Source organism: Caulobacter segnis (assembly GCF_003243465.1).
Taxonomy (GTDB): Bacteria; Pseudomonadota; Alphaproteobacteria; order Caulobacterales; family Caulobacteraceae; genus Caulobacter; species Caulobacter segnis_A.
On sequence record NZ_QFQZ01000023.1, the window covers coordinates 1 to 57671 of the forward strand.

The following is a 57671-nucleotide window of genomic DNA, read 5'->3' on the forward strand; positions in this document are numbered from 1 at the left end:
GCGACGGCGTCATCAAGATCGAGATGCACTTCCTGCCCGACGTCTACGTCACCTGCGACGTCTGCAAGGGCAAGCGCTACAACCGCGAGACCCTGGACGTGGTGTTCAAGGGCAAGACGATCGCCGACGTCCTGGACATGACCGTCGAGGAGGCCGCCGACTTCTTCAAGGCCGTGCCGCCGATCCGCGACAAGATGGAGACGCTCAAGCGCGTCGGCCTCAGCTACATCAAGGTCGGCCAGCAGGCCACGACCCTGTCGGGCGGCGAGGCGCAGCGGGTGAAGCTGTCCAAGGAGCTGTCGCGCCGGGCCACGGGTCGGACGCTGTACATCCTCGACGAGCCGACCACCGGCCTGCACTTCGAGGACACCAAGAAGCTGCTCGAGGTGCTGCACGAGCTGGCCGACCAGGGCAACACCGTGGTCGTCATCGAGCACAATCTCGACGTCGTGAAGACCGCCGACTGGCTGCTCGACTTCGGCCCCGAGGGCGGCGACGGCGGCGGTGAGATCGTCGCCGTGGGCTCGCCCCAGGACGTGGCCAAGGTCGAGGCCAGCTGGACCGGCCGCTACCTGAAGGAGCTGCTGGACCGCCACGAGGAGCGCCGCAAGGCGCGGGTGGCGGAGCTGAAGAAGAAGGTGAAGAGCGCCTAGCGCTTTTCACGCTCCATCAGCGTGTCATCCCGGAAGCCTCGCAGAGGCTATCCGGGACCCAGGGGCCAGGCGCAGGTCCCGGCTCTCCGCGCTTCGCGCTACGGCCGGGATGACACGAATAGGGGCGCCTGTCTTACCAGCCGCCGCCCGCCGCGCCCGGCGAACCGCCCTTCAGCTCGCGATAGATGGTCGGCGCGGGGCCGAAGACGATCAGCGTCGTCAGGATCGAGATCAGCCCGGAGAACAGCGCCTGGACGATGCCGGCCGGCGTGAAATAGGCCTGCAGCGAGCTGGTGTCGGTCCGCATCATCTGGCCGGTCGCGGACAGGTCGCCCGAAGCGATCAGGCCGATCGCCGAGACGATGGTCCAGATCAGCAGCACCACGATGATGCTCATCACGGTCGCCAGCAGGTAGGCGCCCAGCAGCGGCCAGAACAGGCCCTTGGTCTCCGGCAGCGACTTGAGGATGGTCAGCTTGCCCGTCTCGAAGGTGACGGCCGGCGCGAAGGACAGGCGGACGGCCCCATAGACCACGGCGCACAGCGAGCCGAGCAGGCTGAGCATGCCTAGGAAACCACCGGTCGGACCGCCCATCGCGCCCAGGAAGCCCGTCAGCAGCGCGCCGGCGAACAGCACGCCCATCAGGATCAGGCTGGTCACGACCCAGACCGCGGCCTGCCTCAGTTCGTCCTTGCCCAGCCGCAGATAGGCGAAGCGGCTGTCCTGAGGCCGCAGCACCAGACGGTTGAGCGCGGCGAAGATCACGCCGTTGACGACGAGGCTGTAAGGCAGCGACCACAGCACCAGCGGCGCCAGGTCCGCGACGCGGCGCAGAGCCTCTTCAGGGTCCGGATTGTTGGTGTCGGAGATGTAAGAGGTCAGCGCCTCGAGCTTGGGCCCGAAGTACTGGATCGCCAGCACGTTCGAGACGATCGACAGCACGGTCATGACCGCCGCCCAGACGGCGATGGCCTTCAAGTTCTCCCGCACCAGTCGAAACCCGGAGAAGGCGGCGTCGGAGGCCGAGAACCTGGACATGTCGTACTCTTGCTTTGCGGACTGGCCCTAGCCCTAACAAGGTTTGCACGGCTTCGACAGGGTCGCCGTCGGGTTTTTCGCACCGCCTTGCGATCGCGCCGTCCGCGCCCCTAACATCCGTTTGAATCGGGAGAGGATGCGCGATCATGAAGCTTTACGGCGAGGCCATGCCGGCCCCCAATCCGCGCCGGGTGCGGATCTTTCTGGCCGAGAAGGGGATCGAGGTTCCCGAGGTCCATATCGGCCTGCGCCAGGGCGGCCATCGCCAGCCCGAACACCTGGCCCGCAACAGCCTCGGCCAGGTGCCGGTGCTGGAGCTCGACGACGGGACGACGATCAGCGAGACCGTCGCCATCTGCCGCTATTTCGAGGCGCTGAACCCGGCTCCGCCCCTGTTCGGGGTCACGCCCCTGGAGCAGGCTCAGGTCGAGATGTGGACGCGGCGCATCGAGCTGCGCCTGATGGTCCCGATCGGCATGTTCTGGCGCCACGCCCACCCGTTCACCGCGCACCTGCTCAAGCAGCACACGGAATTCGGCGAGTCGAACCGCGAAGTGGTCGACAGGGCCCTGCTCTGGCTGGACGGCGAGCTCGCCGACGGCCGTCCTCACCTGACCGGCGAGGCCTATACGATGGCCGACATCGTGGGCCAGACCACCCTGGACTTCGCCGACTTCATCGGCCTGCCCACGCCGGCCGAGGCCAAGAACGTGCTGGCCTGGCGGGCGCGGATGGCCGCGCGGCCCAGCGCGGGCGCCTGACCTTTCCGACTTAGTCGTGCAGGCCGGCGTCGATCTCGTCCTGGTTCAGGTGGGCGAAGGCCTTGGCCGGCGCGGCGACCAGGATCACCGTCTGCAGGGTGAGGAAAATCGGCGACAGCAGCAGGCTGGCCAGCAGGATCAGGATCAGCCGCGGATGGTTGGCGGCCATCCCGGCGCTCGCCGGCTCGACCCCGCCGCCGACCACATTGCCCAGCACGCTCGACACCATGGTCCCGACGACCGAGACCAGCGCGGTCAGCACGATGGTCATGGCGAACATCGCCAGCAGCCGGAAGAACTGGCCGTGGGTCTGGATCCAGGCGGCGCGGACGTCGATGTGGTGATGGGAGAAGGCGTGCGGCCCCAGCAGCGACAGCCGCACGGCGACCCACATCGACAGCCCCAGCACCGCCAGCGCTCCCAGGGTCGCGAACCAGCCGGCCGCCGCGCCCGACAGCAGGGCCGCGCCCAGAACCACCGCCCCCGACGGGATCACGGTCACGCCCAGCGCCGCCGCCCAGGCGATCAGCGAGACGATCAGCAGCTGCACCTCTTCCTTGCCCAGCCGCAGATAGGCGAAGCGGTCGTCGGCGGGCGCGATCACCGCGCGGATGATCGCCGCCTGCAGCACCGCGCCCAGCACCAGGGCCAGGGCGACCAGCAGCACCATGGCCCCGCCCAGGTGCGTGACCAGGTCGAGCAGCTCGCGCGGATCGGCCGAGCCCACGCGGCCGGCCAGGGCCGCGCGCCCTTCGTCGCCCAGCATGATCTTGGCGATCAGGCCCAGGATCGGCAGCATGACCAGCGAGAAGGCCGCCCAGGCCAGCACCGCCAGCGGCTTGCGCCGCATGATGCGAAGGCCTTCGAGAGCCGCGTCGGTGGGGCGAACTGACATCTAGGCGTCCTGCGTGGCCGCGCTTTGGCGGTAGAGATGGGCCAGGGCGCCGGACCAGGCCGGCGCGAGGAAAACGTAGGTAAGAAGCGCCAGGACCGCGACCTCGACCGGGCTGGCGGCGCTGGTCCAGCCCAGCACGGCGGCCGCGACGATCACTGGAGCGGACAGCATCAAGGCGACGGCCAGCAGCAGCGGGACCTTGCCCCTGGTCAGCGGAAAGGCGCTCAGCACCCGGACCCCGGACTGGGCGACCGTCGCCGGCGCGGTGAAGGACAGCCGCAAGCCAAGCCAGACCATGATGGCGACACCCGCCACCGGCGCGGCTCCGGCGACGAAGCCGGCCGGACCGGCCTGGGCCAGGGCCAGCTTCCAGGCCGCCGCCGAGCCGACGTCGAGCTGCGGCGCGCTGGCGCGGGCGACGCCCAGCGCGATGGCGCCGATGACCACCAGCAGGATGGAGCCGATCAGCAGGAAGAGCGCCAGCACCAGCAGGTGCGCCCCCAGCAGCCGCCATTCTTCGGCGCCCCAGCGCAGGCCCTTCAGGCCGCCGGCCCGGCCGAACAGCAGGCGAAACAGCGCGCCTTGGGCGATCACCACCGCCACGATCGCGGCGAGGGGCCGGCCGCCCGGCGGCAGCACGGTCCCGACGACGGTCAGGACCACGGACGCCAGCAGGGCCGCCCAGCATGACGTCCAGGCCGGCCGCAGGCTGGAAACCCCCGCCCGCAGCACGCCGCCCACGCTGGCCGCTTCGTCCGACATCAGATCAAGCTTCCCTTCCGCGTCGCTCCTCCGCGAGTCGGCGCGATCCCAGACAGTCTAAGGTCTTGGCGATGCGTCGCTAGCCCTCCGCGGTCAAGGCCTTATGCGCGAAGGCCCACGGCGCGAAGAACACGGCGTGGACCACCGCGCTGAACACCGAGGCCAGAGCGCCGAGCCCCAGCAGCCAGGGCCAGAGGTCGGTCAGCAGCGCGATCGGCGGCCGCGAGATGAAGGCCTCCAGCGCGCCGTGGCCGCGGATCGCCTCCAGCGAGCCGCCCGCCGCGACGATCACGCCGAACGCCGCCGCCCCGACCAGCATCTCCATCAGCAGGACGAAGATCACCAGCAGCACCGCCACGCCCAGCAGGCGCCAGCCCTGGCCGCGCGTCTCGGTCCACGACTCGAACAGCCGGAACTGGGCGTCGGCGAAGGTCATCGGCGCGGCCAGCGACAGGCGCAGCGCCACCCAGATAAACACCCCGAGGGCGATCGCGCTGGCGGACGAGGCGACGATGATCGCCGTGGTCTTGGCCTGCTCGCCGCCGCTGACCGCGACCACCGCCGTCAGGATGACGATCAGCAAGGCGACGATGAAGATCACGATCATCGCCAGCACCTGCTCGACCACGAACAGCAGGGTCATCCAGAGCTCGCGCCCGCTGATCCGCAGGGAGGCCCAGGCGGACGCCTGCGGCATCAGCACCGCGCGGAACACCGCCCCGCAGATCACCGCCCGCACGAACGAGCCCCACAGCCAGTACAGCAGGTTGAAGGCGGTCATGCCCGACTGCGCCTGGACGATCTCCTGTATCGTCTCGGAGTCTGGCGCGGCGCCCGTGCTGGTCATGGCCAGCTGGATCAGGCGCAGGAAATCCGGCCCCAGCCAGAAGATCGCCATCACGGCCGGGAGGATCATCCCGACCACCAGGGCCACGGCCCAGCCCAGCACCGCCAGGGGATGCCGCACGACCACGCTAAAGCCGGAGGTCGCCGCCTCGCCCACCGAGAATCTCGCCATATCCCCTCCCCAGGGTCTCCGGACGCGCGAACCACGCGCCCCGAACCATCAGCCTACACGAGGTTTCGCCGAGCGACAGCCGGGGGTATAGGGCGCGCCATGACCACGAATGCGACCCATCAGCCCATCCACGTCGTCGGCGGGGGCCTGGCCGGCTCCGAAGCCGCCTGGCAGATCGCCCAGAGCGGCGTGCCGGTGATCCTGCACGAAATGCGCCGGGACGAGGTGATCGGCCCGCCCTCAAGCAGCGAAGCGATAGGGCAAATAAAAGAGATCCGCACAGACGCCCACCAGACCGACGGCCTGGCCGAGATGGTCTGCTCGAACTCGTTCCGCTCGGACGACTGGCAGTTCAACGCCGTGGGCCTGCTGCACGCCGAGATGCGCAAGCTCGACAGCCTGATCATGTCCTGCGCCGACCAGCATCAGGTGCCGGCCGGCGGCGCCCTGGCCGTCGACCGCGACGGCTTCTCGGCCGAGGTCACCAAGCGCCTGTCCCAGCATCCGCTGGTCACGATCGTCCGCGAGGAGATCGCCGGCCTGCCGCCCGCCGCCGATGGAACGAATGGGTGGGACAACGTGATCGTCGCCACGGGCCCCCTGACCTCGCCCGCCCTGGCCCAGGCGATCCTGGACCTGACCGGCGAAGGCCAGCTCAGCTTCTTCGACGCCATCGCGCCGATCATCCACTACGACTCGATCAACATGGACGTCGCCTGGCGCCAGTCCCGCTACGACAAGGAAGGACCCGGCGGCGACGCGGCCGCCTACATCAACTGCCCGATGAACAAGGACCAGTACGAGGCCTTCATCGACGCCCTGCTGGCCGGTCCCAAGTCCGAATTCAAGGAATGGGAGAACGTCCCCTATTTCGATGGCTGCCTGCCGATCGAGGTGATGGCCGAGCGCGGCCGCGAGACCCTGCGCCATGGCCCGATGAAGCCGGTGGGCCTGACCAATCCGCGCGATCCGACGGTCAAGGCCTACGCCATCGTCCAGCTGCGCCAGGACAATGCGCTGGGCACCCTGTGGAACATGGTCGGCTTCCAGACCAAGCTGAAGCACGGCGTCCAGGCCGAGACCTTCCGGATGATCCCGGGCCTGGAAGACGCCCAGTTCGCGCGCCTGGGCGGCCTGCACCGCAACACCTTCATCAATTCGCCCAAGCTCTTGGACAAGTCGCTGCGCATGAAGGCCCAGCCGCGCCTGCGCTTCGCCGGCCAGGTCACCGGGGTCGAAGGCTATGTCGAGAGCGCGGCCATGGGCCTATTGACCGGCCGCTTCGCCGCCGCCGACCGCAAGGGCGCGCCGATCGACGCCCCGCCGCCCACCACCGCCCTGGGCGCGCTGGTCGAGCACATCACCGGCGGGCACCTGGACGGCGGCAGCTTCCAGCCGATGAACATCAACTACGGCCTGCTGCCGCCGCTGGAGGCGCCCAAGGTCGACGAGGACGGCAAGAAGATCCCGCTGAAGGAACGCGGCCGGGCCAAGAAGCGCCTGATGAGCATCCGGGCGCTGGAAGACCTGGACGCCTGGATGAAAGCCTGACGCGAAAGGGTCGTCGCTCGGACCCATCCGCTGGCGCTCTCGCTTCGTAACCTGTGAAGGCTAGCCAGGGAGAACGGCCATGAGCTTGGTGAAGGCGGCGATCCACGCGTTCGAGGACGCGCCCATGCCAGACGCGGTCTCCCGCGCGGCCATCGACTTCCTGGTCGGCGACGCCCGCCGCCGTCTCGGCAAGGCCCCGCCCGGCGCCTCGGCGACCTTCGCGCGCGAGATGGAGACGCGGCCGATCGCGACCCATACGGACGCCGCCAACGCCCAGCACTACGAGCTGCCGGCGCCCTTCTTCGAGGCGGTGCTGGGGCCGAACCTGAAATATTCCAGCGGCCTCTATCCGCGCGGCGCGACCACGCTCGCTGAAGGCGAAGCGGCCGCCCTGCGCGAAACCGCCGAGCACGCCGACCTGCGCGACGGCCAGGTCATCCTGGAGCTGGGCTGCGGCTGGGGCTCGCTGTCGCTGTGGATGGCCGCGCGCTATCCGAACGCCAGGATCACCTCGGTCTCGAACTCGGCCTCGCAGCGCGCCTTCATCGAGGGCCGAGCGGCGGCGCGCGGTCTTTCCAACCTGACCGTCGTCACGGCCGACATGAACGACTTCCAGACCGACCAGCGCTTCGACCGCGTGGTCTCGGTCGAGATGTTCGAGCACATGTCCAACTGGCGCGCCCTCCTGACCCGCGTGCGCGGCTGGCTGAAGCCCGAGGGGCTGCTGTTCCTGCACGTCTTCACCCACAAGAACACGCCCTACCGGTTCGAGGTCGATGACCCCGCCGACTGGATCGCCCAGTATTTCTTCAGCGGCGGGGTGATGCCCAGCCACGACCTGCCCCGGCAGTTCCCGGACCTGTTCGCGGTCGAGGCCGACTGGCGCTGGAACGGGGAGCACTACGCCCGCACCGCCCGCCAGTGGCTGGAGAACTTCGACGCCAAGCGCGCCACGATCGACCCGATCCTGGCGGAGGTCTACGGCCCGCACGCCACGGTCTGGCGCCGTCGCTGGCGGCTGTTCTTCCTGGCGACCGCCGGCCTGTTCGGCCATCGCGGCGGCGAGGAGTGGGGCGTCAGCCATTACCGGATGCGGCCCGTCGCCTGAGCCCCGCTCTGGGCACGGCGCGGGAGCCATGACGGCCTCCGCGCGTTCGCCCTGGCATGCAAGACTTCTTCAACGGGCTCGCGGCGTCGACCGCGATGGCGGCCTGGGCGCCGCCATGGCTGGTCAGCCTGGTCCTGATCGGCCTGGCCCTGGTGCTGGCTCTGCTGGTCCACGCCGTGGCGGTGCGCCTGATCCGCCGCACCCTCTCCAAGCGCGAGGCCTTCTGGCAGGCGCTGATCGCGCGCACCCGCCGGCCGACCCGCCTGGCGATGATCGTCGCCGCCCTGGGCCCGGCCGTGTCCGCCGCCCCGCTGACCGGCGGCCAGGCCGACGCCGCCCGCCATGTGCTGCTGGTGCTGTTCATCCTGCTGCTGGGCTGGATGGCCCTGACCGCCCTCGACATCGGCGCGGCCCTCTACCTGCGGGGCTTCAAGGTCGACGTCGAGGACAACCTGCTGGCCCGCAAGCATGTGACCCAGGTGCGGATCCTGCGCCGGGCCGTGGCGATCCTCGTGGGCATCGTCACCGTGGCCCTCGCCCTGATGACCATTCCCGGCGTGCGCCAGTGGGGCGTCAGCCTGCTGGCGGCGGGCGGCGCGGCCAGCTTGATCGTCGGCCTCGCCCTGCAGCCGCTGCTGACCAACCTGATCGCCGGCATCCAGATCGCGGTCACCCAGCCCATCCGCATCGACGACGCCGTCATCGTCGAGAAGGAATGGGGGAACATCGAGGAGATCACCGCCACCTACGTCGTCGTGCGCCTGTGGGACTGGCGGCGGATGGTGCTGCCGCTCAGCTACTTCATCCAGCAGCCTTTCCAGAACTGGACCCGCGAAAGCTCGGCCCTGATCGGCACGGCCATGCTCTATGTCGATCCCGCCGCGCCGGTAGATCGCCTGCGCGCCAAGCTGGAGGAGGTCGCTAAGGCATCCGCCCTGTGGGACGGCAAGGTCGTGAATCTGGCCGTGACCGACCTGACCGCCGAGGTCATGGAGGTGCGCTGCCTGGTCAGCGCCCGCAACGCCGGCAAGACCTTCGACCTGCGTTGCGAAGTGCGTGAGAAGATGATGGCCTTCCTGCGCGACGAGTTGCCTGAAGCCTTCCCAAGGCGTCGTCTGGCCCTTGCGGCCGGCGAGGCTTGAGCGCGCCACCCTTCCTTAAGTAAGCAAATTATGACTTATGAAGAGGCGCCGCCTGCTCGACATGGCGCGCGCGCGGGCGCCTGAGCGGCAAGGTCGCACCGGAAGCGCTTGTCGCGACCAGACGGTGGGCGCAGCCTGCTAGAGCTTAGGGATGGAGGCCAGGGCGAATTTGACCGGGGGTTTCGACATCGGCGTGCGAGCCAGGGCGCGCTGCGACCGGCTGGGCCTCGCGCCCTATAGCGAGGTCGAGGGCCAGCTGACGCGCCGGTTCCTGACCCCGGCCCACGCGGCCGCCCTCGTCACGCTGGAAGACTGGATGGCGCAGGCCGGCATGAGCGTCCGCCGCGACGCCGCCGCCAACCTGATCGGCCGCTACGAGGGCGAGGCGCCGGGCGCGAAGGCCCTGATCATCGGCTCGCACATCGACAGCGTCCGCAACGGCGGGCGCTATGACGGCCCGCTGGGGATCATGCTGGGGATCGACGTGGTCGAGGCCCTGCATCGCGCCGGCCGCCGCCTGCCCTTCGCGATCGAGGTGGTGGCGTTCGGCGACGAGGAAGGCTCGCGCTTCCCCGCCTCGATGAGCTGCAGCCGCGCGATCGCCGGGACGCTGGACTCTCTGGCGCTGGAGATGAAGGACGCCGACGGAGTCTCGGTGGCCGAGGCGCTCGCGGCGTTCGGCGGTGATCCGGCCGGAATCGCCAGCGCGGCCCGCAAGCCCGACGACGTCCTGGCCTTCCTCGAAGCCCACATCGAGCAGGGCCCTGTGCTGGAGGCCGAGGGCCTGCCGCTTGGCGTCGTCACCGCCATCGCCGCCCAGAAGCGGATCATGGTCAAGATCGTCGGGACGGCCGGCCACGCCGGCACGACGCCGATGGGCCTGCGCAAGGATCCCGGCCCGGCCGCCGCCGAGTGCATGCTGGCGCTGGAGCGGATTTGCCGCGCGGGGACCGACGGCCTGGTCGGCACGGTCGGCCGCATCAGCGCCCTGCCCGGCGCCTTCAACGTCATTCCGGGCGCGGTCGAGTTCTCGATGGACATCCGCGCCGAGACCTCCGCGACGCGCGACGCGGCCGTCGACGCCATCTGCGCCGAGATCCACGCGATCGTCGGCGCGCGCGGCCTGACCGCCGAAATCCACCTGATGCAGGCCCTCGCCGAGAGCCCCTGCGATCCGTCGTTGATCGGCTTGCTCGAAGAGGCGCTGAGCGACCTTTCCCTGCCCGCCCGCCGCCTGCCCAGCGGCGCGGGCCACGACGCCATGGTGATGGCCGACCTCTGCCCCACCGCCATGCTGTTCATCCGCTGCGAGGGCGGGATCAGCCACAACCCGGCCGAGGCCGTGACCGAGGCCGACTGCGCCTTGGCGGCCCGCGCCATGCTCACCTTCATCGACAAGCTAGAACGACGCGAACGCGCATGACCGAGACCTTTCACGAACTCGACCACCCCGCCCGCCTGCTGATGGGGCCCGGCCCGATCAACGTGCACCCGCGCGTGCTGCGCGCCATGTCGGTGCAGCTCTTGGGCCAGTTCGACCCCGAGTTCACCGGCTATATGAACGAGGTCATGGCCCTCTATCGCGGGGTGTTCCAGACCAAGAACCGCTGGACCTTCGCCATCGACGGGACGTCGCGGGCCGGCATCGAGGCGGCGCTGGTCTCGACGCTGTGCCCCGGCGACGACGTCGTGGTGGTCAATTGCGGCCGCTTTGGCCTGCTGCTGGCCGAGATCGCCGAGCGCTGCGACGCCAAGGTGACCTTCGTCGAGGCCCCGTGGGGGACCGTGGTCGATCCGCAGGCGGTCGAGGACACCGTGAAGCGCGTGAAGCCGCGCCTGGTCGCCTGCGTGCATGGCGACACCTCGACCACCATGGCCCAGCCGCTCGACCAGATCGGCGCGATCTGCCGCGCGCACGGGGCGCTGATGTATGTCGACGCCACCGCCACCCTGTCGGGCATGGACGTTCCGGTCGACGCCTGGGGGGCGGACATCGTCACCGCCGGCTTGCAGAAGTGCCTGGGCGGCCCGTCGGGCTCGGCCCCGATCACGATCAGCGACCCGGCGGCCGAGCACATCTTCTCGCGCCGCCACGTCGAGAAGGGCCTCGTCGGAACCGGCGGCGCGGCGGGGAACGGCCGGCGGATCGCCTCGAACTATTTCGATCTGGCGATGATCATGGACTACTGGTCCGAGAAGCGCCTGAACCACCACACCGAATGCGCCCCGATGCTGTTCGCCGCCCGCGAATGCGCGCGGCTGGTGCTGGAGGAAGGGCTGCCGGCGCGCTTCGAGCGCCACGCCAAGGCCGGCGCGGCCATGACCGCCGGGCTCGAGGCGATGGGCCTGTCCATCTACGGCGACAAGGCGCACAAGATGACCAACGTCACCGGCATCTGGGCGCCCGAGGGCGTCGACTACGATCGCGTGAAGGCCCGGATGCGCACCGACTTCGAGATCGAGATCGGCTCGGCCTTCGGCCCCCTGACCGGAAAGATCTGGCGGATCGGGACCATGGGCGTGAACGCCCGCAAGCACGCGGTGCTGCAGACCCTGGCGGCCTTGGAGGCGGTGCTGCGCTGGGAGGGCTTCAGCGCTCCGGCCGGCGCCGGGGTCGACGCGGCGGCGAAGGTGTACGGATGAGCGGGCTGGCCATCACCGTCTTCCCCCTCTGGGGGAGGAGCGCGAAGCGCGGAGGGGGCAAGTCAGAGCGAAATCCCCCTACTCGCCCCCACCTGACCGCGCTGCGCGCGGTCGTCCGCCCCCAGAGGGGGCAGAAGGCATGACTGCGTCCTACCCCCGCGACCTCATCGGCTACGGCGAGCACCCGCCGCATCCGCGCTGGCCGAACCACGCCCGCGTCGCCGTGCAGTTCGTGCTGAACTACGAGGAAGGCGCCGAGCGGTCGGTCCTGCACGGCGATCCCGTCTCGGAGTTCTTCCTGTCGGAGATGGTCGGCGCCCAGCCCATCCAGGGCATGCGCCACATGTCGATGGAGAGCCTCTACGAATACGGCTCGCGCGCCGGCTTCTGGCGCATCCGGCGGCTGTTCGACGAGTTCCGCCTGCCGCTCACCGTGTTCGGCGTCGCCCAGGCCATGGAGCGCAACCCGGACGCCGTCGAGGCCATGATGACGTCCGGCTGGGAAATCGCCAGCCACGGCTATCGCTGGATCGACTACCAGCACTTCACGCCCGACCAGGAGATGGAGCACATCCAGCGCGCCATCGAGATCCAGAAACGCCTGACCGGCGAGCGTCCGCTGGGCTGGTACCAGGGCCGCACCAGCCCCAACACCGCGCGGCTGGTCGCCCAGGAAGGCGGCTTCGTCTACGACGCCGACAGCTACGCCGACGACCTGCCCTACTGGGACGACCAGCACGGCCGCCCGCAGTTGATCGTGCCCTACACCCTGGAAGCCAACGACATGCGCTTCACCGCGGCGCAGGGCTTCAACACCGGCGAGCAATTCTTCGTCTATCTGCGCGACGCGTTCGACGCCCTCTATCTGGAGGGCGAGACCGCGCCCAAGATGATGAGCGTGGGCCTGCACTGCCGCGTCGTCGGCAAGCCGGGACGCATCGGCGCCCTGCGGCGCTTCCTGGAGCACGTCACGAACCACGACCGCGTCTGGGTGGCCCGGCGCATCGACATCGCGCGGCACTGGATCACCGAGCATCCGTATGAAGGGAGCAAGTCATGAGCGGCGCGCCCCCCCTGACCCTGGCTCGGCTGAACAGCATGAACCAGACCGGCTTCACCACCGCCCTGGGCTTCGCTTTCGAGCTCTCTCCCTGGGTGGTCGAGCGCGCCTGGACCGAGCGTCCGTTCGCCAGCGTCGAGGCCATGCACCGCGCGATGATGGCGGTGCTGGAGGCGGCGACCACCGCCGACAAGCTGGCCCTGATCCGCGCACACCCCGAACTGGCCAGCAAGGCGGCGATCGCCAAGACGCTGACGGCCGAGAGCAACGCCGAGCAGGCCAGCGCCGGCCTCGACAAGCTCACGCCCGAGGAGTTCGCGCGCTTCCATGACCTGAACGCGGCCTATCGCGATCGCTTCGGCTTCCCGTTCATCATCTGCGTGCGGCTGAACGACAAGGCCTCGATCCTGGCGGCCATGCAGGCGCGCCTTTCCAACGACGAGGCGAGCGAGATCGCCGAGGCGATCACCCAGATCGGCCTGATCTCCAAGCTTCGACTGCTCGATGCGGTGACCGAGTGATGGACTACGATTTCACGGGCTGGGCCAGCATGGCCCTGCGGTGGCTGCACGTGGTGGCGGGCGTGGCCTGGATCGGCGCGTCCTTCTACTTCGTCTGGCTGGACAACAATCTGCGCGATCCGAACCCGCCGAAGGACGGGGTGAAGGGCGAGCTGTGGGCCGTGCACGGCGGCGGCTTCTATCATTCCCAGAAATACATGGTCGCGCCGGCGCACATGCCCGAGCACCTGCACTGGTTCAAGTGGGAGGCCTACACCACCTGGCTGTCCGGTTTCGCCTTGCTGACGGTGCTCTACTATGTCGGCGCGCCGGTCTATCTGATCGACCCGGCCAAGCACGCCTTCAGCCAGGCCCAGGCGATCGGCGTGGGCCTGGCCTTCATCCTTGGCGGCCTTGTGACCTACGAAGCCCTGTGCCGCTCGCCCTTGGGCAAGAACGGCAAGCTGTTCGGCGTGGTCTGGTTCGCGCTTCTGACCGCCGCCACCTGGGCGTTGACCCAGCTGTTCTCGGACCGCGGCGCCTTCATCCACGTCGGCGCGATCATCGGCACCTGCATGGTCGGGAACGTCTTCCTGGTCATCATCCCCAACCAGCGCAAGATCGTCGCCGACATGCTGGCCGGCCGCCCCGTCGATCCGCGCCTCGGCGCGATGGGCAAGCAGCGATCGGTGCACAACACCCATATGACCTTGCCGGTCATCTTCATCATGATCAGCAACCACTATCCGGCCATCTCGGGTCACCCGAGGGCCTGGCTGCTGCTGGCCATGATCAGCGCCGGCGCCATCGCGATACGCTACTTCTTCATCCAGCGCCATTTCGGCAGGGTCCGCCACGAGCTGCTGTTCGTCGGCGCGATGCTGATCTTCGGCGCCACGGCGATCGCCTCGATCAAGCCCAAGGACAAGATCGAGGTCAGCGGCGAGGTCCCGTTCGCGACCGCCCAGGGAATCATTCAGAAGCACTGCGTCATGTGCCATGCCGCGGCGCCTACCCACGCCGGCTTTTCCGCCCCGCCTTTGGGCGCGACCTTCGACACCCCTGCGCATATCCAGGCCTACGCACCGAAAATAAACGAACGCGCGGTCCTCTCGACCAGCATGCCTCTTGGCAACGAGACGGGCATGACCGAAGAGGAGCGCGCCCAGCTGGGCGCCTGGATCAAGCAGGGAGCCAAGATCCCGTGACGACCGACGCCGTCCTGGACGCGAACCCGAAGGCCGAGAGTGAAGCCACGCCGCGCAAGCGCAACGCCGAGCGGACGCGCAAGGCGATCCTGGCCGCGGCCCTGAAGGAGTTCGCCCAGGCGGGGTTCGCGGGGGCCCGGATCGAGAGGATCGTCAAGGCCGCCAAGTGCAACATCCGCATGCTGTACCACTACTTCGGGGACAAGAAGGGCCTGTACATGGCCGTCCTCGAAAGCGCCTATATGGACCTGCGGGCCCGCGAGGCGGAGCTAAAGATCGACTTCGACAAGCCGCTGGAAGGCTTCCTTGAGCTGCAGCGCTTCACCTTCGACTACTTCGAGAAGAACCCGAAGTTCGAGGGCCTGCTGCGCAACGAGAACCTGCAGCACGGCAAGTTCGCTGCGCAGTCGCGGGTGGTGACCGAGACCGCCTTCCCGCTGCGCCGCACGATCGAGCGGCTGATCAAAAGCGGCCAGGACCAGGGCGTGTTCGGCCCGGCGCTAGATCCGGTGCAGATCTATGTGACCATCGCCGCCATGAGCCGCTTTCATCTGGCCAACGGCTACTCGCTGTCTGCGACGCTGGACACCGACATGAGCGCGCCCGAATGGCGCAAGGCGCGGCTCGACCATGCCCTGGCGCTGCTTGAAGGCTACCTGACGCGCGGGGCCCGGTAGAGGCTACGCGGGCGGCTGCGCCGGCGGCGCGTTGACCAGCGGCGGGCCCGTGAACTCGGCCTCGATCTGCACCTCGACCTCGTCGCCGACGCCCATGGTCGTGCCCGGGGCCGGAACGCCATAGGCGATCCCGAAGTCCGAGCGCTTGAAGACGCCCCTGGCCGAGAAGCCGACCCGCGCGTGCGGATCCATCGGATGGCCGGTATAGCCGCCGTTATAGGTGACGTCCAAGGTGACCGGCTTGGTGACCCCGTGCAGGGTCAGGTCACCGGTGACCTTGCCGGTGTCCGGCCCTGTCACCTCGACCTTGGTCGAACGGAAGGTGATCGACGGATAGGTTCCGGTGTTCAGCCACTGCGGCCCGATCAGCTGCGCCAGGAAACCCTCCGGCGGCGACGGCAGGGTCAGGGACTTGGGATCGATCGTCGCCTCGACCGCGCTGGCGACGGCGTTGTTCTGGTCGAACCTGAGCTTGGCGTCGAAGGTCGCGAAGGCCGCCGTGTAGTGCGAGAAGCCGAGGTGGCTGACCCGGAACACCAGGGTGGCGTGCGACTTGTCCAGCAGGTAGTCGCCGGCCGGGATGTCGGCCTTCGGCGGTTTCAGCGCGGCGGAAGCCGGCGGCGCGGCGACCAGCGGCGGCTCGGCGGTCTTCTTGTCTTCGGTCGACGGCGAACAGGCGGCCAGCGCCAGCAGCGCCACGACGGGCAGGATCGTCTTCATGCGTTAGCCTCCCAGGGCGCGCCTTCGCGCTCATGAGGTTCAACGTAGCCATCGAACGAGGGTTGCGGGAACCCGCTCTCTAGAACAGCAGCCCCTTCTTGAGCAGCGCATGCACCCCCTTCTCGCCATTGACGGTCTGGGTGACGCGGAAGTCCACGGCCAGGGAACAGAACTGGTAGGCCTGGACGCGGGTCAGGTTCGAACGGGCGGTGATGAAATCGATCGTCTGGCGCAGGGCCTGTTTCATGGCCAGGTCCAGGTCCTCGTTGAAGCCCATCAGCACGTAGTGGGTCGGCGTCTCGGCGCGGGGCCAGGCGAAGACGGCGGCGTCGGCGGCCCCAGTGGCCTTCTTGTGCAGGACGAAGGTGAAGGTCCCGGTCAGGCCCATCTCCAGCGCGTTGACGCAGACCTCGCCATCGCCCTGGCGGCCATGGCCGTCGCCGACCGAAAAGTTCGCGCCGGGGACCCAGACGGGCAGATAGAGGGTCGAGCCGGCGACCAGCTCCTTGTTATCCATGTTGCCGCCGTGCTCGCGCGGCTCGCGGCTGGAAAGGCGCCCGTAGCGCGCGGGCGGCGCCACGCCCATGGTGCCGAAGAACGGCGCCAGCGGCAGCTCCGGGCCCCACTCGGGCTTGCAGACGCCGCGCGCGCGGTCGACGGCGATGTGGCTGACATAGCGCTCGGGGAAGTCCTCGGGGATCGTGCCGGCCAGGGGACGCACCGCGCAATAGCCCCAGTCGTTGTTCGGCTCGATCGCCTCGATCCTGACCTCCAGCATGTCGCCCGGCTCGGCGCCGGCGATGGCGACCGGTCCCGTCAGAATGTGCGGCCCGATCCGTTCAGGCTTGCTGTCGTGGATCGCCTGGAGCACCGGCGGCACGGCGTAGGGCGAACCTGGCGGCGGCATGACCTCGACGCCGCCCGAGACGCATTCGAAGGTGACGCTGTCGCCCGAGGCCACGGTCAGCACGGGATCGAACGCCGCGTCGAACATGCCGAAACGGATCGTGTCGGGGGTCGAGACCAGTCGGTGATGCGCCATCAAGTAAGCCTTCTATTACTCGATCATCTGGCGCCGGCTCGCGCGCGATCCCAAGGTCGCCGAGGCTCGGATCGTCATGATTGGAGCCCCCTGCCCTTGCGGCGGGCGAAGTGTGGGCGAAAGTGGCGCGCGCTTGGGCGATCATCGGCGTAGAGGCCACAGGCACTGGCGCGGCCGGCGAACCCCAGTGTATGAAGTTTTTTCTTACTTATGGAGCTCGACCGCATGGCGCTCGACGCGGAGACACAGGCCTTCCTCGATCTGACCCAGGCCGAGATCGCGCCCTGGACGGGGACGCGCGCCGCCGATCGCGACCTGGCGATTCCCGCCGCCGCGCTGGCCGGCGTCATCGACAACCTCGCCCTGCTCCAGGCACAGACCCGATTGTTCGTCTCCGCCCTTGGCGACGCCGCCGGCCAAGCCCCGGAGCCCTTCCAGCCGTGAGCTTCAACAGCGCCCTCCAGATCGCCGAGGATGTCCGCGCCGGTCGCACCACCGCCCGCGCCGTCACCGAGGCCGCCCTCTCGCGGATCGCCCAGCTGGATGGCGAGCTCAACGCCTTCACCGCCGTCACCGCCGAGCGCGCAATCGCCGCCGCCGACGCGGTGGACGCCGACCGCGCGGCGCGGCGTCCGCTGGGTCCGTTGGCGGGCGTCCCGTTCGCGGTGAAGAACCTGTTCGACATCGCGGGCCTGCCGACCCTCGCCGGCTCGAAGATCCGTCGCGACGCCGCCGCGCCGTCGCGTGACGCCACCCTCGTCCAGCGCCTGACCGCCGCCGGCGCGGTCCTGGTCGGGGCGCTGAACATGGACGAGTTCGCCTATGGCTTCGTCACCGAGAACGCCCACGACGGACCGGCGCGCAATCCGCACGACACGACGCGGATCGCGGGCGGCTCGTCCGGCGGCTCGGCGGTCGCCGTGGCGGCGGGCCTCGTCCCGTTGACCTTGGGCTCGGACACCAACGGCTCGATCCGCATCCCCGCCGGCCTGTGCGGCGTGTTCGGCCTGAAACCCACCTACGGCCGCCTGTCGCGCCAGGGCGTCTTCCCATTCGTCGAGAGCCTAGATCATGTCGGGCCGTTCGCCCGAACGGTCGAGGAACTGGCCCTGGCCTATGACGTGCTGCAGGGCCCCGATCCCGACGGCGATGCGATCTGCGTGCGCGAGGCCGAGCCGCTGTCCGCACGTCTGGACGCCCTCGCCGAGCAGCCGCTGCGCGTCGGCGTGCTAGGTGGCTGGTTCCAGCAGGGCGCGTTCCCCGAGGTGCTGGACGCTCTGGAAACCGTCGCCGAGGCTCTGTCAGCCGACCGCGAGGTGATCCTCCCCGGCGCCCAGGCCGCCCGCGCCGCCGCCTTCTGCCTGACCGCCTTCGAGGGCGGTGAGCTGCACCATCACGACCTAGCCGCCCGCGCCATGGACTACGACCCGGCCGTCCGCGACCGCCTGCTGGCCGGCGCCCTGCTGCCCGAAGGCGTGGCCGAGGCCGCCCGGCGCTACCGCACGATCTTCCGCGACGAGGTCGCCAAGGTCTTCCAGCGCTACGATGTGCTGCTGGCCCCCGCCTCGGTCTGCCCCGCCCCGCCGATCGGCCAGGCGACCATGGAGATGGACGGGGTTCCCGTGTCCGTCCGCAAGAACCTCGGCGCCTTCACCCAGCCAATCAGCTATATCGGCCTGCCGGTCGTCGCCGCACCGGTGAACCGGCCGGGCCAACTGCCCATCGGCGTGCAGATCATCGCTCCGCCCTGGCGCGAGGACCTGGCCTTCGCCGCGGCCCTGCGCCTGCAACGATCCGGCGTCGTCGCCGCCCATCCGCCGAAAGCCCTCGCATGATCATCAATGATCCCGCCACGCTGGCCGAGGTCACGGTCCTGGTCGACGCCTATGAGATGGCGCTGATGACCAACGACGTGGCGGCGCTAGATGGCGCCTTCTGGAATTCGCCGCACACGGTGCGCCTGGGCGTGGCAGAGAACCTGTGGAGCTTCGACGAGATCGCCGCCTTCCGCGTCGGCCGCGCCGGCGGCTCGCCGCTCCGGACGCGGCTGCGAACCGAGATCACCACCTTCGGGTCGGACTTCGCCACCGCCAACGTCCTCTTCAAGCGCGATGACACCGGGCGGTTCGGCCGCCAGAGCCAGACCTGGATCCGCACCGAGGACGGCTGGAAGGTCGCCTCGGCCCACGTCTCCCTGATGCAGGAGGGCGCTGATCAACGGCTCGCCTCCCCGAGCGAAAAGCGCTAGAGCCCCCAGATGACGACCCCGACCAAGATCATCTTCGACACCGATCCCGGCATCGACGACGCGATGGCCCTGCTGTTCATCGAGGCGAGCCCCGCCCTCGAGCTGATCGCGGTGACGACCATCTTCGGCAATTCCGACATCGACACCACCACGCGCAACGCCCTCTATCTGAAGAGTCGCTTTGGCCTGACGGCGCCGGTCTACAAGGGGACCGACAAGCCGCTCGTCCGCCCCCGTAACCCCTCGCCGACCTTCGTGCACGGCGAGAACGGCCTGGGCGACGTGGAGCTGACGGGCCTCGTCCCCGAGAAACCGGAAGCCAAGCCGGCCCACCAGGCGATCATCGACCTGGCCCGCCAGTATCCGGGCGAAGTCGTGCTGTGCGCGGTCGGCCCGCTGACCAACCTCGCTTTGGCGCTGCGGGCCGATCCCGAGGTCGCCACCTTGCTGAAGTCCGTGGTGATCATGGGCGGCGCGTTCGGCGTGGCCGGTAAGCCGGGCAATGTCACGCCCGTCGCCGAGGCCAACATCTGGAACGATCCGGAAGCCGCCGACCAGGTCTTCACCGCCCCCTGGAACCTGACCGCCGTCAGCCTTGACGTGACGACCCAGGTCGTGATGTCGCCGGACTACATGGACGCCCTGGCGGCTGGCGGCAGCGACGCCGGCGGTTTCCTGAACGCGATCTCCAAGCCCTACGCCGCCTTCTACGGCGGCCGCGACGGCATCGTCGGCTGCTGCGTCCACGACGCGGCGGCCGTGGCCTTCGTGATCGATCCGACGCTGTTCACGGTCCGTCGCGGCTCGGTCCGCGTGATCACCGACGGCATCGCGCTCGGCCAGACCTGCCAGAAGGTCGAGGGCGAGCTGTTTGGCCCCAGCGCCTGGGACGACCAGCCGATCCAGGCCGTGACGGTGGCGGTGGACGGCGAGCGACTGCTGAAGCTGTACGCCGAGACGATGATGGCCAAGCACGGGTGACTCCCCCCACCTGACCCGCTTCGCGGGTCGTCCGCCCCCAAAGGCGGGCGGAAGGCGATCCTTCTTCCCCCTCCGGGGGAGGAGCGCGAAGCGCGGAGGGGGCAAGTGGCAGAACTACCCCTGCCTCCGCCACCGCTCCACGCCGGCCAAGTACGTCCGCGCCACAACCCGGTCATCGCCCAGCACCGTCAGCGCGAACAGCTTGTCCTCCAGCGTCTCCGTCCCTGCCAGCCGCCGCGCGATCAGCGGCGTCGCGGCCAGGTCCAGCGCCAGGAAATCCGCCTCCTTGCCGGGCGCGAGGTTGCCGATCTTGTCGTCCAGGTCCAGCGCCCGCGCGCCGCCCAGCGTGCCGAGATAGAAGGCGTGGAACGGGTCCAGCGCATCGCCACGCAGCTGGCCGACCTTGTAGGCCTCGCCCAGCGTATGGAGGATCGAGAAGGTGGTGCCGGCGCCGACATCGGTGCCCATGCCGACCTTCACCCCGTGGGCGCAGGCGTCCTTCAGCGGGAAGAGACCCGAGCCGAGAAACAGGTTCGAGGTCGGGCAGAACGCCGCCGCCCCGCCCTTGGCCGCCAGGCGCTGGAACGCCTCGCCCTGCAGGTGGACGCAGTGGGCGAAGACCGAACGCTCGCGCAGCAGGCCAAAGCGGTCATAGACGTCGAGATAGTCCCGAGCGGCCGGAAACAGCCGCGCGGTCTCCTCGATCTCGTGGGCGTTCTCCGACAGGTGGGTCTGCATCCAAACGCCAGGATGGGCGGCTAGCACCTCGCCGGCCATGGCAAGCTGCTCGTCGCTGCAGCTGATCGCGAAGCGCGGCGTCACCGCATAGCCGAGGCGTCCCTTGCCGTGCCAATCGGCGATCAGCGCCTCCATGTCGGCGCGGCTGCCCTCGACGGTGTCGGTCAGCCCCTCCGGCGCGTTGCGGTCCATCAGCGTCTTGCCGGCGATCAGCCGCATGTCGCGCGAGAACGCCTCGGCGAACAGCGCCTCGACCGAGACCCTGTGCACCGAACCGAACACCAGGGCCGTGGTCGTACCGTTGCGCAGCAGCTCGTCGAGGAAAAAGGTCGCCGTCTCGGCGGCATGTTCGGGATCAGCGAACCGCGCCTCGCACGGGAAGGTGTGCTGCTCCAGCCAGTCCAACAGTTGCGCGCCGTGGGCGGCTATGACGTCGACCTGCGGGAAGTGGATGTGGGTGTCGACGAAGCCCGGCGTGATCAGGTGGCCGGTCAAGTCCTCGACCGGTGTGTCGCCCAGGCTCGGCAAAAGCTCGGCATAGTCGCCGCAAGCCGCCACGCGGCCGTCCTCGACCAGCAGCAGGCCGTCTTCGTGGAAGGCGACCGCCTCCGCGTTCGAGCTCTTGGTCGGGTCGTCCAGCAGGTGGAGGATCGACCCTCGATAGGCTTTCACGTCTGGGAACTCTCGTCGTTGCGCACGCGCGCGGCTTCCTGGCGCATCAAGAGGTCGGCGGCCACCGAGACCGCGATCACCTCCGGCGCCTTGCTCTTCAGGCCCGGCAGGCCGATTGGACAGGTCAGGCGGGTCAGCACGGCTTGCGAGAAACCATCATCGCGCAACCGGCTCATGAACCGGGCGCGCTTGGTCTTCGAGCCGATGACGCCGAAATAGCCGAAGCCCCCGCCCGCCAGCCCCGCCGAGACGAGGGCGTAGTCCAGGGCGTGGTCGTGGGTCAGCACCAGGCCATAGGTGTCGGGCGTCGCGCCCATGGCCTTGGCGGCCATCTCGGCCGGCTCCAGAACGGTGACGCTGGGGATCTGCGCGGTCTCGGGACGGCTATCGTACCAGGAGAGGCGGAACGGCAGCGGCTCGAAGGCGCGGGCGATCGCCTGGCCGACATGGCCGGCGCCGAACAGCAGCAGCGGCGGTCGCGGTGCGTCGGCCCGCTCGACCAGCTCATCGCCCAACGCTGGCCGCGCCCCGCGGGCGCTGGCCGGCGCGCCGGCCAGGGTCACGGCGGGCGTCTCGGCCTGCGTGGCCAGGATCGGGGCGATGGTCTTGCCCAGGGCGCCGGGATCAAAGCGCGTGCGGACCTCGAAAGGCTGGGCCGCGTCCATGCGCCGGGCCGCCTCGGTCAGCCAGCCGCGGCTGTTGTCGTTCAGGCGCTCGAGGAACAGCCGCACCCGACCGCCGCAGCACTGGGCCAGCAGCGGGCCCAGCGGATAGTCCTGGATCGCGAAGTGGGCCTGGCTTCCATCCAGCATCCGCCGCGCCTGGTCGGCCACGCGGTACTCCAGATTTCCGCCGCCGATCGTGCCGGCCTGACCGCCCCGCCAGACCACCATCTTGGTCCCGGCCTCGCGCGGGGCCGAGCCCTCGGTGGCGAGCACGGTGACCAGGGCGGCCTCGTCGTGGGCGTCGAGGCGAGCGAGCGCGGCGCGGGCCCAGTTCAGCATGATCCCTCTCCCTTAGGGAGAGGGAGAGGGGTGAGGGGTTTAGACGGATGACGGCGTAACCCCTCACCCTCCCACCGCTTCGCGGCGGGCCCCTCCCTCTCCCTATGGAAGAGGGATTTAGACATCGCGCGCTCTCCGCTTCACATCCTCGCACGCCATCAGGATCGCCTCGGGCGTGGCCGGCGCGTTCAGGTCCGGAAGCCGTCGATAGTCGCCGACGCTCGCCACCGCGTGGTTGATCGCCGAGTGCACCGAGATCGCCAGCATGAAGGGCGGCTCGCCGACGGCCTTGGAGCGGTGCACCGTGGCCTCGACATTGCGGCCGGCCTTCCACAGGCGGACATCGAGATGCGCCGGGCGGTCGCCGCAGGTCGGGATCTTGTAGGTCGAGGGCGCGTGGGTCCGCAGCCGCCCCTGGGTGTCGTAGACCAGCTCCTCGGTGGTCAGCCAGCCCATGCCCTGGATGAAGCCGCCTTCGATCTGGCCCAGGTCGATGGCGGGATTCAGAGACTTGCCCACGTCGTGCAGGATGTCGGCGCGGGTCACCTTCATCTCGCCGGTGAGGGTGTCGATCAGCACCTCGCTGCAGGCCGCGCCATAGGCGAAATAGTAGAACGGCCGCCCCGTGTGGGTCGCGCGGTCGTAGTGGATCTTGGGCGTGGCGTAGAAGCCCGTCGCCGACAGCGAGATCCGCGCCAGATAGGCCTGGCGCGCGAACCAGCCGAACTCGAAGGTCTCGCCGCCGACCCGCACGCCATCGGGCGTGAAGGCGACTTCGTCCGGCGCGACGCGCCACTTGGCGGCGGCGAAATCCACGAGCCGCGCCTTGATCATCTCGGCGGCGTTCAGCGCGGCCATGCCGTTGAGGTCCGCCCCTGACGAGGCCGCGGTGGCCGAGGTGTTGGGCACCTTGTCGGTGACGGTCGAGGTGATCTTCACGCGCGAGACATCGACCTGGAAGGCCTGGGCGACGATCTGGGCGACCTTGATGTTCAGTCCCTGCCCCATCTCGGTCCCGCCGTGGTTCAGCATGATCGAGCCGTCGGCATAGAGGTGCAGCAGCGCCCCGGCCTGGTTGAGGTGCGTGGTCGTGAACGAGATGCCGAACTTCACCGGCGTCAGGGCGATGCCCTTCTTCAGGATTGGGCTTGTCCTGTTGAACGCCTCGATCTCGCGGCGGCGGGTCTGGTAGTCGCAAGACGCGGCCAGCTCGTCGATCAGCTGTGGCGCGACATTGTCTTCCACCACCTGGTGGTAGGGCGTCAGGTTGCGCCCCTCGCCGCCATAGAGGTTGCGGCGGCGCACTTCCAGCGGGTCCAGGCCGGTGGCGGCGGCCACCGCATCCATGACCCGCTCGATCGCCAGCATGCCCTGCGGCCCGCCGAAGCCCCGGAAGGCGGTGTTCGACACCGTGTGCGTCTTGAAGCGGTGCGACAGGATCTCGACCGCCGGCAGGTAGTAGGTGTTGTCGGCGTGGAACATCGCCCGGTCGTTGATCGCCATCGACAGATCGGTCGTCGCCCCGCAGCGCGAGGCCAGCTCCAGCGAAAGCCCCGTCAGCCGCCCCTCGTCGTCGAAGCCGACGTCATAGGCGACCTCGAAGTCATGCCGCTTGCCGGTCATGACCATATCTTCGTCACGGTCGGGCCGACACTTGGCCGGGCGGCCCGTCTTGACCGCGACCAGGGCGGCGGCGGCGGCGAACAGCGCGGCTTGCGTCTCCTTGCCGCCAAAGCCTCCGCCCATGCGGCGCACCTCGACGGTGACGGCGGTGTGCGGCCGGTCGAGCACGCGGGCGATCAGGTGCTGCACCTCGCTGGGGTGCTGGGTCGACGACCAGATGTGGACGTCGCCGCCTTCGCGCGGCGTGGCGAGGGCCACCTGCCCCTCGAGATAGAAGTGGTCCTGGCCGCCCATCGAGAACCGGCCCTGTACGCGGCGCGGCGAAGCCTCCAGCGCGGCCTGGGCGTCGCCCCGCGCCATGCGCTGGCTGGCCTCGATCTTCAGGTCCATGCCCCGAGCAGCGGCGATGTCGATCGCGGCGGGCAGGTCTTCGTACTCGACCACGGCCTTGACCGCGGCGGCGCGGGCGGCGGCGATCGATGTGGCGGCGACGGCGAACAGGCTCTGGCCGACATGGACAACCTCGCCATCCGCGAACAGCCGGTCGTCATGGATCACCGGGCTGACGTCGTTCTCGCCGGGAATGTCCTCGGCGCTCAACACCAGCACGACGCCGGGCGCGGCGCGGACGGCCGACAGGTCGAGCTTGACGATCCGGGCGTGGGCCCGCGCGCTCATGCCCAGGTGCACGTGCAGCAGGCCCGGCGGTTCGGGCAGGTCGTCGATATAGATCGCTGAACCGGCGACATGCCGCTCGGCGCTGTCGTGCGGCAGGGCGGCGTGAACGCCGAGCGGCGCGGTGAGCGAAGGCGCGACACCGGAGTCAGCCATGGGCGCTCTCCGGCTGGACGCGGGTTTCGACCTCGGGCGAGGCGCTCTCCAGGTACACCTTGCGGAGCATGTTGCGAGCGGCCAGCGCGCGGTAGGTCGCCGAGGCGCGCATGTCGCTCATCGGGGCGTAGTCGGCATCGAGCGCGGCCATCGCAGCCTCGATGGTGGCCTCACTCCAGGGCTGGCCGACCAGCGAGGCCTCGCAGGCCAGACCCCGCTTGGGCGTTCCGGCCATGCCGCCGAACGCGACCCGAGCCTCCCTCACGACGCCGCCCTCCACCGCGATCGAGAAAGCGCCACAGACCGCCGAGATGTCCTGGTCGAAGCGCTTGGACAGCTTGAGCACCTTGAAGATCCGCCCCTCGGCCAGCTTCGGAATAATGACCGCCTCGACGAACTCGCCGGACCGGCGATCCTGCTTGCCGTACTCCAGGAAAAAGGCCTCCAGCGGCAGCTCCCGCCGCTCGTCGGCACGGCGCAGCACCAGGGTCGCTCCCGCCGCGATCAGGGCCGGCGGCATGTCGCCGATCGGCGAGCCGTTGGCGATGTTGCCACCGATCGTGCCGCTGTTGCGCACCTGGGTCGAGCCCAGCCGCCGCATCATCAGGCCGAGATCCGGATAGAGCCGGGCCAGGACATCGATGGCGTCGACATAGCGGACGCCCGCGCCGATGCGCAGCGCCTCGGGCGTCTCTTCGATCGCCTTCAGCTCGGCGACCTCGGACACGCTGATCAGGGTCGGCAGCGGCCGCCGCTGCTTGGTGACCCACAGGCCGACATCGGTGGCGCCGGCCACGATGGTCGCGTCGGGATGCTTGAGATAGGCTTCCGCCAGCTCATCGACCGTTCGGGGCGACAGCCAGGTCCGGGTGACGCCGTGGACCTCGTCCTCGAAGCTCAGCGCCAGCATGGTCTCGTCGCGGACGGCGGACAGGTCGACCGCCGGCCGGGCTTCGGCCGCTACGCCCTTCGCCACCTCGATGATCGGTCCATAGCCGGTGCAGCGACAGAGGTTCCCGGCCAGCACCTCGCCCACCGGCGCGTCCGCGCCCTTAGCCCCGACCGCGCGCCCGTACAGCGACATGACGATGCCCGGCGTGCAGAAGCCGCACTGGGAGCCGTGCCTGTCGACCATCGCCTGCTGGACCGGATGCAGCGCCCCGTCCTTGGCCAGACTCTCGACCGTCACCAGCGCCTTGCCATGCAGCATCGGCAGGAACTGGATGCAGGCATTGACCGCTCGCCACGCGACGCCCTCTCCTTCCACCTCGCCGACCAGGACAGTGCACGAGCCGCAGTCGCCCTCGGCGCACCCCTCCTTGGTCCCGGTCCGGCGCATGGGGCCGCGCAGGTGCTCCAGCAGGGTGGTGGTGGGATTGGCCCCACGCACTTCCTGGACCTCGCCGTCGAGCAAAAAGCGGATCACCTCGCCCATCAGCTGCCCCGGTAGGTGGAATAGCCGTAGGGCGAAACCAGCAGCGGCACGTGCCAGTGCTGCTCGGTGTTCGAGACGGCGAAGTCGATCACCACCACGTCCAGGAACGGCGGATCGGTGATCGGCAGGCCCGAGGCCTTGAAGTGGTCGCCGATCGAAAACTCCAGGCGATAGCCGCCGACCGTCAGGGCCTCGCCCTCGATCAGGCGCGCGCGACCGTCGGCGTCGGTGCGCAGCTCGGCGACCGGCGTCCGGACGCCGCCTTCGCGCCGCGACACGCGCACCGCGACGCCCGCCGCGGGCCTGCCCGCCGCCTGGTCAAGGATGTGTGTCGTCAGTCCGCTCATCTCGTCCGCACTCCGATCGAGTCGATGCTCGGCCGCGCCCGTCGCCGTGTCCAGCCTTGCGGGCGGCCCGCGAGGCGCGCGCCGCAAACCGCCAAGGAACACGGCGCGCGGCGCCCGAAGCGCAGGCAGTATATAATAGATTTATTACTTCTAGCAGCCCCGACGCGCGACCACCGCGACCGCTCGAGGTCATGTTTCCGGCAACACACATGGGGCGCGTCGCTCAGGGTTGGAAAAACCCGTCATCCCCGGTAGCTAGACAGGGGACGGCCCGCGAATGAGACGGGCCGCGCGATAATGCGCGCAGAGCTTCTAGAGGGACACAGATGGACGAGGACTTCCGCAAGGCGGCGTTGGATTATCATCGCCTGCCGCGCCCGGGAAAGCTGGCGATTGAAGCCACCAAGCGGATGGCCACCCAGCGCGACCTCGCCCTCGCCTATTCCCCTGGCGTGGCCGCGCCCTGCCTGGCGATCGCCGACAATCCCGACACCGCCCGCGACTACACCGCCCGCGGCAACCTGGTCGCGGTGATCTCGAACGGCACCGCCGTCCTCGGCCTGGGCGACATCGGCCCCCTGGCCTCCAAGCCGGTGATGGAAGGCAAGGCGGTCCTGTTCAAGAAGTTCGCAGGCATCGATGTTTTCGACATCGAGGTCGACGCCAAGGACCCCGATCGGTTCATCGAGGTGGTCGCGGCGCTGGAGCCGACCTTCGGCGGCGTCAACCTCGAGGACATCAAGGCGCCGGAGTGCTTCGTCATCGAGCGCGCCCTGCGCGAGCGGATGAACATCCCGGTCTTCCACGACGACCAGCACGGCACCGCCATCGTCTGCGCCGCGGCCGTCCGCAACGCCCTGCTCGTGCAGGGCAAGGCGCTGAAGGACGTGAAGCTGGTGACTTCGGGCGCCGGCGCGGCGGCGCTCGCCTGCGTCGACCTGCTGGTCTCGATGGGCCTGCCGGTCGAAAACGTCACCCTGACCGACATCAAGGGCGTGGTGCACGCCGGCCGCGATCCGGACATGCCGGAGAACATGGCCCGCTACGCCCGCCAGACCGACGCCCGCACCCTGCCCGAGGTGCTGCCCGGCGCCGACATCTTCCTGGGCCTGTCGGCTCCGCGCGTCTTCAAGCAGGAGTGGCTGCCGCTGCTGGCCGAGAAGCCGCTGATCCTGGCCATGGCCAATCCGGATCCGGAGATCCTGCCCGAACTGGTCCAGGCCTCGCGCCCCGACGCCATCATGGCCACCGGCCGCAGCGACTACGCCAATCAGGTCAACAACGTCCTCTGCTTCCCGTTCATCTTCCGCGGCGCGCTGGATGTGGGCGCCTCCGAGATCAACGAGGCGATGAAGGTCGCGGCCGTCGAGGCGATCGCCGAGCTGGCCCGCGCCGAGGCGTCCGAGGTCGTCGCCTCGGCCTATGGCGGGACTGCGCCGGTGTTCGGTCCGCAGTACATCATTCCCAAGCCGTTCGACCCGCGCCTGATCCTGCAGATCGCCCCAGCCGTGGCCAAGGCGGCCATGGACAGCGGCGTGGCCACGCGCCCGATCGCCGACTTCGACGTCTATCGCCAGGAGCTGGAGCTTTTCGTCTATCGCTCGGGCCAGCTGATGCGGCCGGTGTTCGAACGGGCCCGCAAGGCGCCAGTCAAGGTCGCCTACGCCGAGGCCGAGGACGAGCGCGTGCTACGCGCCGTGCAGACCGTGGTCGACGAGGGCCTGGCCGCGCCGGTGCTGGTCGGCCGCCGCGAGGTGATCAAGGCCAAGATCGAGGAGCTGGGCCTGCGCCTCGACGTCGGCGGCGCGGTCGAGATCGTCGACCCGCAGGCGGATCAGGCGCTGTTCGGCCCGCTGGTCGAGGACTACCAGAAGCTGGTGGGGCGTCGCGGCGTGCCGCCGGCGGCGGCCGAGCGCCGCGTGCAGGGCCGCCGCACCGTGGCCGCCTCGATGCTGCTGGCCTCCGGCTATGTCGAGGCCGCCCTGGTCGGCGGCAGCGGCGACTGGTGGCAGCACCTGAAGTACGCCCTGCCGATCATCCCCAAGCGCGACACGGTCAGCCGCGTCTATGCGATGTCCTCGCTGATCCTGGACAACGGCACGCTGTTCTTCTGCGACACTCACGTCAATGTCGACCCGACCGCCGAGCAGATCGCCGAATGCGCTCAGCTGGCCGCCGAGGCCGTGCGCCGCTTCGGCCTGACGCCCAAGGCCGCCCTGCTCTCGCACTCCTCGTTCGGCGCCAGCAACTCGCCGACCGCCCGCAAGATGCGCGAGGCCCTGACGATCCTGCGCGAACAGGCGCCGGAGCTCGAGGTCGACGGCGAGATGCACGCCGATGCGGCCCTCAGCCAGCATCTGCGCGACCGCCTGGTCGCCGACAGCCCGCTGAAGGGCTCGGCCAACCTGCTGGTCATGCCGACGCTGGACGCGGCCAATATCGGCCTGACCCTGCTCAGCGCGGCCACGGAGTCGCTGCTGGTCGGACCGCTGCTGCTGGGCATGGCCAAGCCGCTGCACGTGCTGATCCCCAGCGTCACCGCCCGCGGCATCGTCAACCTGACCGCCCTGGCCGTCAGCCAGGCGGCGTCGGAGCGGACGCGCGCCGCCAGCTGACACGCGCCCTAAAACGACAAAAGGCCCCGACCGACGCTTCAGCGTCGGGCGGGGCCCTCGAACGTCTCTCGAAAAGGCCGTCCGACCGGGCGGCCTTTTCTGGTTTGCGCTTAGAGGATGCGCAGGTTGCCGGCCGAGGTCTTGCCCGAGCGGCGGTCCTGTTCAAGCTCGTAACCGACTTGCTGGCCTTCGTTCAGGCCACGCAGGCCGGCGCGCTCCACGGCCGAGATGTGCACGAACACATCGCCGCCGCCGTTGTCCGGCTGGATGAAGCCAAAGCCCTTGGTCGTGTTGAACCACTTCACGACGCCGGTGCCGGACTCGCCGGTGCCGCTCGAGAAGTTGTTGCGGGGAGCGCTGTCGAAGCCGCCGCGCGCCGGTCGGGGAGCGCCGCCACGACCACCGCCGGCCGGAGCCGGGCCATGGCCCGTGACGCGCAGTTGGCCGGCCGAGGTCTTGCCCGAACGGCGGTCCTCTTCCAGCTCGTACGCGACTTGATCACCTTCGTTCAGGCCCGACAGACCCGAGCGTTCAACCGCGGCGATATGGACGAACACGTCCTGGCCGCCGTCCTCGGGCTGAATGAAGCCAAAGCCCTTGGCCGGGTTGAACCACTTAACGACACCGTTCGCCATATTATCCTCAAACACCTCAATCGACGGGCTGATAGTCGGCCCGCGTCCTTCCAAGGAAAGTCATGACGCAAAACCGCGCCACGCGCTATGGGCTTTGAGCGGAGAAAATCAGCCGGAAGGCGGCGGTGACCCAAAAAATTCACGGATCGTTCAGCGAGCGTGGCGCCGATGCCACTCTAAATTGCACGCTGCGATACAGAAAAACCCCGGCCGCAATCGGACGGGGTGGGTGTGTTGTCCGGGGAGCTTGGCTGCACAACTGCGCCGGCGCGCCGATTTCGTCGGGCTCAGCATGAGAGCTAAGGCCCTAAGCTCTAAAGAGAAAGTGGAAGGAATGAGGCGTTTGAGGAGCACGCGTTCTATCAGCCCGCCCACGGAAAGCAAACGGAAAGTTCAGCGCTGACGGGGCGGAATCGAACCTTGTCGGGGACATTTCGCGCGTCTCGGCGCGGCCAGGGCGCGCGACCATGACGAATTCCGCACGCTTTGACGAAGCCAGACGGTTCGGGCTTCGGGGTCCCCTAGCGCAGCCTGGCCTGCGCCGCGGTCGACCGGAGACGGGCGATGACCTCGAGATAGGCCTCGGAGGCGTCTTCCAGCGTGAACCGTTCGGCTTGTCGCAGGCTGAGATGGTCGTCCTGGGTCCCGGGCTTGGCCCTGGCGATCGCATCGGCGAGCGCCGCCTCGTCCCCCACCGCGACCAGCTGGCCCAGCGCGCCGTCCCCGAGCAGCGTGCGCATGCTGCGGCTGCAGTCGGTGGCCACGATCGGCAGGCCGGCGGCCAGCGCCTCCAGGATCACCGCCGGCACCCCCTCGTAGTCGGACGACAGAAGGAAGATGTCGAACGCGGGAAGCAGGGTCGCCGGCTCCGGATGATAGCCGAGGAACACGACCCGATCGTCCAGCCCCCGATCCTGCACGAGGCGCTCGAGCTTGCCGCGTTCCGGCCCCTCCCCGATCAGGGTGAGCGTGTCGCCGTTGCGAGCGCCGCGTTCGAAGGCCCCAAGCATCAGCGCGATGTTCTTCTGGGCCGTGAGCCGCGCCACGCCCACGAAACGCCGTCCGGCGCCGTCGGCGCGCGCGGGAGGGCGGCTCGACCGCAGCTGTTCGATCAGGGGCTTGGACAAGGCTGGATCGGGAATGATCGTGATCCGCTCGTCGGGCACGCCAAAGCCCTCCTCGATCTCGTCGGTCATCGGCGTCTCCATGCCGATGAAATGGTCGATATGGCGCCCCTGCGCCTTGAGCCACAGCCTATAGAAAAAGCGGAACCACCCGGGCTGGTCCTGGCGGTCGAGGTCGTTGCTCACCTTCAGCAGAATGGGCGGGCAGGCCCGGCCGAGCAGACATTTCAGCGCCACGGCCACGACGGCGTAGGTGTTGCCCGCGCAGAACAGGACATCGGGGCGGAGCCTGCGGACGGCCTGGGGAAGGGTCCAGATCATCCACAGCGTCTCCATCTTCGCCACGCCTCGCCCCGCATGGGGCGGCGAGACGAATGCGAGGTCCGCGCCGACGTCGCCGCGCATGTCGCCCGCGGCCCGTCCCACGAACAGCGGCGCGTCCACGCCCCGGGCGCGCCATCGCCGTACGAGCCGCAGGGCGATGCGCTCGACGCCGCCCGGCTCGAAGCTGTGCAGGAACGTCAGCACCCGGGGCGCGCCAACCAGACGTTCTGGCCCGTCATCGAGCGGCGTCATGAGCTCCCCCGCCGCGGCCATAGCGTTCGGTCGATCCGCTTGACGTCGAAGAAGGTGAGCGGACCGCAGGCCGACAGCGTGTGGAAGCCCTTCGAATAGGAGCCGACGCCGGGCGGCAGGCCCAGGGGGGCGGACGCCTCCGCCTCGAACCGCTCGGGGTCGAGCCGAAGGATCGCCAGCTTCCGGACGCCGCCGCCATAGGTGCGCGTGCAGTCCTGGACGGGCAGGCACGGCATGCCGTTCTCGATCCACGCCGTACCGCCGGGCCGGCTGGACGCCAGATCATCTCGGACGGGGTTTCCGGGGTGGGTTCGCCAGGGCCCGGTCAGGCGCTCGGCGAAGGCCAGATGCAGCCTGCCCTGCTTCCAGCGCTGCGACCCCGTCGGGGAATAGGCCAGCCACCACAGGCCGTCGTGCCGGAAAGGCGTGGCGTCGATCGCCGGGGTGTCCAGCGCCAGACGCGCGACCGGCTCCCAGATGTCGGGAAACGCCGCCGCGCGATACAGCGTGAGCGCGCCGGACCGATAGGCCTCGGGCAGCATCCAGGTCTCGCCTTCGGCCTCGAAGACCTGGGGATACGACAGGTGCCAAGGCTCCCTGAGCACCACGGTCCTGCTGATCGGCGCGAAGTTCGCGTCCAGCTCGATCCGGACGATCACGCCGTGACGGTCGCGATAGTCATAGGCTTCGGCGAACAGATGCAGCCGGCCGTCGCGCCAGACGCCGAACGGATCGGCGAGAAACTTCAGCCGCCCCTCCTCACCCAGCCAATGGACGCGCGCGTCCGGCGCGAAGCCGCGGCGCGCGAGGTCCGCGATCGGGGTCTCGACCAGGCCGATACGCCAGATGTCGCGCCCGGGGACCTTGAGCCTCCAGCCCATCATGAGCCACTCCAGAGTCGGCCGCGCGCCAGATCGCCGACGGCCAGGCCGATGGTCACGGCCAGATGCAGGCCCAGCGTGATGAACGCCAAGGTCGCCAACAGCACGGCGACGTCGGAGTGAGCCCCCAGGAGAAGCAGCATCAAGTTACCGAACACCAGGTCCTTGTTGGAGATCAGCGGAATGCGCGACACCAGGCAACGGATCGCCAGCAGCACCGTCCACTGGGCCATCGCGACCTCCGGCAGCGCCAGGCGCCAGACCCACAGCGTCAGGGCGGTCCAGGCGATCAGCCGCAGCGCGCTGACCCCCGCGACATAGAGCAGCTGCCGGCGCCCCAGCGAGAACACCTGTCGACCGAACACCAGCACGCCCAGCGAGATCGCCAGCGGGATCAGCCCTGACCACAGGGCGGGTCCCAGCCGCTGCGCGAAGTCGAGATTGCGCAGTTCGGTGATGCTGATCGCCGCCAGGACCAGGGTCAGAAGATTGCCGGCCAGGGCCGAGACGATATTGGCGTCCTTGATCGCCGCGAACGGGTTGGCGACGACGTTGGCGGCCCTTCGGGCCCAGACGTACAGATAGGCCTCGCCGCTATAGCCGAGCACGACCTCGTTGATCACGTTCTTGCGCAGCAAGGCGCGAAAGCCCGCCGGGGGCAGGTTCCAGAGCCGCCGGAAGACCAGAAAATCGAAGGCGGGCTGCACCAGATAGAGCAGCAGGACGCCAAGCCAGGCCAGCGGCGGGAGGCGCTGGAGAGTCTTGAAGATATCGACCGTCGTGCCCCCGAGCTGCAGCATGACGATGGCGACGAGCCCCACCGACAGCGCCACCCCGAGCCATAAGCCCAGTCGTCGCGGACCCTTGGTGGCGGCCGCCGCCTGCGGCTCCCCGAGACCTTGCGCGACCCCGCTCATGCGTGCGCGCTCGCGGCGATCGACCGGTAGTGCTCGAAAAGGTCGGCGAAGTGATCGACGTCCTGGCGCACGCCGGGCGCGGCGCCGACCGCCGCTGTCCGCAAGGCCACGGGATCTCGCGCCAACAGCCGGCGGATGGCGTCGGTGGCCGCCGTCAGGTCGCCGGCGCGATACACTTCCGAGGTCGCCGGCTGGGCCAGATGGGCGAAGCCGCCGCGGTCGGGACCCACCACCGGCACGCCCGACGCCATGGCCTCGGCGGGCACCAGGCCGAAGGTCTCTGACTCGCAGCCGTGGACGAGGATGTCGGCGCTGGCCAGGTGCGCGGCCAGAAGGGGGCGATCATGGATCGGCGGCAGGATCTTGACGTGAGGCCGTCCGGCGGCGGCGCGGGCCACCCGGACGCGGTCGATGCCGTCACCGATCAGCACCAAGGCGAGCGGCGCGGTGTCGCGCGCCCGCGTCACCGCCTCGATCATCATCGGCCAGCGTTTCTCGGGATGGAAGCGGCCGACGCCGAGCACCAGCCGCGCCTCCTCGGAACAGCCGCAGGCCGCAAGCAGGCGGGATCTCAAGCCCTCGTCGCGCAGGCTGGGCGAGAAGGCGCCGCGATCGATGCCCAGCGGCACACTCGCCACGTCCCTCACGCGCTGCCCCGAGAGCCGGTCGGCGAGCCAGCCCCCTCCCGTCACCACCGAATCGAAGCGGCTCGTCAGGCGGCGCAGATAGCTCCAGAACCAGCCAAAGAGCTGGTCGATGCGCTGAGGGCTTGCGACGGGGGCCAGCCAGCGTTGCGGATAGGATGCGACCGGGTCCGCGTGCACGAACATGGCGCGCGGCGTTCTTGTCGGCCAGCTGGCGACGATGGCCGCGCCGCGCCAGGGCGACGAGGCCTCGACCAGGTCCGGCGCCAGGGCGTCGAGCTGCCGATGCACCGGCCCCGCATCCCAGAACATCCGGTAGTTGGCGTCAAACGGCAGGCGCGGCGCGCGGACCTGGATCACCCCGCCCGAGGCGCGCGGCTCGAAACTATCCTGCGCCCCCGGCGCAATGACGAAGACCTCGTGCCCTAGCCGCGCGGCCACTTCGAACTTGCGGTCGATATAGGTTCGCACCCCGCCGCCGGTGGGCGAGTAGAACTCCGCGACATCCACAACCCGCATCGTGATTCCCGAAAAGACCCCGCACTCACCGCTACCCCGACAGCGTGACGGTGTGATGCAGGCGGCCGCCTTCACAAAAGGACGACACGATCCGGTGTAGGTCTCATCGAATTTTGGAATTCATTGCGGTGGTGGGGCAGGCGCGTCGTCCTTTGCGTTCGGGGACGGGCGGTCACGGGGAAGAGAACCAAGATGGATATCAGGCCGCTGACGCGCGCGCTTGGCGCGCGGCCGTTGCGCGTTGCGTTGTTCTCGGGAAACTACAACTACACCTTGGATGGCGCGAACAAGTCGCTGAACCGTCTCGTCGCCCATCTGGAAAGCCATTTGGGCGCGAAAGTGCGGGTCTATTCGCCCACATCGCCCACGCCCGCCTTCCCGCCGGCCGGCCAGTTGATCTCGGTGCCGTCGATCAAGATCCCCTTCCGGGGCGACTATCGTCTGGCGCTGGGCCTGTCCGAGGCGGCGCGGCGCGACGTCGAGGCCTTCCGCCCCGACCTCATCCACCTTTCGGCCCCCGACCTGCTGGGCTGGGCCGCGCTGCGGCTGGCCCGAGCCCGCAACATCCCGGCGGTCGCCAGCCTGCACACGCTGTTCGACAGCTATCTCGACTACTACGGCCTTGGCCTGCTGATGCCGCTGGTGCGGCGGCGGCTGTGGGCGTTTTACGGGTCCTGCGACTATGTGATGGCGCCGACCGAGGCGATCGGCGACGAGCTCAGGGCCCAGAAACTGCCGGCCCAGGTGCGCACCTGGGCGCGCGGCGTGGATCAAGAGCTGTTCCATCCGGGCCGCCGCAGCGAATCCTGGCGGCTGAGCCACGGCTTTGCGCGGGACCGTCCAGTGATCGTGTTCCTGGGCCGGATCGTCATGGAGAAGGGTCTGGCGTCCTTCGTCGAGGCCATCCACGCCATCGAGGCGCCCGGCCAGGCGCCCCAGGTCCTGGTGATCGGCGACGGCCCCGCGCGCGGCTGGTTTGAAGAGCGCCTTCCCGGGGCGGTGTTCACGGGCTTCCTGACCGGCGAGGCGCTCGCCACCGCGCTCGCCAGCGGCGACATCTTCCTCAATCCCAGCACGACCGAGACCTTCGGCAACGTGAATCTTGAGGCGATGGCGTGCGGCCTGGCCATGGTCTGCGCCGACGCGCCCAACACCCGCGCCCTGCTGCGGCACGGCCATAACGCCCGGCTCTGCTCAGGCCAGCCCGGCGCCTATGCCGAGGCGCTGAGCGCGCTGCTGGGCGACGACCAGCAGCGTCGCCGCCTGGGCGCCGCGGCGCTCCAGCGCAGCGCCGCCTATCGCTGGACCGAAATCCTTGACGAGGTGGTCGAGGTCTATGCCGAGGCCCTGGGCGCGCGTCAGGCGGCGCCGGCCTTCCGATCGCCGAAGGTCCGGCGGCCCGTCCTGGCCGATCCGCCGCCCGCCAGCCTGCAAGCGCCATAAGACGCGCGCCGCATCTCCATGTTCCCGACCACGCTCGACCGATACCTGCTCCGGCGAACGTTCACGCCGATGACGGCCGTTCTGACCAGCACCATGGTGGCGTTCCTGATGGAACGCCTCATGCGGTCCTTTCAGCTGCTGTCGCAGACCACCGACGGCTTCAAGTTTCTCAGCGAGCTGCTGGTCAACCTGCTCCCGCACTATGTCGGCTTGACCTTGCCCGGCGGCTTCTTCATCGGCCTGTTCGTCGTCATCAACGGCGTCAGCAAGAGTTCGGAGATCGACGCGATCCTGGCCAGCGGCGTCTCGCTGGGGCGTTTCGCGGCGCCGTTCGTCGGGCTGGGCGTTCTGCTGATGGCCTTCAGCGTGCTGCTGTTCGGCTTCGTGCAGCCCTACAGCCGCTACGGCTATCATGCGGTGCTGCACGCCGCCGAGAAGGCCGGATGGAACGGCGACGTGCGCCCCAAGGCCCTGCTCTCGACCGGCCCGCTCCTTCTTACCGCCGATCGCGCCGACGCCAGCGGCAGCCGCCTGGAGCACGTGTTCATTCGCAAGATCGGCCCCGACGGGCGCGAGGACATCCTGACGGCGCGCTCCGCCATCGTCCTGAGGGACCCCGGCGACCGAAGCGTCACCCTGGCCCTGCGGGACGGCCGCCAAGTCAGCACGACGCACGACCAGCAGACCTATGTCGCCGATTTCGCCAAGTTCTCCTTCGATGTTCCGCTGTCGCTGGCGGGCAAGTCGTTTCGGGTCAGGGGCGACGACGTCAGCGAGCTGACGCTGCTCGAACTGGCGCAAATGGGGTTCGGCGGGAACAGGACCGCCCTGCCCCGGCAGGTGCTGCTGGCCGAGCTCTACGCCCGACTGTCACGGGCGCTCGTACTGCCCCTGCTGCCCCTGCTGGCCATCCCGCTGGGCCTCAGCGCCAAACGAGCGGGCGCCGGCTCGGCCATGGCCGTCGGCGCCCTACTGCTGTTCTTCTTCGAGACCTCGATGATCCTGGGCCAGGCCATGGCGTCCGGCGCGCGCCTGCCGGCCCTGCTGACGATCGGCGCGCCGGCCGTGCTCTTCGCCACGATCTGCATCGCAACCTGGATCGTCAGCCGCAATCGTCCCGGCGAAAACCCTGTCAGCTGGATGATCGGTCACATGTCCGCGCTCGCCGCGGCGATCGTGCTCGCGCTGAGAGGCCGCCGAGCCGGCCTTCGACGTCGGTTGTCTTCGAGTCGATCGCGTTGACGAAGCGCATCTCGAAGCGGCCGCCTTGGCGTCCTTGGCGCGTGACGCCTAGGGCCGCAGCGTCTCGGCGATGAACCTGTCCACGGCGTCGGTGTAGGCGCCGGGCAGGCCGAGCGTACGGTTGATGTCGGCGTGGGTCAGGTCCTGAGGCAGGACCGGCATCGCGACGCCCGAGCGCTGGGCCAGGGCCTGGAAGGCGCGGGCGTCGTCGCACGGCTTGTCGGGGCGCCTGGTCGAGCACACCAGGAACATCGGCTCGGCCGACGGCGTCCACTGGTCCATCGGCGAGGCCTTGGCCCACTCGGCCGGATCAGGCCCGAAAGCCTCGTCGTAGAACTTCGGATGGCGACCGGCCATGGTCGACGAGACCTTCATCACCGCCGAGTCCAGCACCACCGTGCCGGCCCAGCGCTGGCCCACCATCGACGGCTTGGACGACAGCAGCGCGACCAGATGCGCGCCCGCCGAGTGGCCCATCAGGATGATCTTGCGGTTGGCGCCGCCCCAGTCCTCCGCATAGGCCTGAACCCATTGAAGAGCCTCGGCCACGTCCTGCGCCTGTTCGTAGGCCATGGCCTTGGGCAGCAGGCGATAGTTGACGCTGACGACGATGAAGCCCTTGGGCAGCCAATGCTTGAGCTTGTTCTCGATCGAGCCGGTGTTGGCCTTGTCGCCGATCTTCCACGCCCCGCCATGCACCATGACCAGGATCGGCGCGTCGCGCAGCTTGCCCGGCGGGAGGTAGACGTCCAGGGCCTGGGCCGGATCGGTTCCGTAATGCTGCTCCAGCTTGCGGGCGCCGGGCAGGATGGCCTGCAGGTCGATCGGGCGTTCCGCCTCGGCCCTCTTGGCCTCCAGGCGTTCGGCGATGCGCTCGCGCATCTTGCCGCGAAGGCCGATCTGGGCGTCGGCTGCGCTGGTGGCGGCCAGGGCGACGACGGCGGCGGTCAGCAGGGTGGTCAAAGATTTCTGCAAGGCGGGTCTCCCGGAAGGGGGCCGGCGCGGGGGCGCGCGCCGGCCCTGTGACGGTCAGGGACGGCTCGCGACGCCGCTGACCGAACGGGTGTCGCCGTTGTAGCCGGTGCGGCTGGCGCTGTAGCTATAGGAGCCGTCGCCATTGTTCACGATGCTCGTCGCACGGTTGGTCGAGGCGCCGTTGTTCAAGGTTCGCGACGCGCCGCCCGAATAGACGCCGCCGCCCCAACTGGCGCTGCGCTGGCTGGCGACGCCATAGCCTGCGTTGGTCTGCGTCCCGCGCGACACCGACACCGCGCCAGGCTGGCGGCTGACGTGGCGGTCATGGACATAGCCGCCGCCGTGCGAGCCCTGGACGCGGACGGTGCGGCCGTGCTGGCCGGCCTCGGCGGCGGGCGCGATGGCGATGAACAGGGCCGCGGCGGTCAGGCCAGCGGCGGGGAAAATGGACTTGCGCATGGTGTCTCCGTCTATGGAGTGACGTCCCTCGTCCCAGGCAGAAGACACCAACCCTGGCGCGTCGTGATGTTCCGGGGTCAACGAAACGTATCGAAATGTAATCGCCACCCGCGCGGCCTTTTCCGCGCCGCCTCGCTGAGGCAAGGCTTGGGCCATGATCGACAACACCCTGATCGCGGTCGTCGAGGATGACGCGGAGATCCGCGACCTGACATTGGGCCTGCTGCGGCGGGAGGGCTGGGAGGCCGTGGGCTGCGAGGACGCCGCGGCCTTCGATCGCCTGGCCGCGCGCCGCCGGGTGGATCTGGCGCTGCTCGATATCATGATGCCGGGCGAGGATGGCTTGTCGCTTTGCCGGCGCCTGCGGGCCGCCGGCGACACCCCGATCCTGATGGTCACGGCCAAGGGCGACGACATCGACCGCGTGGTCGGGCTGGAGATCGGCGCCGACGACTACCTGACCAAGCCCTATGTGCCGCGCGAGCTGCTGGCCCGCATCCGCGCCATCCTGCGCCGCACCCGCCAGACCCACCGCGTCGCCGCCGCCCCCCCGGGCGAGATCTACGGCTTCGCCGGCTGGCGGCTGGATTCGGCCAGCCGCGACCTCTTCGATCCGGAGGGACGCGCGATCATCCTGACAGGCGGCGAGCACGACCTGCTGATGGCCTTCCTGCGCCACGCCCAGCGCGTGCTGAGCCGCGACCAGCTGCTGGACTGGACGCGCGGCCGCAGCGCCACGCCCTATGACCGCTCGGTCGATGTCCTGCTGGGCCGGCTGCGCAGAAAGCTGGCCTCGGGCGTCGGCGGCGAAGGATTGATCAAGACCGTGCGCGGCGGCGGCTACCTGTTCAGTCCGCCGGTCGAGCGCCTCTGATGGCGCTGCTCGACAACCTGTCCTCCCGCATCGCCGCCATCCTGCTGGGCGGACTGATGGTTCTCCTGATGCTGGGCGCCGCCCTGCTGATCTGGCCATCCGATAGCGGCGGCGGGGTGCGCTTCTACCAACTGCCCCAGCCGGCCGAGGCGGTGGCGATGGTCGAGGCGCTGGACGCCTCGCCGCCGTCGGCCCGACCGGCGGTGATCAGGGCCCTGGGCGCCGGAGTGATCCGCGCGGCGCTCGACGCGGACTTTCCCCCGCCCCTGAGCCGAGCGCGCCCGGCCGACGCCCGCGATCCCGGCTACGCAAGCTACGCCCGCGCCCTGGCGGGGCGCGATTGGCGGATCGAGGTGCGGCGCGGCGGGCGACTTCGCGACGGCTTCATGCCCGGCCGCGCGGCCCTGCGCCTGTCGGTGCGGCTGCAGGACGGTTCGGTGCTGACCCTGCGCCGGCGCGCCCCGGAGGCGGCCCGTCGCTATCTGGGGCGCGTCATCCTGGCCTGCGCCGCCCTCTTGGCGGTGACCCTGCTGATGATCCTGGTCGCCGTGCGCCAGACGACCCGGCCGGTCGAGAGCCTGGCGCGGGCCGTGGCCCGGTTCGGCGACGACCTGGACGCCGCGCCGCTGCCGCCCGGCGGGCCGCGCGAGATCCGCGAGCTCTCGGACGCCTTCAACACCATGCGCGGGCGGATTCGGGGGCTGGTCGACGAGCGCACCCGCATGCTGGCCGCCATCGCCCACGACCTGCGCACCTACCTGACGCGCCTGACCCTGCGAACCGAGTTCATCGCCGATCCACAGCAACGGGAGAAGGCCGCCAAGGACCTCGCCGAGATGTCCCAGCTGCTGGACGACACCCTGCTATTCGCCCGCCAGGAGGCCGGGCGGGGCCATGGCGCGCGGCCCGTGGATGCCCGCGCCGAACTCGAGAGCCTGGCCGCCCTGCGCGCCGAGTTGGGCCAGATCCTGACGGTGGCGCCCGGTCCGGCGGTGACCGTCCTGGTCTCGCCGGTCGCCTTGCGGCGGATGCTGAACAATCTGGTCGACAACGCCTTCGCCTACGGCGGCGCGGTCACTTTGGAGCTCGAGGCGGCCGGTGGAGAGGCGCGCATCGCGGTGCTGGACCGCGGTCCGGGCCTGTCCGACGCGATCCTGGACCGCGTCACCGCGCCGTTCGCGCGTGGCGAGGGCTCGCGAAATCGCCGCACGGGCGGCGCGGGCCTTGGCCTCTCGATCGTTCAAGCTCTCGCCCAGGCGCACGGCGGTCGGCTTATCCTGGCTCACCGAGACGGCGGCGGGCTGGCGGCGACGGTGGTGCTGCCGACCGTGCGGACGGGCCCTGAAGCCGGCGGCGACGCGCCGTCCTAATCAGCCCGGCGCGGGAAATATCTTCGGCTTTGCTCAAGGCGCCCGGAGCGCGCGCACCCCATCAAGACGAGCGAAAGGTTTATCCGCTAGACCACACGTCTGCTTGAGCGGACATGGACTCTGGGGCCGCCTTGTTGACGGAAACTTGGTCCGATGGCCCAGCGGCGCCGTTGGCGTCAGTCCTGATCGTCACCTTCAACCATCTCGACCTGATCGAGACGGCGCTCGAGAGCGCCTACGGCCAGATCGCGGACTTCCCGATCGAGGTGATCATCAGCGAGGATGCGTCGACGGACGGAACCCGCGAGCGCGTCCTCGCCTGGGCCGCCCGACACCCGGATCGTACGCGCCTGCTGCTGTCCGACCATAACCTGAAGAGCAACGAGGTCGTCCGCCGAGGCTTTCACGCGGCCCGCGGCAAGTATGTCGCCCTTCTGGATGGCGACGACTACTGGACCGCGCCGGACAAGTTGGCGAGGCATGGGCCGTCAGCGCTTGAGGTTGACCTTGGCCAAGTCGATCAGCTCGGCGGCGCGGCCGTCCAGAACCGCCTTCAGGGCGAAGACACCAAACTTGTGGGCCTCCTCCAGCGTGATCTTGGGCGGCATGACCAGTTCCTGGCGGGCGGTGACGACATCGACCAGGGCGGGCCCGTCATGGGCGAAGGCCTCGGCGATGCCCGCCTGAAGATCCTGCGCGCGCTCAATCCGCACGCCCTTGACGCCCATCGCCTGCGCCATGGCCGCGAAGTTGGGGTTTTGCAGGTTGACGGCGGTGTCGAGGAAGCCGCCCGCCTTCATCTCCATCTCGACGAAGCCCAGCGTGCCGTTGTTGAGCACGACGACCTTCACAGGCAAGCCGAGCTGCGAAAGGCTGATGAAATCGCCCATCATCATCGAGAACCCGCCGTCGCCCGACAGCGACACGACCTGGCGTCCCGGGAAGGCCGACTGCGCGCCGATCGCCTGCAGCATGGCGTTGGCCATCGAGCCGTGGTTGAACGAGCCCAGCAATCGGCGCTCGCCGTCCAGCCGCAGATAGCGCGCCGCCCAGACCGTAGGTGTGCCCACGTCACAGGTGAAGACCGCGTCCTTGGCCGCCAGCTCGCTGACGATGCGGGTCACTTGCTGGGGGTGAACCTCGCTGGGCTTGTCGGGAATCTGAGCCAAGGCGTCGAGGCCGTCCTGGGCCTTGGCGTAATGCGCGAGGGCCGCGTCGAGGAAGCTTCGGTCGGCCTTGCGCTCAAGGCGCGGCAGCAGCGCGCGGAGGGTTTCGCCGACGTCGCCCAGCAGGCCCAAGTCCAGGCGACTACGGTTGCCGAGGGCTTCGGGGCTGATGTCGATTTGCGCGACCCTGGCCTTGTCCGGATAGAACTGGCGATAGGGAAAGCCCGATCCCAGGATCACCAGGGTGTCGCAGTCTTTCATCGCTGCGTAGCCGGACGAGAAGCCGATGAAGCCGGTCATGCCGACATCGAAGGGATTGTCGTGCTCAATCGCCTCCTTGCCCCGCAGAGCGTGGACGATCGGCGCCTTCAACGCCTCGGCCAGGGCCAGCACCTCGGACCTCGCCGCGGCGCAGCCGACTCCGCACAGCAGGGTCACGCGCTTGGCGCCGTTCAGCAGGTCGGCGAGGGCTTCGACCTGGTCGACCGGCGGGATCACGCGCGGCGCCGCCGGGGCGATCCAGGTCGGCGGCTTGGCGTCAAGCTTCTCCAAGGCCACGTCGCCGGAGATCACCACCACCGCTACGCCACGCCGGGCGACCGCCACGCGCATGGCCCGCTCCAGCACCTGGGGCAGCATGTTCGGCTGCGACACGAGCTCCACATAGTGACTGCACTCCTTGAACAGGCTCTCGGGGTGCGTCGCCTGGAAGTAGTCGATGCCGATCTCACTGCTGGGGATGTGAGCGGCGATGGCCAGCACCGGCGCGCAGCTGCGCTGGGCGTCGAACAGGCCGTTGATCAGGTGCAGGTTCCCCGGCCCGCAACTGCCCGCGCACACCGCCAGGCCGCCCGTTAGCTGGGCCTCGGCTCCAGCGGCGAAGGCGGCGGCCTCCTCGTGGCGCATGTGGACCCATTCGATCCTGTCCCGAGCCCGCAAAGCCTCTGTGAAACCGTTGAGCGAGTCGCCCGCGACTCCATAGACGCGCTCGACGCCGGCGGCTTCCAGGGTTTCGGCGAGGAAATGGGCGGCGGTTGCGGTCATCGAACAAGCACTCCTTTGCGACCTCGCCCATGGACCCGGTCGCGGTGAACGGCCGCCATTATTTGTACGGAAGATGTCCACGTCTTGTCCGCCATCGTCGTGGAAAGGCGGCGCCTGACGTTGGAGCGTCTCCAGGAACTGGACGCTCGTCCGCTCTGCGGAGCGAACATCACAAGGTCGGGGCGCGCGAGCCCATGCCGCCGGCCGCTAGGACCACAGGCGAACCCGTCGCAGGAGCTCGATGTCGCGAGCGCCGGCGCTGAAGCAGGCGATGCGCAGCTGCCGAGTCATGATCTCGAAGTGGCGGACAACCGCCTCTGTCGACTCGAGCGCCGCCTGCAGCACCCGTCCAGCCTGGCCCACGACATCGGCGCCGAGCCGAAGCGCCTTGGCGGCGTCGACGCCGTTGCGGATGCCCCCCGACCCGACCAGCGGCGTTCCAGGACACGCCGCGCGGACCTCCCGCAACGCTTCGGGGGTCGTCAGGCCCCAGCCCGCGAAGGCCTGCCCGACGGCGCGGTCGCGCGGGTCCAAGGCGCGATCGGCCTCGATCTGCGCCCACTGCGTCCCGCCGGCGCCGGCCACGTCAAGGGCCGTGACCCCCGCATCGACCAGCCGCCGCGCCACCGAAGCCGACAGGCCGAACCCGACCTCCTTGGCGATCACCGGCCGCCCCAAGGCGCCGGCCAGCACGCCGATCGCGTCCAGCACGCCCCGCCAGTCGGTGTCGCCCGCAGGCTGGATGGCCTCCTGCAAGGGATTGAGGTGGATGACGACGCCGTCGGCCTCGATCATGTCGATAGCCCGCCGCGCCAGGTCCAATCCGCCAGGCTGCGCCAGCTGCGCGCCGCCCAGGTTGGCCAGCAGCAGGACGTGCGGCGCGCGTAGGCGAAGCTCGCGATCGAAGCCGGCGGATCCCGCGCCCTCCAGCGCCACCCGTTGCGAGCCGACGGCCAGCGCGACGCCCAGCGCCTCAGCGGCCTCGGCCAGATGGGCGTTGATCGCGCCCCCTCGATGAGGCCCGCCCGTCATCGAGCTGACCAGAAAAGGAGCTGCCAGCCGGGCGCCTAGAAACGTGACGGACAGGTCGACCTCGGCGAGATCGAGCTCGGGCGTGGCGCAAGGCTCCAGCCGCAAGGCGTCGAAAGGGCTGGCGTTGACCACCGCCGCCTGGCGCAACGCCAGATCAAGGTGCTCGTCCTTGCGCCTCAGGATAGCCGCAGGTTCCGTCATGCCCCCTCCCGGACCGACTTATGCAATTATGACGAGAACAATCGCCGTTTCAGCGCTATCGTGGAGCGCGATCTGGGCGGGGCGACCTCGCCACCGCCTTTTTCAGCATAACCTCATAAAGGGAATTATCCACCAATACTCTTATTGCTTGCAATTTTACCCGTTCGCGTTAACCTCTGCTCAAGAAAAGGGGTGGAGCGGATGTACCCAAGCAGCGCGACGATGCGCGATGTGCGCTCCGCTCCCTCGCCCAAGCTCGGGGGTCGCCTCTACTGGTCGTTGAGGCGCGAGGCCGAGGCTCTGGTTCAACTGGAGAGCGCCGGCCAAGGCGTCACGATCGCGATACTGGACGGCGCCTTGGACCGCGGCCATCCGGCCTTCGCGCAGGCGGATCTCAAGCCGGGGTTCTTTACCTCCGCCAGAAGCGGCGGCGCCGCGATCCAACACGGAACCGCGGTGGCCAGCCTGATCCTCGGTCGAGGCCCCAGCGGCGGCGGCCTGGCGCCGAAGGCGACGGGCCTGCCGATCACGATTTACGGCGGCGACGGCAATGTCGGCGTGCTGCCCTGCTCGCAGGACGACCTGGCGACGGCGCTGGAGGCCGCCCTCGCCGCCTCTGCGGAGATCATCAACATCAGCGGTGGCGGGTTCGACGCCAGCGGCGCGCCGTCGCCGCGCCTCGCCAGCGTCCTTGCCGCCTGCGCGCGTGCTGGCGTGGCGGTGATCGCCGCGGCGGGCAACGACGGCTGCGCCTGCCCGCATGTGCCGGCGGCCTCGCCTGGCGTCCTGGCCATCGGCGCCCTCAGCGACGACGGGCATCCCCTGGCCAGCAGCAACTGGGGCGACGCCTATCGCGGGCACAGCCTGGCGGCGCCGGGCGCGCGCCTGCCCGCGGCCGAGGCGTTCGGCGGCTGGGCGGAATATGCAGGGACCAGCTATGCGACGGCTCTCGCCAGCGGTCTGGCGGCCAAGCTGCTCTCGGGCGCCCGCCGGCGGCGGCCGGACCTGCGCGGCGCCGACGTCATCGAGGCCCTTCTGCGGACGGCGCGGCCGCCCGAGGGCGCATGGAGCGTCCAGCATCTGGGCGGAACCCTGGATCCGCGCGCGGCGCTGGACTGGCTGAACACGCCGCGCCGCCCCGCTTCGGGAAGCGTCCGCCCGACGGGCGGCCCGGGCGAGGCCGCCATGGCCGCCGCGGCTCTGAGCCCCAGCGGCGAAGGCTGCGCCGACAGCGAGCGCGTCTACGCGGTCGCCGCCCTGGCGGTGGCGCGGTCGGAGAACGCCGAGGGCTCCGTAGCTGAGCTCATGCGCGCCGCGCCCAGCCCAGCGGTCCGAGCCGCCATCCAGGAGGGCCGGATTCACGAGCCAGGCTGGACCTGGAGCCTCAACAGCGGCGGCCGTCCGATCTTGATCCTCCAGCCGGACGGCGCTTTCGCCCGCGAGAACACCGACTGGCTCGCCGCCGCGATCCAGCGCCAATGGGCGGGCGAGGCCTGCCGGATCGCGGTCGCCGGCTGGATCAGCGGCGTCCACCGCAAGACGGGACTGCCGATCCTGCGTCCAGAGCGGCTCGGCCTGGCCGCATGGCCCCGGGCGTCCCAGCCGCTGGCGCGCATGACGCGCGGCGCGGGTCGGACCGGCGTCGATCGCGCCTTGAACTTCGCGCTGACCCGCCTGGCTTCGGAAAAGCCCGTCAGCGCCCTACAGCCGGCCAGCGCCACGGTGCTGCCGTCCGCGCTGGGACGGCCGCAGTCGCACGAGACCGCGGTCGCCTTCTTCGACCCGCTGCATCGTCTCAGCGCGGGCCGCAAGATCTGGCGCGCGACCGTCGACGTCTCCGACGTCCTGCCGGTCATTGTCGATGGTCCGCACGAGTACTGGACTTCTTAAGCGTCGGGGGCGCCGCACCCCATCCGCGGCGAACAACCATCAGATCTGAAGAAGGAGATGCTCATGACACCGTTTCTCGCTCCGCCTTCCCATCGCGCCATCACCGGCGCGCTGCCCGGCGTCATCTTTCCGTCGACGGACAACACCTGCGGTTGCTCCGGCGACCAGACCTACAATAAGTGCGGGGTGAGCAGTAACAACTGCTCTCCAGGCTATTACCCGGAGTGCAACGAGGGGCCGTACAACTGCAGCTGCACCTGCAAACCCGGCTAGCCTCGCCGCCTTGAGCTCCGCGCCGGTCCTGCCCGGACCGGCGCCCCTTTCCTGGACCCACATCATGCTGCAACGCTTTGATCGGCGCGCAGAGCGCGTCGCTGCGCCCGCCTGCGTGCTTGATCCGGCGACGGCGGCCTCGGTCGCCCCCGGACACGTCGCGGTCATCCCCGATGGCAATCGTCGCTGGGCGCGCGCCCAGGGCCTCCCGGTCGCGGCGGGTCACCGACAGGGCTTCCTGGTCACGGCGCCGGCGATCCTGGACCGCCTCTTCGAGCGAGGCTGCCAGTGCGTCAGCCTGTGGCTGTTCTCCACCGACAACTGGCGCCGCAGCCCTGAGGAGGTCGCCGACCTGATGGCGATCTACCGGGCGTTCATGGGCGTGCTGCAGCCCCTCTGCGAACGGCGCAATCTTCGCGTCCTGCATTGGGGAAGACGGGACCGGGTCCCGGCCGACCTGATGGGAGCTCTCGATGATCTCTGCGACCGCACGCAGGATCACGGCGCAGGCCAACTCGTCCTGGCGCTGGATTATGGCGGCGCCGACATGCTGCTCACGACGGTGCGCGCCCTCGCGGCCGAGGGTCGGCTTCCGGAGGACGACGCCGCCTTGCTGCGGCGACTGACGGGTCTGCCGGCGTCCATCCCGCCCATGGACCTGGTGCTGCGCACCTCGGGCGAGCAGAGGCTCTCGGGCTTCGCGCCGCTCTCCGCGGCGACGGCCGAGCTCTGCTTCGTGGACACCTGCTTCCCCGGCCTCACCGCCGCCCAGATCGACGCCTTCGTCGACGATTTCGCGCGGCGCGAACGCCGTGGCGGGGTGTGACATGACCTCGTCCTCTCTCAAGCCCGAGCTTCTGGACGAGCAGGCGCTCTATCATCACCCTTTCGCGGTGACGGAAGAGATCTACGGCGCCACCCGCAGCGTGATCGCCAGCGCCAAGCTGCGCCCCGGCGGCATCGATCTGGACCGCTACTACATCGACTTCACCGCCATGGATGGGCGGCACACGCTCGAGGACGCCGGGCGAATTCTCGATCGCCTGTGGTTTCCCAACTCCGCCCGCGCCCGCTTCAACGAAGCGTTCCAGCGACTGGGACGCTTGCGGTTCATCGGCGTCGGGCCGTCCCACGGACGCATGGCCTATCGGGCCTATGTCGGCTTCTCCGACCAGATGCTGCGGCGGCAGGACACCGCCATGTCCTTCGACTGGGAACCCGGCGGCGATCTCCTGGCGATCAAGCACTATGATGAGCCGGGCAGCGTACCCGACGAGGAAAAGCACGCGGCGATCGCCGAGGCGCTGGCCGACGCGAAGCCAAACGCCCTGGCGCGTGAGGTCGAACGCCTGACCGGCCGCATCATCGGCGAGGCCCGGGGCGACTTGGCGCTGATCCTCGTGCGGGAGACGGAGGGACCCCGCAATTCGGTGGCCTTCAACTACTACCGCGTGGCCCACACCCGTCTCGAGGACGTCGCCGACGCCGTGGAAGGCCTGGTCGCCGCCTTCGAGACGCCGGCCGCCAGCGTGGCCGCCTGGCGCGCGGCCAGCGAAGGCTTGCGCATCACCGACATGGCCGTCGGCAAGGGCTGGGACGGCCAGCCCTTTGTGACCTTCTACCAGGGCATGCTCGACCGCCCGCCCGCCTTGATCCGCCCCTCCGGCCTCGAACAGCAAGCCCTCATCGAAGGGCCTACACCCTCCCAAGAAAGGACTAGCGCCATGGCGCCCGAAAACACCCTGATTGAACCGGCCGTCCACGAGGCCGCCGACCTCCTGCCGCAAGGCGATGGCCACAAGCCCTGCGCGGCCTGCGAGGCGGCGGCAAAGGCCGAGCCGCCGCGCCCGCTTCCGCCCAGCGGCCCACAGCCGATCTACGCCCTGGGCCGGATCGGCTTCGAATTCGCTTCCGAGGCCCGGCGCGAGAGTTTCGTTCAGGCGGGTCTGGCCGCGCCGAACGACCCGCGCGAGATGCTGCGCTTCCTCGACAGCCATCCCTACGCGGCCGAGGATGTGGTCTGGACGGTGCTGCTCGGCGCCACGCCGATCTACGTGATCCGCCCGGCCGGCGCCTATGCCGCGAGCGTGTACGAACGCCTGCGGGGCTACCTCGCCTCCCAGATCGAAGGCGCGTCGGATGTCGTCGCGGTCCCCGGCTACATGGGCGGCATGATCAGCCTGTCGACCGGCGCGAAGATCCCGCAACTCCTGCCCGACCTGCGCGGCTTCTTCAGCTGGCGCCTGGAGGACGCGGCCAAGGCCGTGACGCCGCCGAAGGGCGCGGCCAAGGAGGATTGGCGCGCAATGCTAGGCAACTTCCTGTCGCGGCTGCACTTCGAATTGCGCAACACCGGCCTGCGGGGCGACCACCGAGCGCTCAACTTCACCGCGACCCACGCGTTCATGACCCACGGCGCCTTCATCGACGGTCTGAACCAGGACTTGAGCTTCGACGGCTTCACCGTCGAACCCAGCGCGTTCGGCCCGTCGGGGTCGGAGTGCTACGACGTGGCGCTGTCCTTCTTCCACCCGAAGCAGCGGCTCGAGGTCTCCAAGCTGGTCTATCGCTACACGGTCGACGTCTCCGACGTCATCCCCGTGGTGATCGGCGAACCGCTCTCCTGGCGCGCATACTAGCGCCCTTCCCAACTTCGCCATCCGCAATCCAACCAAGGGGCAAGCTATGGCTAGCCGGTCGTGGTCTTCGGCGTGCGTTCTTCCTCGGCTCCTCGGCCTCGCCGTGGCGCTGTTCCTGGTCTGTCGCCCCCTCGAGGCCTGGTCGCAAAGTCGCGCCGCCGCGCCGAAGGCCGCGCCGACCCAGACCATGGGCTCCCTTCAGGGGGCGTTCACGGTCACCGACCGGGGCAACAGCAGCTACGCGATCGACATACCCACGCCGCCTGGCACCAACGAGCTCCAGCCCAAGCTGTCCCTGGTCTATAACAACGCGACCGGAAACGGCATGGTCGGCGTCGGCTGGTCACTGGCGGGCTTGGTCTCGATCGACCGCACCGGCGCCAACCTAGCGCAGGACGGCTTCCGCGGCGGGGTGACCTACGGGGCTGACGACCGGTTCACCTACAACGGCCAGCGCCTGATCATGGTCGAGACCAACGCCGACGGCGCGGTCTTCCGCACCGAGGTCGAAAGCTGGACCCGCATCGTCTCCCACGCCCGCACCGACGCCGGCGCGACCTGCGGTAACGGCCCCTGCTGGTGGACGGTGACCACCGACAAGGGCCTCACCTATGAGCTGGGCCGGACCGCCGACAGTCGCGCAGCGCCCAGGGGCGGCGATGGCTCGATCCGGTCCTGGTCGCTGGGCAAGATCGTCGACCTGAACGGCAACGTCCTGACGGTGACCTATACGGCCACGCCCTACAGCGGCAGCCAGGACGGCGGGCAGATCTATCCGGCGCGGATCGACTACACCAGCAACCCGGCCGCCGGCTTGACGGCTCAGCGCGCAGTCACCTTCTCCTACGAGGCGCGGCCCGATCCGATCGGGATCTATATTGGCGGCTATCCCGTCCGCACGGCCGCGCGGCTCAAGCGGGTCGACAGCAGCGTCGACGGCGTGAAGACGCCCTCCATCATCCTGACCTACGCCCAGTCGCCCGCCACCGGTCGCAGCCAAGTGACCCAGATCGCCGAATGCACCGGCGACGACAGCCAGTGCCTGGTGCCGACCAACTTCGCCTGGTCCAGCGCCGACCTTTCGTTCGCCGCGCCGGCCGGCTGGTTGAGCACCGACTTCACGCAAGGCTGGACCGCCCAAGACCCCCGGTTGCTCGCCGACGTCAATGGCGACGGCCTCGCCGATGTCGTCGGCATCCGCCTCGACACCCAGGTCGCCCTGGCCAAGCCCGACCGCAGCTTCGCGGGCGCCGCCACCTGGAACGCCGGATTCGGCCGCAATACGGGCTGGACCGACGCGCGCACGCCGCGCACGGTCGGCGACGTCAACGGTGACGGCCTGCTCGACGTCGTCGGTTTCAACTACAAGAGCGTCGAGGTCGCCCTTTCGACCGGCCATAGCTTCGACAAGGCGGGCTGGACACAGCCCAGCTATCCTTATTTTGGCTTCGATCCGTCGGCCGGCGGCTGGATCAAGGAGCGAAATCCCCGACTGCTTGCCGACGTCAACGGCGACGGCCTGGCCGATATCGTCGGCTTTGGCGCTCAGACCATGGTCGGCCTGTCGAACGGCGCCGGCTTCGAGACACCAGCGGTCTGGAACACGTCCGATTTCACGGGCGACGCCTGGTGGCGCCAGACCGAGCGCCTGCGCTTGATCGGCGACGTGAACGGCGACGGTCGCGCCGACATCGTCGCCTTCTCCAGCACCGGGGTGGTCGTCGGGATTTCGACCGGCGGCCAGACCAATCAATTCGACCTGTCGCGCTGGCCCCAGAACACCGGCGGCTACGCCTATTTCAGCCTGGCGCAGGGCTGGCGGAGCGACCTCCACCCCCGGCTGCTCGTCGATGTCAACGGCGACGGCTTGGCCGACATCGTCGGCTTCAAGAACGGCGTCCAGGTGGCGCTGTCGACGGGCAAGGGCTTCATGCCCCCGCAGACTTGGAATGCGGGCTTCAGCGCCGAAAGCTCGCCGCCGTGGCGGGCCGGGACGACGCGGCTGCTGATCGACGTGGACGGCGACCACCGCGCCGATATCGTCGGCTTCGACACCACCGGCGCCAAGGTGGCGCTGAATCGCGGCGACATTTTCACCGACGGGCTCTGGAACGCCAGCGCCCTGGCCGGATTCACGCCGTCGACCGACCGTCCGGTCCAGACGTCCGACGTCAATGGCGACGGGCTCGGCGATGCGGTGGCGTTCGGCGCCAATCGCGGACAGGCCACGACCCTGGCCGTCGGCCTTGCGGGCGGCGCCCAGGCCGACATGATCGTCCAGGTCACCAACGGCCTGGGCGGACGGCTGGACCTGACCTACGCGCCGCTCAGCGACCGCGGGGTCTATACGCCCGCCGCTTCGTCGCCGGGCGGGCAGGCCGCGGCGGGCCTGACCTCGTTCGTCCAGCCCCAGCCCTACATCTACAGCCCCTACTCGGCCGCCTATCCGCTGCGCGACATCGTGGGCGGGCCCATCTACGTCATCAAGCACGTCGACGAGAGCATCGATCGCACGCGATCGGCCGCCAGCTACAACTACTCCACCGACTACAGCTACACCGACGCCAAGCTCGACCAGCGTTCGCAGCGCTGGCTGGGCTTCGCGAGCAAGACCCGGCTTTATCTTGAGGACGGGCGCAAGACGGTCGAGATCTACAACCAGACCTTCCCGCTCACGGGGACGCTGCAACGGCGCGAGATCCGCTGCGGCCCGAAGTCGAGCGATCCGCTGTGCGTCCCCGACGCCCTGATCACCTCCGCGCCGATGGAATATATCGCGGTGCAGACGGCGACCGGGGTCGGCCCCATTGCGACGCCGGTCTGGGACGTCCGCAAGACGCGCCAGACGGTCAACCAGTACGTCTACGGTCAGTTCGACACGGCCACCCTGAACGTCTTCGCCTACGACGCCTTCGGCCAGCCGGTGTTGCAGAGCTACATCGGCCGCGTCGATCAGGCCGGAAAGGACCTGTCGCCGGACGACGATGTCTATGCCTGCAAGCGTTACGTGAACGACGCGACGCGCTGGCGGCTGGGATATCTGGACGCCTTGAAGTTCTCGTCCACCAGCGACTGTGGCGTGATCGACCAGTTCCGGCCGGGCGTCGACCTATCCCTGACCACCTACGCCTACGACCAGGCCACCTTCGAGCTTGCCGGCAAGAAGATGTGGGACGACCAGGCCAAGGCCTTCCAGGTCATCACCTACGGCCATGACGCCTACGGCAACCAGACCTCGATGGTCGATCCGGTCGGCCAGCTCTGGAAGACCGAGTTCGACCCCAAATTCCATACCTTCCTGCAGACCCTGCGCGGACCGCCCCTGGCCGGCGGGCGCACCTTCGCCACGCAATACAACTACGACCCGCGCTTTGGCCTGCAGACCGCCGAGGTCGACGCCAACGGCAACGTCAACCTGACCTGTTACGACGGGCTGGGGCGTGAAGTCGGACGCCAGGTCAATGCGCCGAGCGGCGTGCCGGCCGACACGTCCTGCGTCACGGCCGGCCCCGGCTCGGGCGTATCGGTGATCACCAATCGCGCCACCGATTGGCTGATCGGCGCCGGACACGAGACCTATTCCGAGACGCGCACCCTGCAGGATTGGCCGACAAGCCAGGGCCAGAAGACCTGGCTCTACGCGCGGCAAACGCTGGATGGCCGGGCCCGGATCTACAGGAGCGTACGCCAGGGGGCGGCCGCCGGCGCCGACGTCGTCGACTGCACGGTCTACGACGGCTACGACCGCACGCCGAGCCGGTCGCTGCCGTTCTTCGGCGCCGCCTCCGCCGACTGCGCGGCCACCGCCTCGGGTCGACTGTGGCTCGACCAGCGCTACGACATCATCGGCCGGATCGTCGAGCGGACACGGCCCGAAGGCCCCAACGGCGGAGGGCGGGTCCGGGACGTGACCAGCTATCCCTCGTACCTGCGCGCGGTGCAGACACTGGCCGTTGGGACTCCCGAAGCCTATGTCCGGGAATTCCGCTACGACATGCGCAAGGGCGACAAGGTGACGGTCGCCGTGTCGGTGACCTCGGACGGCGGGGCCACCACGCAGATCGGGCGTGACCGACTGGGGGCGATCACGGCGACCGTCTCGCCGCCGACGGCCGCGTCCCCGGCGGGCGTGCGCACCAGCTACCTGCGTGACAGCCTGGGGCGGATCGTCCGGACGGACTCCCCCGACCGCGGGGTCGTGACCAACGACTACCTGGGCACGCCCTACCTGAAGAAGCAAACCACGACGAACGGCGTCGAAACTTTCGACTACGACACCCAGGGCCGCCTGCTCCGCCATGATCTCGGAGGGGGCTTCGTCTACGCCTTCAGCTACGACGACACGACCGTGACCAACGGCGTGGGCCGCCAGACCGGCCTCAGCGCCACCGATCCGCGGCTCGCGGCTCCGATCGTCCAGACGATCGGCTATGACGCCCAGGGCAATCCTTCCAGCGTCACCACGATCGGCCTGCCGAACCTGACGGCGCCTCAGGTGCAGACCACGGCCTACGATCCGCAGAGTCGGCCGCGGGTCCTGTCCCTGCCCAACGGCGCGCGCCTCGAGAGAGCCTATCAGTATGGGCTCCTGGCCTATCTGAAGCTCGACAGCCTGACCGTAGCGCGCTTCACAGGCTACAGTCCTTACGCCAAGCCGACGGGTATCGCCTATGATGGTGGCGTCGTCGAGACGCTCGGCTACACGCCCTCGGGCCTGCTGAGCAGCCAGAAGGTGACCCAGGCGGCGGCGACCTATCTGGACCGCGCCTACGACTGGAGCCCGCTCGACGAACTGCGCGCGATGCGCGAGGCCGTCCGCTACAGCGGCAAGGATCTGAGCGAAACCTACGGCTACGACAACCTGCGGCTGACCTCGGCTGAGGGGGTCTTCGGCAAGTGGGGTTACGCCTACGACCAGGCCGGCAACCTCAACCAAAGGACCGATCAGGCGTCTGGGGTGAAGACCGACTACGCCTATCGTAACTTCCAGCTGCTCAAGGGCGTGCGGGGCGGCGCCGAGATCTATGCGGCCGACTATGACGCGTTCGGGTCAATGACCCGCCGCGCCTCCGACGGCGACGTCCAGGTGTTCGGCTACGATCCCGAGGCGCGCCTGACATCGTCCAAGGACGGCGGCGGCGTAGAGCGCGCACGCTTCCACTACGACGCCCAGGGCGAGCGGATGCTGGTCGACGACCGGGTGACCGGCGTGACCACCGCCTATGTCTCGCCGACCTACCAGGTCGCAACGAAAGGCGGGCAGGCGCTGAGCACGGTCGTGCTGCATGACGACCTGGGCCCGCTGGCCATGGTCACTACCGGATCGGCCTCGGTGACTGGTCCCGGGGTGCCGGGGCCAGGCGTGCTTCACCTGCACCGGAACCAGGTCGGCAGCACGACCCTGACGACCCGTGGCACCGGCGCCGTCGGCTCGGTGCTGGCTTACGAGCCCTATGGCGTACCCATCCGCCTCAACGGTCCGGACGACTTCAGCAACAAGTTCGCCGGCTTGCTGCGGGACGAGGCGACAAGCCTCTACTACTCCGCCTCCCGGTATCTCGATCCGCAGACCGGCCGCTTCACGACGGCTGACGCCGGTCCCAGCGCCGAGCCACAGATCCAGGATAGCCTCAACACCTACGCCTATGTCGCTGGCCGTCCGACCTCGCTGGTGGACCCGTCGGGTCAGTTCCTGCCGCTGATCGCGGCGGCCATCGCCGAGGTCGGCGCCGCCGCGGCTGAAGGCGCGGCGGTCGCGGCGGAAGGCGCGGCGCTCGGCGCCGAGGCCGGCGCGACGGTGGGGGAAGCGGCCGCGGCCGGAACAGCGGCCCTGAGCGAGACCGTCGCGGCCGAGTCGACCGCCGCCACCACGGCGGCCACCGTCGAGGCCGAGGTCACCGAGACCACGGCGCTCGCTTCGCGCGCGGCGATGACGGGCGAGACCGCCACGGCCAGCACCAGCTCGGCGGTCAGCGGCGAAGCCGCCGTCCAGTCGACCAGCCTCGAAAGCGGGTCGCTGGCCGACGTCACCGCCTTCGAGGGCGAAGGCTCGCTGACGCAGTGCCCCAGCCCTTGCCGCGCCGCGCGGTGGCTGTGGTACGAATACAGCCCCTGGTCCACCAGACCGGTCACGCTGTTCCGAGGCCTCCGCGACGTCGGTGAAATCGGCGAGATCGAAGGAACAGGCACGTTGCGCAGCCCCTTCTGGCGCGCGAACGGCATCGGGCCGGGGGCGGATCGGTTCACCTGGTGGCGGATGTGGCTGCACAGCATCGACAGCGGTATTGGGCCTAGTCCCTATGTTTCGACGACTTCGTCGGAAAGCGTCGCACAGAGCTTCTCCGGCGGGGGCGGACGCATCTACAGGTTCACGGTGCCGCGCTACACCGTCAACCGCGCCTGGTGGAGCCCGTTCCCGCATGAATTCGAATATCTCGCGAAGGACGGCCAAGTGGTGCAAAACGTCGTAAGGACACAGTAGGCGTGCCAGAAGCGGATGATTGACCCAAACACCGAGATCGCAAGGCTCTACGTCTACTCCCCGTTCGAGCAGAAGACCTTTCCCTATCTCCGGCGTTACATGGATCTGGTGTCGCCGCGCCTGGACGCCGTCCTGGCGGACCCGGCGCGGCGGCGGCGGTTCATGCTCGCGGGCCTGCTCCTGGCTTATCGCGCGGCCAACCATCACGGCCAGGTCATGACCACCACGGCGCGGGCCGACGCCTTCGAGGACGAACGGCTGACCGCCTTCCCCCGCCTTGCCGGCGAGGAGATCCAGAACGCGGCGCACTATCTGCACCTGCTCGGGCGCGTGCCGTGGACACTGCCGTTCCCCGGCCTGGGCGCGCGGCTCTTCCGGTTCGTCTGGCGCGGATAAAGTCACACATCGACTGTCGACCTGTAAGGCGACGGCGGCCTCACCAAGTCTCCAGCATCCGAACCTACCCAAGCTCCGCGTTGAGTCAGGTCCGCCCGGTCCCGCCCAGGTCGCCGTCGCCGGAGCGGCGGAAGCGAGCCTGGCTCATGGGCCGGCCGGGCGCTCAGCTGCTGTAAAAGTCCTTCCGCGCGCTGGAGGGCTCCGGCGTCGGGCGACGTCTTATCTCCAGAAGTTCAACTGTCGCCAGGAGCGCTCTCTGTTGTCGATGATCAGCCAGGGTAGGTCTGAGAGCCGACGCACCCATGTCTTCGTGCTCGCCGCCTGCGTGCTGGTTATGATGGGCGAGTTTGCACCGAGAGTGGTCCGCGGCGCCTATCAGCGGGTTCACGACATGACGACCGCTGCGCCTGGGCGCGTCGTGGGTGCGGCTGGTGCGGTGTCGGAACGGCGTGTGTCGGCGGTGGGTCCGGAGCAGGCGCGGCGGTGACGGGAGCCACGAAGGCGCCACTTGCCGCAGGCTTAGATTGAGTTCGGAGGCATGTAAAAAACCCGACCGCGCTCGGACGGGGGTGTCTTGCTTGTGCGGGGACCTTGAGTGCGGGGACACGATTTGGATCACACCCCACAACCATCCCCTGACCTTCTCCGCTTAGCCATGCGAGACGCCAAGGGACACCAATGTCAAACAATCCCAAGCAGCGCGATAGCGCTCGTGAAACGACCGAGGGCCTGCCGCCAGGAAAGCCGGCTTCGCGCCAATTGCCGCCCTCGGCGCGCCTTCAGGAAGGCGACGTTCGCCTCTAGGTTCGCGTGAGCGCGGGAACTCTCCAAGATCGCGTTCTGAGCTCGCGGCGCGGCAGATAGGCGCGAAGCGCCAAGCGCATGCGGCCGCTGGGCGCGGGAAGCCAGTTGGCCGCCATCGCTCCGACCGGGCGCTCACGTTGGATCAGGATCTCGAACCCTCCGTCCGGATTCTTGATCAGGCCGGGCGTGCGATCTCCGATCGCGTATCGGGCGATCGGATTTTCGGTGAAGAAATAGCGCCCCTCGGGTGTGACTTCGTACATGGTCAGCGACCAGAAGGCGTCGACCGGCACGCCGCCGGGCGGCACTCGCCAGCGATACGACGTCTGGCCCGTCAGCGGTTGACCCTCGGCGTCGAAATTGGCGTGGAAGTACATCGCCTCCTCCTCGCCCAACGCCGCGATGCCGCCGAGCGCCACGGCGGCGCGCAGTTGGTCATTGGTCCCAAAGTCGCCGATCCCGGGAGGCTGGTAGCTCCAGCCGCCGACCGCATAGTCGCGGAAGCGGAAGGTCTCGCGCAGGACCTCCAATGCGCCGGGTATCGTCGCCCGCCATTGGTCCAGCACCGCCTGAGACGGCAGACCCGGCGCGCTGATACCTTGGGCGGCGAACTGGCGCGCGCGCGGGAACTGGCCGCCCCCGCCCCGCGAGCGGGCGATGACCTCGTTGACCAGCGACAGGAAGCGGACCGGATCGTTCACATCGCCGGCGGCCGCCTCGAAGGGGCGCGGCGGTGGGCGGTCCGCCGGGACGCTCAAGGTCAGCCCGCCCTGGAAGGCCTGAGCGGCGGCGAGATCCGCCGGTCCGTCCACC

Annotated in this window: 46 protein-coding genes and 3 pseudogenes (1 of these 49 running past the window's edge); 27 read left to right on the top strand and 22 right to left on the bottom strand. The window is 69.2% G+C overall.

Annotation, left to right across the window (positions count from 1 at the left end):
• The coding region (locus DI526_RS09360) for an ATP-binding cassette domain-containing protein (protein ID WP_304276876.1) at window positions 1-653 on the top strand (653 nt) is incomplete at its 5' end.
• A gap of 133 nt (window positions 654-786) precedes the next feature.
• Here the strand turns inward: DI526_RS09360 and DI526_RS09365 are convergent.
• Window positions 787-1692, bottom strand: coding sequence for a hypothetical protein (locus DI526_RS09365; RefSeq protein WP_304276878.1), 906 nt, complete (start codon window positions 1690-1692; stop codon window positions 787-789).
• A 146-nt stretch (window positions 1693-1838) separates the two neighbouring features.
• On the opposite strand from DI526_RS09365, the gene DI526_RS09370 reads away from it, so the two are divergent.
• Window positions 1839-2453, top strand: coding sequence for a glutathione S-transferase family protein (locus DI526_RS09370; protein ID WP_304276880.1), 615 nt, complete (start codon window positions 1839-1841; stop codon window positions 2451-2453).
• A 10-nt stretch (window positions 2454-2463) separates the two neighbouring features.
• On the opposite strand, the gene DI526_RS09375 is transcribed toward DI526_RS09370, so the two are convergent.
• The 3 genes from DI526_RS09375 to DI526_RS09385 form a co-directional block, all read right to left on the bottom strand.
• A complete protein-coding gene (locus DI526_RS09375; protein WP_304276882.1) occupies window positions 2464-3348 on the bottom strand; it encodes a hypothetical protein in 885 nt (294 codons plus the stop codon).
• Window positions 3349-4110: a hypothetical protein gene (locus tag DI526_RS09380; RefSeq protein ID WP_304276884.1), complete on the bottom strand. Its 762-nt coding sequence runs from the start codon at window positions 4108-4110 to the stop codon at window positions 3349-3351.
• A 79-nt stretch (window positions 4111-4189) separates the two neighbouring features.
• A complete protein-coding gene (locus DI526_RS09385) occupies window positions 4190-5128 on the bottom strand; it encodes a hypothetical protein (protein WP_304276887.1) in 939 nt (312 codons plus the stop codon).
• A 99-nt stretch (window positions 5129-5227) separates the two neighbouring features.
• On the opposite strand from DI526_RS09385, the gene trmFO reads away from it, so the two are divergent.
• The 9 genes from trmFO (at window position 5228) to DI526_RS09430 (ending at window position 15017) form a co-directional block, all read left to right on the top strand.
• A complete protein-coding gene (trmFO, locus tag DI526_RS09390; protein ID WP_304276889.1) occupies window positions 5228-6679 on the top strand; it encodes a methylenetetrahydrofolate--tRNA-(uracil(54)-C(5))-methyltransferase (FADH(2)-oxidizing) TrmFO in 1452 nt (483 codons plus the stop codon).
• A gap of 79 nt (window positions 6680-6758) precedes the next feature.
• Window positions 6759-7787 (top strand): cyclopropane-fatty-acyl-phospholipid synthase family protein, encoded by a 1029-nt coding sequence (locus tag DI526_RS09395; RefSeq protein ID WP_304276893.1) that lies wholly within the window; start codon window positions 6759-6761, stop codon window positions 7785-7787.
• Between the two features lie 56 nt (window positions 7788-7843).
• Window positions 7844-8929 (top strand): mechanosensitive ion channel family protein, encoded by a 1086-nt coding sequence (locus tag DI526_RS09400; RefSeq protein ID WP_304276896.1) that lies wholly within the window; start codon window positions 7844-7846, stop codon window positions 8927-8929.
• Between the two features lie 169 nt (window positions 8930-9098).
• Window positions 9099-10352 carry an allantoate amidohydrolase gene (locus DI526_RS09405; RefSeq protein ID WP_304276899.1) on the top strand — a complete coding sequence of 418 codons (1254 nt, stop codon included), beginning with the start codon at window positions 9099-9101 and terminating at the stop codon, window positions 10350-10352.
• Window positions 10349-11572 carry an alanine--glyoxylate aminotransferase family protein gene (locus DI526_RS09410; RefSeq protein ID WP_304276904.1) on the top strand — a complete coding sequence of 408 codons (1224 nt, stop codon included), beginning with the start codon at window positions 10349-10351 and terminating at the stop codon, window positions 11570-11572. The genes DI526_RS09405 and DI526_RS09410 overlap by 4 nt, the downstream gene beginning before the upstream one ends.
• Before the next feature lie 139 nt (window positions 11573-11711).
• Entirely contained in the window at window positions 11712-12632 is a 921-nt protein-coding gene (gene puuE, locus DI526_RS09415) for an allantoinase PuuE (RefSeq protein WP_304276906.1), read from the top strand.
• Complete coding sequence (uraD, locus tag DI526_RS09420) at window positions 12629-13153, top strand: 2-oxo-4-hydroxy-4-carboxy-5-ureidoimidazoline decarboxylase (protein WP_304276909.1); 525 nt, start codon at window positions 12629-12631, stop codon at window positions 13151-13153. The genes puuE and uraD overlap by 4 nt, the downstream gene beginning before the upstream one ends.
• Window positions 13153-14340, top strand: a complete 1188-nt coding sequence (locus tag DI526_RS09425) for a urate hydroxylase PuuD (RefSeq protein WP_304276913.1) — start codon at window positions 13153-13155, stop codon at window positions 14338-14340. Before uraD ends, DI526_RS09425 begins: the two co-directional genes overlap by 1 nt.
• Window positions 14337-15017, top strand: coding sequence for a TetR family transcriptional regulator (locus DI526_RS09430; protein WP_304276916.1), 681 nt, complete (start codon window positions 14337-14339; stop codon window positions 15015-15017). Before DI526_RS09425 ends, DI526_RS09430 begins: the two co-directional genes overlap by 4 nt.
• A gap of 3 nt (window positions 15018-15020) precedes the next feature.
• On the opposite strand, the gene DI526_RS09435 is transcribed toward DI526_RS09430, so the two are convergent.
• Window positions 15021-15737 carry a YceI family protein gene (locus DI526_RS09435; protein ID WP_304276918.1) on the bottom strand — a complete coding sequence of 239 codons (717 nt, stop codon included), beginning with the start codon at window positions 15735-15737 and terminating at the stop codon, window positions 15021-15023.
• 79 nt (window positions 15738-15816) lie between these two features.
• Window positions 15817-16782 (bottom strand): acetamidase/formamidase family protein, encoded by a 966-nt coding sequence (locus tag DI526_RS09440; RefSeq protein ID WP_304276921.1) that lies wholly within the window; start codon window positions 16780-16782, stop codon window positions 15817-15819.
• Window positions 16783-17004: 222 nt separating this feature from the next.
• Here DI526_RS09440 and DI526_RS09445 point away from each other — a divergent pair, with 222 nt between their 5' ends.
• Genes DI526_RS09445 through DI526_RS09460 form a run of 4 tightly spaced genes read left to right on the top strand, consistent with a single transcriptional unit; the run spans window position 17005 to window position 20008 of the window.
• Window positions 17005-17223, top strand: coding sequence for a hypothetical protein (locus DI526_RS09445; protein ID WP_304276923.1), 219 nt, complete (start codon window positions 17005-17007; stop codon window positions 17221-17223).
• Window positions 17220-18614, top strand: coding sequence for an AtzE family amidohydrolase (locus tag DI526_RS09450; RefSeq protein WP_304276926.1), 1395 nt, complete (start codon window positions 17220-17222; stop codon window positions 18612-18614). Before DI526_RS09445 ends, DI526_RS09450 begins: the two co-directional genes overlap by 4 nt.
• The gene (gene hpxZ, locus DI526_RS09455; protein ID WP_304276929.1) at window positions 18611-19027 is read left to right on the top strand and encodes an oxalurate catabolism protein HpxZ; all 417 of its coding nucleotides are present in this window, start codon (window positions 18611-18613) and stop codon (window positions 19025-19027) included. The genes DI526_RS09450 and hpxZ overlap by 4 nt, the downstream gene beginning before the upstream one ends.
• A 9-nt stretch (window positions 19028-19036) precedes the next feature.
• A complete protein-coding gene (locus tag DI526_RS09460; RefSeq protein ID WP_304276932.1) occupies window positions 19037-20008 on the top strand; it encodes a nucleoside hydrolase in 972 nt (323 codons plus the stop codon).
• 114 nt (window positions 20009-20122) lie between these two features.
• Here the strand turns inward: DI526_RS09460 and guaD are convergent, their stop codons facing one another.
• Together guaD and xdhC are read right to left on the bottom strand one after the other, a co-directional pair.
• Window positions 20123-21418: a guanine deaminase gene (gene guaD / locus DI526_RS09465; RefSeq protein ID WP_304276935.1), complete on the bottom strand. Its 1296-nt coding sequence runs from the start codon at window positions 21416-21418 to the stop codon at window positions 20123-20125.
• Window positions 21415-22425 (bottom strand): xanthine dehydrogenase accessory protein XdhC, encoded by a 1011-nt coding sequence (gene xdhC / locus DI526_RS09470; protein WP_304276999.1) that lies wholly within the window; start codon window positions 22423-22425, stop codon window positions 21415-21417. The genes guaD and xdhC overlap by 4 nt, the downstream gene beginning before the upstream one ends.
• Here xdhC and DI526_RS09475 point away from each other — a divergent pair.
• Window positions 22425-22540: pseudogene (locus DI526_RS09475) on the top strand (hypothetical protein); the annotation flags it as partial. The gene xdhC and the pseudogene DI526_RS09475 overlap by 1 nt on opposite strands.
• On the opposite strand, the gene xdhB reads toward DI526_RS09475, so the two are convergent.
• The 3 genes from xdhB to uraH are packed head-to-tail and all read right to left on the bottom strand — an operon-like array spanning window position 22540 to window position 26658.
• Entirely contained in the window at window positions 22540-24876 is a 2337-nt protein-coding gene (gene xdhB / locus DI526_RS09480; RefSeq protein WP_304276937.1) for a xanthine dehydrogenase molybdopterin binding subunit, read from the bottom strand. The pseudogene DI526_RS09475 and the gene xdhB sit on opposite strands and share 1 nt — an antisense overlap.
• On the bottom strand, window positions 24869-26311 hold the full coding sequence (gene xdhA / locus DI526_RS09485) for a xanthine dehydrogenase small subunit (RefSeq protein WP_304276940.1): 1443 nt from the start codon (window positions 26309-26311) through the stop codon (window positions 24869-24871). Before xdhA ends, xdhB begins: the two co-directional genes overlap by 8 nt.
• Window positions 26311-26658, bottom strand: coding sequence for a hydroxyisourate hydrolase (gene uraH / locus DI526_RS09490; protein ID WP_304276942.1), 348 nt, complete (start codon window positions 26656-26658; stop codon window positions 26311-26313). Before uraH ends, xdhA begins: the two co-directional genes overlap by 1 nt.
• Before the next feature lie 326 nt (window positions 26659-26984).
• Between uraH and DI526_RS09495 the strand changes: the two genes are divergently transcribed.
• Window positions 26985-29273 carry an NADP-dependent malic enzyme gene (locus DI526_RS09495; RefSeq protein WP_304276945.1) on the top strand — a complete coding sequence of 763 codons (2289 nt, stop codon included), beginning with the start codon at window positions 26985-26987 and terminating at the stop codon, window positions 29271-29273.
• A 110-nt stretch (window positions 29274-29383) separates the two neighbouring features.
• Here the strand turns inward: DI526_RS09495 and DI526_RS09500 are convergent, their stop codons facing one another.
• The 6 genes and pseudogenes from DI526_RS09500 to DI526_RS09525 all read right to left on the bottom strand — a co-directional run bounded on the left by DI526_RS09500 (window position 29384) and on the right by DI526_RS09525 (window position 34569).
• Window positions 29384-29578 carry a cold-shock protein gene (locus DI526_RS09500; protein ID WP_035017693.1) on the bottom strand — a complete coding sequence of 65 codons (195 nt, stop codon included), beginning with the start codon at window positions 29576-29578 and terminating at the stop codon, window positions 29384-29386.
• Between the two features lie 126 nt (window positions 29579-29704).
• Window positions 29705-29908: pseudogene (locus tag DI526_RS09505) on the bottom strand (cold-shock protein); the annotation flags it as partial.
• A 521-nt stretch (window positions 29909-30429) separates the two neighbouring features.
• Window positions 30430-31629: a glycosyltransferase gene (locus DI526_RS09510; RefSeq protein WP_304276948.1), complete on the bottom strand. Its 1200-nt coding sequence runs from the start codon at window positions 31627-31629 to the stop codon at window positions 30430-30432.
• Entirely contained in the window at window positions 31605-32492 is an 888-nt protein-coding gene (locus DI526_RS09515; RefSeq protein ID WP_304276950.1) for a hypothetical protein, read from the bottom strand. Before DI526_RS09515 ends, DI526_RS09510 begins: the two co-directional genes overlap by 25 nt.
• Window positions 32489-33406: a hypothetical protein gene (locus DI526_RS09520; protein ID WP_304276953.1), complete on the bottom strand. Its 918-nt coding sequence runs from the start codon at window positions 33404-33406 to the stop codon at window positions 32489-32491. The genes DI526_RS09515 and DI526_RS09520 overlap by 4 nt, the downstream gene beginning before the upstream one ends.
• Window positions 33403-34569, bottom strand: coding sequence for a glycosyltransferase (locus DI526_RS09525; protein ID WP_304276956.1), 1167 nt, complete (start codon window positions 34567-34569; stop codon window positions 33403-33405). The genes DI526_RS09520 and DI526_RS09525 overlap by 4 nt, the downstream gene beginning before the upstream one ends.
• Window positions 34570-34761: 192 nt before the next feature.
• On the opposite strand from DI526_RS09525, the gene DI526_RS09530 reads away from it, so the two are divergent.
• Both DI526_RS09530 and DI526_RS09535 read left to right on the top strand, forming a co-directional pair.
• A complete protein-coding gene (locus tag DI526_RS09530) occupies window positions 34762-36012 on the top strand; it encodes a glycosyltransferase family 1 protein (protein ID WP_304276959.1) in 1251 nt (416 codons plus the stop codon).
• A gap of 18 nt (window positions 36013-36030) precedes the next feature.
• Window positions 36031-37254: an LptF/LptG family permease gene (locus DI526_RS09535; protein WP_304276962.1), complete on the top strand. Its 1224-nt coding sequence runs from the start codon at window positions 36031-36033 to the stop codon at window positions 37252-37254.
• A gap of 48 nt (window positions 37255-37302) precedes the next feature.
• Here DI526_RS09535 and DI526_RS09540 read toward each other — a convergent pair whose 3' ends face one another.
• Window positions 37303-38229, bottom strand: coding sequence for an alpha/beta hydrolase (locus DI526_RS09540; RefSeq protein ID WP_304276965.1), 927 nt, complete (start codon window positions 38227-38229; stop codon window positions 37303-37305).
• Window positions 38230-38283: 54 nt separating this feature from the next.
• Window positions 38284-38688 (bottom strand): hypothetical protein, encoded by a 405-nt coding sequence (locus DI526_RS09545; protein ID WP_304276967.1) that lies wholly within the window; start codon window positions 38686-38688, stop codon window positions 38284-38286.
• 154 nt (window positions 38689-38842) lie between these two features.
• Between DI526_RS09545 and DI526_RS09550 the strand changes: the two genes are divergently transcribed.
• The 3 genes and pseudogenes from DI526_RS09550 to DI526_RS23395 form a co-directional block, all read left to right on the top strand.
• Entirely contained in the window at window positions 38843-39562 is a 720-nt protein-coding gene (locus DI526_RS09550; protein ID WP_304276969.1) for a response regulator, read from the top strand.
• On the top strand, window positions 39562-40932 hold the full coding sequence (locus tag DI526_RS09555; RefSeq protein ID WP_304276972.1) for a HAMP domain-containing sensor histidine kinase: 1371 nt from the start codon (window positions 39562-39564) through the stop codon (window positions 40930-40932). Before DI526_RS09550 ends, DI526_RS09555 begins: the two co-directional genes overlap by 1 nt.
• Before the next feature lie 113 nt (window positions 40933-41045).
• A pseudogene (locus DI526_RS23395) lies at window positions 41046-41351 on the top strand (glycosyltransferase family 2 protein); the annotation flags it as partial.
• Window positions 41352-41420: 69 nt separating this feature from the next.
• On the opposite strand, the gene poxB reads toward DI526_RS23395, so the two are convergent.
• Both poxB and fni read right to left on the bottom strand, forming a co-directional pair.
• Entirely contained in the window at window positions 41421-43142 is a 1722-nt protein-coding gene (gene poxB / locus DI526_RS09565) for a ubiquinone-dependent pyruvate dehydrogenase (RefSeq protein ID WP_304276978.1), read from the bottom strand.
• A gap of 207 nt (window positions 43143-43349) precedes the next feature.
• Window positions 43350-44375 (bottom strand): type 2 isopentenyl-diphosphate Delta-isomerase, encoded by a 1026-nt coding sequence (gene fni, locus DI526_RS09570; protein WP_304276981.1) that lies wholly within the window; start codon window positions 44373-44375, stop codon window positions 43350-43352.
• Window positions 44376-44606: 231 nt separating this feature from the next.
• Here fni and DI526_RS09575 point away from each other — a divergent pair, with 231 nt between their 5' ends.
• The 5 genes from DI526_RS09575 to DI526_RS09595 all read left to right on the top strand — a co-directional run bounded on the left by DI526_RS09575 (window position 44607) and on the right by DI526_RS09595 (window position 56054).
• A complete protein-coding gene (locus tag DI526_RS09575; protein ID WP_304276984.1) occupies window positions 44607-46265 on the top strand; it encodes a S8 family serine peptidase in 1659 nt (552 codons plus the stop codon).
• A 337-nt stretch (window positions 46266-46602) separates the two neighbouring features.
• Window positions 46603-47364 carry a polyprenyl diphosphate synthase gene (gene uppS / locus DI526_RS09580; RefSeq protein WP_304276987.1) on the top strand — a complete coding sequence of 254 codons (762 nt, stop codon included), beginning with the start codon at window positions 46603-46605 and terminating at the stop codon, window positions 47362-47364.
• 1 nt (window position 47365) lies between these two features.
• Complete coding sequence (locus tag DI526_RS09585; RefSeq protein ID WP_304276990.1) at window positions 47366-49177, top strand: hypothetical protein; 1812 nt, start codon at window positions 47366-47368, stop codon at window positions 49175-49177.
• A gap of 46 nt (window positions 49178-49223) precedes the next feature.
• The gene (locus DI526_RS09590; protein WP_304276991.1) at window positions 49224-55658 is read left to right on the top strand and encodes an FG-GAP-like repeat-containing protein; all 6435 of its coding nucleotides are present in this window, start codon (window positions 49224-49226) and stop codon (window positions 55656-55658) included.
• Between the two features lie 15 nt (window positions 55659-55673).
• Window positions 55674-56054: a hypothetical protein gene (locus DI526_RS09595; protein WP_304276994.1), complete on the top strand. Its 381-nt coding sequence runs from the start codon at window positions 55674-55676 to the stop codon at window positions 56052-56054.
• A gap of 800 nt (window positions 56055-56854) precedes the next feature.
• Here DI526_RS09595 and DI526_RS09600 read toward each other — a convergent pair.
• On the bottom strand, window positions 56855-57671 hold the 3' portion of the coding sequence (locus DI526_RS09600) for a DUF1254 domain-containing protein (protein WP_304276997.1). The gene runs 518 nt beyond the window's last position; only the last 817 of its 1335 coding nucleotides appear in the window; its start codon lies beyond the right edge, outside the window; its stop codon occupies window positions 56855-56857.

Bases quoted from the DNA above. Each gene is read 5' to 3' on its own strand.
- DI526_RS09365 (WP_304276878.1), bottom strand. From the start codon at position 1,692: ATGTCCAGGTTCTCGGCCTCCGACGCCGCCTTCTCCGGGTTTCGACTG.
- DI526_RS09370 (WP_304276880.1), top strand. From the start codon at position 1,839: ATGAAGCTTTACGGCGAGGCCATGCCGGCCCCCAATCCGCGCCGGGTG.
- DI526_RS09375 (WP_304276882.1), bottom strand. From the start codon at position 3,348: ATGTCAGTTCGCCCCACCGACGCGGCTCTCGAAGGCCTTCGCATCATG.
- DI526_RS09380 (WP_304276884.1), bottom strand. From the start codon at position 4,110: ATGTCGGACGAAGCGGCCAGCGTGGGCGGCGTGCTGCGGGCGGGGGTT.
- DI526_RS09385 (WP_304276887.1), bottom strand. From the start codon at position 5,128: ATGGCGAGATTCTCGGTGGGCGAGGCGGCGACCTCCGGCTTTAGCGTG.
- trmFO (WP_304276889.1), top strand. From the start codon at position 5,228: ATGACCACGAATGCGACCCATCAGCCCATCCACGTCGTCGGCGGGGGC.
- DI526_RS09395 (WP_304276893.1), top strand. From the start codon at position 6,759: ATGAGCTTGGTGAAGGCGGCGATCCACGCGTTCGAGGACGCGCCCATG.
- DI526_RS09400 (WP_304276896.1), top strand. From the start codon at position 7,844: ATGCAAGACTTCTTCAACGGGCTCGCGGCGTCGACCGCGATGGCGGCC.
- DI526_RS09410 (WP_304276904.1), top strand. From the start codon at position 10,349: ATGACCGAGACCTTTCACGAACTCGACCACCCCGCCCGCCTGCTGATG.
- puuE (WP_304276906.1), top strand. From the start codon at position 11,712: ATGACTGCGTCCTACCCCCGCGACCTCATCGGCTACGGCGAGCACCCG.
- uraD (WP_304276909.1), top strand. From the start codon at position 12,629: ATGAGCGGCGCGCCCCCCCTGACCCTGGCTCGGCTGAACAGCATGAAC.
- DI526_RS09425 (WP_304276913.1), top strand. From the start codon at position 13,153: ATGGACTACGATTTCACGGGCTGGGCCAGCATGGCCCTGCGGTGGCTG.
- DI526_RS09435 (WP_304276918.1), bottom strand. From the start codon at position 15,737: ATGAAGACGATCCTGCCCGTCGTGGCGCTGCTGGCGCTGGCCGCCTGT.
- DI526_RS09445 (WP_304276923.1), top strand. From the start codon at position 17,005: ATGGCGCTCGACGCGGAGACACAGGCCTTCCTCGATCTGACCCAGGCC.
- hpxZ (WP_304276929.1), top strand. From the start codon at position 18,611: ATGATCATCAATGATCCCGCCACGCTGGCCGAGGTCACGGTCCTGGTC.
- DI526_RS09460 (WP_304276932.1), top strand. From the start codon at position 19,037: ATGACGACCCCGACCAAGATCATCTTCGACACCGATCCCGGCATCGAC.
- xdhB (WP_304276937.1), bottom strand. From the start codon at position 24,876: ATGGCTGACTCCGGTGTCGCGCCTTCGCTCACCGCGCCGCTCGGCGTT.
- xdhA (WP_304276940.1), bottom strand. From the start codon at position 26,311: ATGGGCGAGGTGATCCGCTTTTTGCTCGACGGCGAGGTCCAGGAAGTG.
- uraH (WP_304276942.1), bottom strand. From the start codon at position 26,658: ATGAGCGGACTGACGACACACATCCTTGACCAGGCGGCGGGCAGGCCC.
- DI526_RS09495 (WP_304276945.1), top strand. From the start codon at position 26,985: ATGGACGAGGACTTCCGCAAGGCGGCGTTGGATTATCATCGCCTGCCG.
- DI526_RS09510 (WP_304276948.1), bottom strand. From the start codon at position 31,629: ATGGCCGCGGCGGGGGAGCTCATGACGCCGCTCGATGACGGGCCAGAA.
- DI526_RS09515 (WP_304276950.1), bottom strand. From the start codon at position 32,492: ATGATGGGCTGGAGGCTCAAGGTCCCCGGGCGCGACATCTGGCGTATC.
- DI526_RS09520 (WP_304276953.1), bottom strand. From the start codon at position 33,406: ATGAGCGGGGTCGCGCAAGGTCTCGGGGAGCCGCAGGCGGCGGCCGCC.
- DI526_RS09525 (WP_304276956.1), bottom strand. From the start codon at position 34,569: ATGCGGGTTGTGGATGTCGCGGAGTTCTACTCGCCCACCGGCGGCGGG.
- DI526_RS09530 (WP_304276959.1), top strand. From the start codon at position 34,762: ATGGATATCAGGCCGCTGACGCGCGCGCTTGGCGCGCGGCCGTTGCGC.
- DI526_RS09535 (WP_304276962.1), top strand. From the start codon at position 36,031: ATGTTCCCGACCACGCTCGACCGATACCTGCTCCGGCGAACGTTCACG.
- DI526_RS09545 (WP_304276967.1), bottom strand. From the start codon at position 38,688: ATGCGCAAGTCCATTTTCCCCGCCGCTGGCCTGACCGCCGCGGCCCTG.
- DI526_RS09550 (WP_304276969.1), top strand. From the start codon at position 38,843: ATGATCGACAACACCCTGATCGCGGTCGTCGAGGATGACGCGGAGATC.
- DI526_RS09555 (WP_304276972.1), top strand. From the start codon at position 39,562: ATGGCGCTGCTCGACAACCTGTCCTCCCGCATCGCCGCCATCCTGCTG.
- poxB (WP_304276978.1), bottom strand. From the start codon at position 43,142: ATGACCGCAACCGCCGCCCATTTCCTCGCCGAAACCCTGGAAGCCGCC.
- fni (WP_304276981.1), bottom strand. From the start codon at position 44,375: ATGACGGAACCTGCGGCTATCCTGAGGCGCAAGGACGAGCACCTTGAT.
- uppS (WP_304276987.1), top strand. From the start codon at position 46,603: ATGCTGCAACGCTTTGATCGGCGCGCAGAGCGCGTCGCTGCGCCCGCC.
- DI526_RS09585 (WP_304276990.1), top strand. From the start codon at position 47,366: ATGACCTCGTCCTCTCTCAAGCCCGAGCTTCTGGACGAGCAGGCGCTC.
- DI526_RS09590 (WP_304276991.1), top strand. From the start codon at position 49,224: ATGGCTAGCCGGTCGTGGTCTTCGGCGTGCGTTCTTCCTCGGCTCCTC.
- DI526_RS09595 (WP_304276994.1), top strand. From the start codon at position 55,674: ATGATTGACCCAAACACCGAGATCGCAAGGCTCTACGTCTACTCCCCG.